The organism is Streptomyces sp. NPDC101166 (assembly GCF_044768125.1).
Lineage (GTDB): Bacteria > Actinomycetota > Actinomycetes > Streptomycetales > Streptomycetaceae > Streptomyces.
On sequence record NZ_JBIWPF010000001.1, the window covers coordinates 341001 to 398671 of the forward strand.

General features: G+C 69.5%; 48 protein-coding genes and 3 pseudogenes (2 of these 51 cut by a window edge). 17 read left to right on the forward strand and 34 right to left on the reverse strand.

The genetic code is table 11. The annotated features are described in order from the left end of the window. A protein-coding gene (locus tag ACIRS4_RS01495) for a TniQ family protein (protein ID WP_404188324.1) crosses the window boundary here: on the reverse strand, window positions 1–1991 show its 5' portion. 535 nt of this gene lie to the left of the window's left edge; only the first 1991 of its 2526 coding nucleotides appear in the window; it begins with the start codon at window positions 1989–1991; the stop codon falls past the left edge of the window. A gap of 220 nt (window positions 1992–2211) precedes the next feature. On the opposite strand from ACIRS4_RS01495, the gene ACIRS4_RS01500 reads away from it, so the two are divergent. The 4 genes from ACIRS4_RS01500 to ACIRS4_RS01515 are packed head-to-tail and all read left to right on the forward strand — an operon-like array spanning window position 2212 to window position 8682. Further along, entirely contained in the window at window positions 2212–3096 is an 885-nt protein-coding gene (locus ACIRS4_RS01500) for a TnsA-like heteromeric transposase endonuclease subunit (RefSeq protein WP_404188326.1), read from the forward strand. A 17-nt stretch (window positions 3097–3113) separates the two neighbouring features. Next, window positions 3114–5459 carry a transposase gene (locus ACIRS4_RS01505; RefSeq protein WP_404189739.1) on the forward strand — a complete coding sequence of 782 codons (2346 nt, stop codon included), beginning with the start codon at window positions 3114–3116 and terminating at the stop codon, window positions 5457–5459. Continuing rightward, a complete protein-coding gene (locus ACIRS4_RS01510) occupies window positions 5456–6706 on the forward strand; it encodes an AAA family ATPase (protein WP_404188329.1) in 1251 nt (416 codons plus the stop codon). Before ACIRS4_RS01505 ends, ACIRS4_RS01510 begins: the two co-directional genes overlap by 4 nt. 41 nt (window positions 6707–6747) lie before the next feature. Then, window positions 6748–8682 carry a TniQ family protein gene (locus ACIRS4_RS01515; protein WP_404188331.1) on the forward strand — a complete coding sequence of 645 codons (1935 nt, stop codon included), beginning with the start codon at window positions 6748–6750 and terminating at the stop codon, window positions 8680–8682. Window positions 8683–8690: 8 nt separating this feature from the next. Here the strand turns inward: ACIRS4_RS01515 and ACIRS4_RS01520 are convergent, their stop codons facing one another. From ACIRS4_RS01520 to ACIRS4_RS01530, 3 genes are all read right to left on the reverse strand, one after another. Continuing rightward, the gene (locus ACIRS4_RS01520) at window positions 8691–10166 is read right to left on the reverse strand and encodes a UvrD-helicase domain-containing protein (protein WP_404188333.1); all 1476 of its coding nucleotides are present in this window, start codon (window positions 10164–10166) and stop codon (window positions 8691–8693) included. Between the two features lie 38 nt (window positions 10167–10204). Next, entirely contained in the window at window positions 10205–11155 is a 951-nt protein-coding gene (locus ACIRS4_RS01525; protein WP_404188336.1) for a DUF6083 domain-containing protein, read from the reverse strand. Between the two features lie 160 nt (window positions 11156–11315). Then, window positions 11316–11579 (reverse strand): helix-turn-helix transcriptional regulator, encoded by a 264-nt coding sequence (locus tag ACIRS4_RS01530; protein WP_404188338.1) that lies wholly within the window; start codon window positions 11577–11579, stop codon window positions 11316–11318. Between the two features lie 546 nt (window positions 11580–12125). On the opposite strand from ACIRS4_RS01530, the gene ACIRS4_RS01535 reads away from it, so the two are divergent. Next, the gene (locus ACIRS4_RS01535) at window positions 12126–12800 is read left to right on the forward strand and encodes a hypothetical protein (RefSeq protein ID WP_404188340.1); all 675 of its coding nucleotides are present in this window, start codon (window positions 12126–12128) and stop codon (window positions 12798–12800) included. A gap of 109 nt (window positions 12801–12909) precedes the next feature. Here ACIRS4_RS01535 and ACIRS4_RS01540 read toward each other — a convergent pair whose 3' ends face one another. From ACIRS4_RS01540 to ACIRS4_RS01565, 6 genes and pseudogenes are all read right to left on the reverse strand, one after another. Beyond that, window positions 12910–13089, reverse strand: a complete 180-nt coding sequence (locus tag ACIRS4_RS01540) for a hypothetical protein (protein WP_404188343.1) — start codon at window positions 13087–13089, stop codon at window positions 12910–12912. Further along, a pseudogene (locus tag ACIRS4_RS01545) lies at window positions 13067–13276 on the reverse strand (hypothetical protein); the annotation flags it as partial. The pseudogene ACIRS4_RS01545 and the gene ACIRS4_RS01540, both read right to left, overlap by 23 nt. Window positions 13277–13643: 367 nt before the next feature. Beyond that, window positions 13644–14801, reverse strand: coding sequence for an acetate/propionate family kinase (locus ACIRS4_RS01550; protein ID WP_404188345.1), 1158 nt, complete (start codon window positions 14799–14801; stop codon window positions 13644–13646). A gap of 64 nt (window positions 14802–14865) precedes the next feature. Beyond that, on the reverse strand, window positions 14866–17088 hold the full coding sequence (locus ACIRS4_RS01555) for an FUSC family protein (protein WP_404188348.1): 2223 nt from the start codon (window positions 17086–17088) through the stop codon (window positions 14866–14868). Between the two features lie 330 nt (window positions 17089–17418). Continuing rightward, a complete protein-coding gene (locus tag ACIRS4_RS01560) occupies window positions 17419–18594 on the reverse strand; it encodes a glutathione-independent formaldehyde dehydrogenase (protein WP_404188351.1) in 1176 nt (391 codons plus the stop codon). Window positions 18595–18913: 319 nt separating this feature from the next. Beyond that, on the reverse strand, window positions 18914–20035 hold the full coding sequence (locus ACIRS4_RS01565) for a hypothetical protein (protein WP_404188354.1): 1122 nt from the start codon (window positions 20033–20035) through the stop codon (window positions 18914–18916). 575 nt (window positions 20036–20610) lie between these two features. Here ACIRS4_RS01565 and ACIRS4_RS01570 point away from each other — a divergent pair. Continuing rightward, complete coding sequence (locus tag ACIRS4_RS01570) at window positions 20611–21060, forward strand: DUF1931 family protein (protein WP_404188356.1); 450 nt, start codon at window positions 20611–20613, stop codon at window positions 21058–21060. 41 nt (window positions 21061–21101) lie between these two features. Here the strand turns inward: ACIRS4_RS01570 and ACIRS4_RS01575 are convergent. From ACIRS4_RS01575 to ACIRS4_RS01630, 12 genes and pseudogenes are all read right to left on the reverse strand, one after another. Beyond that, window positions 21102–21658: pseudogene (locus ACIRS4_RS01575) on the reverse strand (DUF2267 domain-containing protein). 35 nt (window positions 21659–21693) lie between these two features. Next, the gene (locus tag ACIRS4_RS01580) at window positions 21694–22086 is read right to left on the reverse strand and encodes a DUF2267 domain-containing protein (RefSeq protein ID WP_404188359.1); all 393 of its coding nucleotides are present in this window, start codon (window positions 22084–22086) and stop codon (window positions 21694–21696) included. 697 nt (window positions 22087–22783) lie between these two features. After that, window positions 22784–23281: an Hsp20/alpha crystallin family protein gene (locus tag ACIRS4_RS01585; protein WP_404188361.1), complete on the reverse strand. Its 498-nt coding sequence runs from the start codon at window positions 23279–23281 to the stop codon at window positions 22784–22786. Window positions 23282–23333: 52 nt separating this feature from the next. Further along, on the reverse strand, window positions 23334–25115 hold the full coding sequence (locus ACIRS4_RS01590; RefSeq protein WP_404188363.1) for an FAD-dependent oxidoreductase: 1782 nt from the start codon (window positions 25113–25115) through the stop codon (window positions 23334–23336). Then, the gene (locus ACIRS4_RS01595; protein ID WP_404188366.1) at window positions 25115–25378 is read right to left on the reverse strand and encodes a UBP-type zinc finger domain-containing protein; all 264 of its coding nucleotides are present in this window, start codon (window positions 25376–25378) and stop codon (window positions 25115–25117) included. The genes ACIRS4_RS01590 and ACIRS4_RS01595 overlap by 1 nt, the downstream gene beginning before the upstream one ends. Window positions 25379–25384: 6 nt before the next feature. Beyond that, window positions 25385–25843: a thioredoxin gene (gene trxA, locus ACIRS4_RS01600; protein ID WP_404188369.1), complete on the reverse strand. Its 459-nt coding sequence runs from the start codon at window positions 25841–25843 to the stop codon at window positions 25385–25387. Beyond that, window positions 25840–28479 carry an ATP-dependent chaperone ClpB gene (clpB, locus tag ACIRS4_RS01605; RefSeq protein WP_404188372.1) on the reverse strand — a complete coding sequence of 880 codons (2640 nt, stop codon included), beginning with the start codon at window positions 28477–28479 and terminating at the stop codon, window positions 25840–25842. The genes trxA and clpB overlap by 4 nt, the downstream gene beginning before the upstream one ends. Next, a complete protein-coding gene (locus tag ACIRS4_RS01610; RefSeq protein ID WP_404188375.1) occupies window positions 28470–28877 on the reverse strand; it encodes a chaperone modulator CbpM in 408 nt (135 codons plus the stop codon). The genes clpB and ACIRS4_RS01610 overlap by 10 nt, the downstream gene beginning before the upstream one ends. After that, window positions 28877–29830, reverse strand: a complete 954-nt coding sequence (locus ACIRS4_RS01615) for a DnaJ C-terminal domain-containing protein (protein WP_404188378.1) — start codon at window positions 29828–29830, stop codon at window positions 28877–28879. The genes ACIRS4_RS01610 and ACIRS4_RS01615 overlap by 1 nt, the downstream gene beginning before the upstream one ends. Window positions 29831–29836: 6 nt before the next feature. Beyond that, window positions 29837–30454, reverse strand: a complete 618-nt coding sequence (gene grpE, locus ACIRS4_RS01620; RefSeq protein ID WP_404188380.1) for a nucleotide exchange factor GrpE — start codon at window positions 30452–30454, stop codon at window positions 29837–29839. A 9-nt stretch (window positions 30455–30463) separates the two neighbouring features. Further along, window positions 30464–32374: a molecular chaperone DnaK gene (gene dnaK / locus ACIRS4_RS01625; RefSeq protein ID WP_404188383.1), complete on the reverse strand. Its 1911-nt coding sequence runs from the start codon at window positions 32372–32374 to the stop codon at window positions 30464–30466. Between the two features lie 44 nt (window positions 32375–32418). Beyond that, complete coding sequence (locus ACIRS4_RS01630) at window positions 32419–32907, reverse strand: general stress protein (protein WP_404188385.1); 489 nt, start codon at window positions 32905–32907, stop codon at window positions 32419–32421. 580 nt (window positions 32908–33487) lie between these two features. On the opposite strand from ACIRS4_RS01630, the gene ACIRS4_RS01635 reads away from it, so the two are divergent. Next, window positions 33488–34906, forward strand: a complete 1419-nt coding sequence (locus tag ACIRS4_RS01635) for a PucR family transcriptional regulator (RefSeq protein ID WP_404188388.1) — start codon at window positions 33488–33490, stop codon at window positions 34904–34906. Between the two features lie 400 nt (window positions 34907–35306). Here ACIRS4_RS01635 and ACIRS4_RS01640 read toward each other — a convergent pair whose 3' ends face one another. Then, window positions 35307–35861 (reverse strand): ImmA/IrrE family metallo-endopeptidase, encoded by a 555-nt coding sequence (locus ACIRS4_RS01640; protein ID WP_404188390.1) that lies wholly within the window; start codon window positions 35859–35861, stop codon window positions 35307–35309. Window positions 35862–35872: 11 nt separating this feature from the next. After that, window positions 35873–36244 (reverse strand): helix-turn-helix domain-containing protein, encoded by a 372-nt coding sequence (locus tag ACIRS4_RS01645; RefSeq protein ID WP_404188394.1) that lies wholly within the window; start codon window positions 36242–36244, stop codon window positions 35873–35875. Window positions 36245–36388: 144 nt separating this feature from the next. Between ACIRS4_RS01645 and ACIRS4_RS01650 the strand changes: the two genes are divergently transcribed. From ACIRS4_RS01650 to ACIRS4_RS01660, 3 genes are all read left to right on the forward strand, one after another. Next, entirely contained in the window at window positions 36389–36562 is a 174-nt protein-coding gene (locus tag ACIRS4_RS01650; RefSeq protein WP_404188396.1) for a hypothetical protein, read from the forward strand. Window positions 36563–36617: 55 nt separating this feature from the next. Continuing rightward, the gene (locus ACIRS4_RS01655) at window positions 36618–37643 is read left to right on the forward strand and encodes a hypothetical protein (RefSeq protein ID WP_404188398.1); all 1026 of its coding nucleotides are present in this window, start codon (window positions 36618–36620) and stop codon (window positions 37641–37643) included. A gap of 471 nt (window positions 37644–38114) precedes the next feature. Further along, a complete protein-coding gene (locus ACIRS4_RS01660) occupies window positions 38115–38621 on the forward strand; it encodes a hypothetical protein (RefSeq protein ID WP_404188401.1) in 507 nt (168 codons plus the stop codon). Between the two features lie 67 nt (window positions 38622–38688). On the opposite strand, the gene ACIRS4_RS01665 is transcribed toward ACIRS4_RS01660, so the two are convergent. Further along, window positions 38689–39867, reverse strand: a complete 1179-nt coding sequence (locus ACIRS4_RS01665) for an acyl-CoA dehydrogenase family protein (protein ID WP_404188403.1) — start codon at window positions 39865–39867, stop codon at window positions 38689–38691. 203 nt (window positions 39868–40070) lie between these two features. Then, on the reverse strand, window positions 40071–40445 hold the full coding sequence (locus ACIRS4_RS01670) for a ferredoxin (protein ID WP_358796487.1): 375 nt from the start codon (window positions 40443–40445) through the stop codon (window positions 40071–40073). Between the two features lie 143 nt (window positions 40446–40588). On the opposite strand from ACIRS4_RS01670, the gene ACIRS4_RS01675 reads away from it, so the two are divergent. After that, complete coding sequence (locus ACIRS4_RS01675) at window positions 40589–40954, forward strand: DUF6479 family protein (RefSeq protein ID WP_404188406.1); 366 nt, start codon at window positions 40589–40591, stop codon at window positions 40952–40954. Between the two features lie 38 nt (window positions 40955–40992). Here ACIRS4_RS01675 and ACIRS4_RS01680 read toward each other — a convergent pair. Beyond that, a pseudogene (locus ACIRS4_RS01680) lies at window positions 40993–41852 on the reverse strand (fructosamine kinase family protein). A gap of 130 nt (window positions 41853–41982) precedes the next feature. Between ACIRS4_RS01680 and ppk2 the strand changes: the two are divergent. Both ppk2 and ACIRS4_RS01690 read left to right on the forward strand, forming a co-directional pair. Further along, window positions 41983–42786, forward strand: coding sequence for a polyphosphate kinase 2 (ppk2, locus tag ACIRS4_RS01685; protein WP_404188408.1), 804 nt, complete (start codon window positions 41983–41985; stop codon window positions 42784–42786). A gap of 118 nt (window positions 42787–42904) precedes the next feature. Next, window positions 42905–44833, forward strand: coding sequence for a PAS domain S-box protein (locus tag ACIRS4_RS01690; RefSeq protein WP_404188411.1), 1929 nt, complete (start codon window positions 42905–42907; stop codon window positions 44831–44833). On the opposite strand, the gene ACIRS4_RS01695 is transcribed toward ACIRS4_RS01690, so the two are convergent. The 5 genes from ACIRS4_RS01695 to ACIRS4_RS01715 form a co-directional block, all read right to left on the reverse strand. After that, window positions 44823–45842 carry a RimK family alpha-L-glutamate ligase gene (locus tag ACIRS4_RS01695; RefSeq protein WP_404188414.1) on the reverse strand — a complete coding sequence of 340 codons (1020 nt, stop codon included), beginning with the start codon at window positions 45840–45842 and terminating at the stop codon, window positions 44823–44825. The two genes, ACIRS4_RS01690 and ACIRS4_RS01695, sit on opposite strands and share 11 nt — an antisense overlap. Before the next feature lie 418 nt (window positions 45843–46260). Beyond that, window positions 46261–48645, reverse strand: coding sequence for a phosphoketolase (locus ACIRS4_RS01700; RefSeq protein ID WP_404188416.1), 2385 nt, complete (start codon window positions 48643–48645; stop codon window positions 46261–46263). Between the two features lie 103 nt (window positions 48646–48748). Then, entirely contained in the window at window positions 48749–49198 is a 450-nt protein-coding gene (locus ACIRS4_RS01705) for an RpiB/LacA/LacB family sugar-phosphate isomerase (RefSeq protein WP_404188419.1), read from the reverse strand. Between the two features lie 9 nt (window positions 49199–49207). Then, complete coding sequence (locus tag ACIRS4_RS01710) at window positions 49208–50254, reverse strand: DMT family transporter (RefSeq protein ID WP_404188421.1); 1047 nt, start codon at window positions 50252–50254, stop codon at window positions 49208–49210. Continuing rightward, entirely contained in the window at window positions 50251–50859 is a 609-nt protein-coding gene (locus ACIRS4_RS01715) for a TetR/AcrR family transcriptional regulator (RefSeq protein ID WP_404188424.1), read from the reverse strand. The genes ACIRS4_RS01710 and ACIRS4_RS01715 overlap by 4 nt, the downstream gene beginning before the upstream one ends. 902 nt (window positions 50860–51761) lie before the next feature. Here ACIRS4_RS01715 and ACIRS4_RS01720 point away from each other — a divergent pair. After that, on the forward strand, window positions 51762–52505 hold the full coding sequence (locus ACIRS4_RS01720; protein WP_404188426.1) for a DUF1775 domain-containing protein: 744 nt from the start codon (window positions 51762–51764) through the stop codon (window positions 52503–52505). Between the two features lie 167 nt (window positions 52506–52672). On the opposite strand, the gene ACIRS4_RS01725 is transcribed toward ACIRS4_RS01720, so the two are convergent. After that, window positions 52673–53566, reverse strand: coding sequence for a hypothetical protein (locus tag ACIRS4_RS01725; RefSeq protein ID WP_404189742.1), 894 nt, complete (start codon window positions 53564–53566; stop codon window positions 52673–52675). A gap of 295 nt (window positions 53567–53861) precedes the next feature. On the opposite strand from ACIRS4_RS01725, the gene ACIRS4_RS01730 reads away from it, so the two are divergent. The 3 genes from ACIRS4_RS01730 to ACIRS4_RS01740 all read left to right on the forward strand — a co-directional run bounded on the left by ACIRS4_RS01730 (window position 53862) and on the right by ACIRS4_RS01740 (window position 56417). Next, window positions 53862–55274, forward strand: a complete 1413-nt coding sequence (locus tag ACIRS4_RS01730) for a Tat pathway signal sequence domain protein (RefSeq protein WP_404188428.1) — start codon at window positions 53862–53864, stop codon at window positions 55272–55274. Between the two features lie 54 nt (window positions 55275–55328). Continuing rightward, window positions 55329–55682: a VOC family protein gene (locus tag ACIRS4_RS01735; RefSeq protein WP_404188431.1), complete on the forward strand. Its 354-nt coding sequence runs from the start codon at window positions 55329–55331 to the stop codon at window positions 55680–55682. Window positions 55683–55844: 162 nt separating this feature from the next. Next, window positions 55845–56417, forward strand: coding sequence for a dihydrofolate reductase family protein (locus ACIRS4_RS01740; protein WP_404188434.1), 573 nt, complete (start codon window positions 55845–55847; stop codon window positions 56415–56417). A gap of 335 nt (window positions 56418–56752) precedes the next feature. Here ACIRS4_RS01740 and ACIRS4_RS01745 read toward each other — a convergent pair whose 3' ends face one another. After that, a protein-coding gene (locus ACIRS4_RS01745) for a DUF418 domain-containing protein (RefSeq protein WP_404188437.1) crosses the window boundary here: on the reverse strand, window positions 56753–57671 show its 3' portion. 221 nt of this gene lie beyond the right edge of the window; the window shows 919 of its 1140 coding nt (coding positions 222–1140); the start codon falls outside the window, past its right edge; the stop codon is at window positions 56753–56755.

A 57671-nucleotide genomic window follows, 5' to 3' on the forward strand; every position in this document is an offset into this window, starting at 1 on the left:
AGGCGTTCGGCATACAAGTGAAGTCGTCGACGCAACCGCAGGCTCGGTCCTCTCGCCCCATTACCCATCCGGTAAAGGAGTGCACAGAGCGCCCGCCGATCCTCGCCAGATTCTAGAAGGTCGAGCACAACCGGACTGCGCATGCGCTCTCCTTCAGTTACTTCAGCCCAGACTTGGGCCGAGCCCATTGTGGGGTCCGCCTGCTCCCTTATTCTCTCCAGTCCAGAAAGCCCGTCAATCATGGTGAGCCAGTCGTCCAGCGGCAGACGCCATAAAGTCAAGCATCTGCGCCTGTTGGCATAGTTGATACGTTGAGATGTCGTGTCCAGGTATCTGGCGATCTGTTCGACAGCCTCTTCGAAAGCTGGCCAAAGGCAGAGCGCCTCCAGTTGGCGCCCGAGGTGCTTGAGGGTACTTCGAGCAAGACCGGGATGAATTCCCAGCGCTGGTGCGCAGTCGTCCCAAGCTGCGCCTGACTTCAGTTCGGCAAGCCGCAGCGGTGCGGCCCGCCGGAGGTGCCGTTCGATCGTGGTGGTAAAGCGCGGAAGGCGCTCAACAAGCTCGGCAAAGTACTGATCGACCAATGCTAGAGGCAGGAATGACGGAATTTCTTCGACTCGGAAGTGGTGTTGAGTCGAGTGCCCGGCCCGCAACTCGACCCGAACAGGCATCCTATGGATGCGCCATGTGGTGGCGCGGGCCAGAGCCGGTGAGATGTCGGTGCTTCTACAGACACCGCCGGCGTAGCTCCTTGCCCTGCGGTATGCCTCCCGAGCCAGGGGCTGTACGCGAGGTCGTAGCGTGAGGAGTTCACGATTTCCCAGCGCCACATCGGCTGCTGCGAGGAGAGCTCCACACAGGGCGGAGTCACTGGGGGCGATTTTCGTTCGTCGATTATCCGCAGCCTTCTGCCGCTGGTTCTGTTGCCGGGCGGTGATCTGCGCAAGCAAAGGTTCCACATAAGCTTGGACGAGGCCTTGCAGACGGGCGAATGGCAGGAATTCAGCACCCAGAGGCCACGTCAGTTTGATCAGATGGGCAGTTGCGATCAAGTCTGAGAAATAGTACCCGTCAGGCCGGACGCCCCCATCCCGGGATTGGGCCTGTGGCGAGAGGTACTCCAAGATGCGCAGTTGCAGGGCAAGGAGATGATCCAGATCGTTGTCTGGCAGTGCGCTATCTGGATCTTGGCTCACTCGGTCAAGTCGCATTCCGCACGGCACACTGTGGGCGGGCTTGGCGCAGTGGAGCGGATTATCTCTCCTGCGAGTAAGAGCGTTACGGCACTGCAGGGGGTGTAGTCCGGTCAGCATAGAATTGTTGATCAAGCTGTTCCGCTTACGACCCGCACCCTCGAGCGGTTGACAACAGGCCGGGCAGCGGTGTTCCAGCAGACGCCGATGCTGCACGCAGGCGAAGACAACCGGAAGATGCCACACTAACTGCCAAGCTCCCCCCAAGGCTTCTTCGACGGCTGAGCCGTCACCTCGCAGGCAGTCGGGGCAGTACCGGCCGGAGCCAGCAACAGCCCAATTGACTGCGGCACTGTTACCGATCGTTCTGCTGTCCGTCCGGATCTTTCTGAGCGGCGGATACGTCTGATTGAATCTCCTCAAGGTCAGAGCATCGGCTTCGCGCTCTGCCAGGCGCGCATTCAAGGCAAATTCCCGGATCACCTCTTCAGGCATGGCTCGAAGATGCGCGTGGGCGATCCGACGATGTCGCGACGCCAGGCCGACCAGCTCAGCGACCCGGGCGGGAGAGCGCTCAAGCCGGTATGCGGTGCGAAGCAGGAATCCGGGCAGCGACTCCCCTGTAAGTGGCGTGAGACTACGCGAGAGCTGTTGGGGTGCCATGCCGCCATTCCTTCCGTCCTGGGTTGGACAACAGGTCTGCTGATGACTCGACCTCGCTGACATTCCGGCAACGCCCAAGCCCCAGCTTCCTCCGCGGAGCGCCCGCCCGGGCAGTGCCCCAGTGCTGCGGCACATCCTCGACGGCCCAGATCGCGACTTCGTGCCGCGCTATACGAGTCCAACAGTTCAGCTCGCCTGCTGTCACAGAAGGGAAACGGTGAGATATTCACTCAATCGCGTGACTCCCGACAGAGTGGCTGCCTCAGGTCGCGAGGTACGTCGTACCGTCATGACGCTCTGAGCGCACGGACCAGTGGGGCGATGTCGGTGAAGCCGGTCAGAGGAGTCGCAGCAGGTGAACTCGACAAATCCGGAGCACGGTTGGTCCTGCCGATCGTCGACGCGCACCTCCGACGCCGCATGGTCCGACGCGTGCCGTCTTGAGGATCTTGCAATTCTGGATGCCGGGTTCACGGACCACGTGCAGTCGCTGGATCTCGACGAGAGCTGGCCCGTGCGCTGGACCACGACGTGGAAGCTCGGCCGGGGCACTGTAACTGGCCCAGTGCGCGACCTGGACAAGGTCGACATCGGGCGGAGCATTCCTGTACGCCGTTTCACGTGGCGCACGAACCAGTTCCACCGTCCGGGGCTCGAGTACGTGATGGCGACGGACCGCCACCATGCCTTTGAGAGCCATGAGGAAGAGTGTCTGCTGCTGGTCGCCGACTTCGCCGCCGGGCTGCTGGAGGCCTTGTCTCAGCCGTTCCGGCTGAAGTTCATCGCCGAGGGGAGGAAGATCGAGCACACGCCGGACTTCCTGTTGGTGACTGACTCCGGACTCTTCCTGATCGACGTACGTCCGGCCGGCCGGATCACGGCGGAAGACGCTTTGAAGTTTGCCGCCTCAGCGGAAGCCGCACTCTCAGCAGGCTGGCGGTACGGCGTCGTGGTGGGGTGGCGCCAGCATGTGCTGGCCAACGTGGATGCACTGTCGGCGGAGCGGCGCCCGTTGTCAGACGTACTCGGAATCCAGGCGCAATTACAGGAGACGGCCGCACAAGGGCTCATGTCGTACGGAGAGTTGGTCGAGCGCTGCTGCCTGCCGGCTATCGGCCGGGCGCATGCGATTCATCTGCTGTGGAATCGGAATCTCGGCGTGGATCTCTCCGTACCGTTCGGGGACGCGAGCCTGATTCGGCTGGCTCCGCGGCAACAACACCGGGGGCTTGAGCGGTGAGCACCGCAGTGGACGCCATGTGGACCCTGGAACCGGGCGCAGAGCTGATCGTCAGCGGCGCCGCGTGGCGGATCCAGTCCTGTCTGCCTCACCTGGGTCGGGTTACGCTCGTCGATGACGATGGCGAGTCGTGGCAGACCTCGGTGAGCGAACTGATCCATCGTACGGACTGCCGCCCTTCCACTCGGACCCGCACAGATCTGCCGGCCGCTGACCGGGGTCGCCAGCCGAAGTCGATGGACGACCTGGAACCGGCGCAGCGCACCATCGTCCTGCTCCGGCTGGAGCACCTGCGCGAGGTCGAAACCGGCTATCGGAGCGGCGACCCGCTTGCCGCGCTGCCTCACGAACCGCGCCAGCAGTACGACCCGGACACCACGACGCTTACCCAGCGTCGGCTCGCAAAGGTGCAGGAACTGCGCCGCGCCGCCGCTGAAGCACCCGCACAGGCGAAGGCCAACGGCCTGTACCGGGTGAGTCTTCGCACTCTGGTGCGCTGGGGTACCGGACAAAGTAGGTACGGTCCTGTGGGCGTGGCGGATGACCGGTGGTTGAGGGAGGCGACCGGCCACAAGATCTCGTCCGAACTGCGCGAGGCCCTGTACGCGGTGTACGCCGAGGCGCAGCACCGCTCGAGACTGACCATGCGGGAGAAAGAACGCCTCATTCACCAGTACATGCGCGAGGTCTTCGGCGCTGCGGACGTCAATTTCGCTGACGCTAAGCATGAGGAGATCCCCGGATACGACACCCTGCGGGCCATCTGGAGGGAGTGGTTCGGCTCAAACGGGGCTCGGCAGAGATATGCACGATCGGCGGCGAAAGCGAAGGGGTACGCGACGGGTCGGCACGTCGTCGTGCACCGGCCCGGACAGGTGGTGGCACTGGACACCACAGTGTTGCCTGTCAAAGTCCTGGAAAACGTGTTCGGCGATCCAGTGTCGGTGTTCTTGACGCTGGCGTTGGACGTTTACACACGCTCGATCGTTGCGTTCCGGCTCAGTCTCGTCTCCGACACCTCGATGGATGTGGCAATGGTGCTGCGGGACATGATGATGCCGCTGCCGATGCGTCCGGACTGGGGCGAGGACATGGAGTGGGCCTACCCCGGTGTGCCCGGCACGGTGGTCGCGGACTTCGCCGGGCACGAGGTGGCCGGGCTTCCGTTCTTCGCCCCCGAGACCGTGACCACCGACCACGGAGCCGTCTACCGCAACCATCATCTGGTTGAAGTGCAGCGGGTCATCAAGGCCAACATCAAGCCCAGTCGCGTACTGCGTCCCACCGACAAGTGGTCCGTGGAGCGGACGTTCGGCGCCATCCAGTCACTGGTGTTCGGCATCCTGCCCGGCTTCCAGGGCGTGGATACCGCTGACCGCGGCGTAGACCCAGAGGCCGACGCCTGCCTGACGGTGGCGGAGCTGGAACATCTCGTCGCCACGTGGATTGTGAAGGTCTGGCAGAACCGGCGCTTCGACTCGTACGCGCCGAGCTGGGACCCAGGCGGCGCTCACAGTCCCAATAGCCTGTTCGCCGCGGCAATGGCGCAGGGGGGCTTCGCGCTGCGGATCCCGCCTGCCGAGCTGTACTACCAGTTGCTGCCGCGGCACAAAGTCATGATCCACGGCAAACGCGGCGTGAAGATCAAGAACCTGTGGTACGACGGCGACGCCCTGGATCCCTACCGCGGTGAGCTCTCGCATCGCGGTGGGCGGCACAAGAACAGATACGTGATCCACCGCGACCCGCGCGATCCGTGCTTCGTGTTCTTCCAGGACCCCCGCACCCATGAATGGCACACACTGCGCTGGACAGGGCTGCCCGACGAGGGCAAGGTGCCGGCTTTCAGCGACGCCCGCGTACGCGAGGCCATGCGGGAGCTACGCCGACGGGGCCTCGCGCCCAAGGCAGACACCGAACTGCTACCCGTACTACTGGAGTTGATCGGGAAGAATGTCCCGGTCGACCAATGGCCGACGCAGTTGTCGAAGAAGGAGCGCACCGAGCACGCACGTGAGATGGCTCAGGCGGCCGCAGCGGCAGCCGACCGCCCCACAGACGCCACAGCCAAGAAGAAGGCGATGCCTTCACACGTCATCGCCGCTCCGACAGATCGAGTCGGCACCGACGACGGCAAGGTAGTCCACCTGCGCTGGAAAGAGCGTGCTCAGCAGGGCGAGGACGCGGTGACCCGCGAACGCCGACGCCGCCGGGAGGCCGCCGTGATCGAGCAGCCGGCTCCGCCTCAGGACCTGTCCGAACGGCTGCGTGCCTCAAGTTTCATGACCCTGTCTGATGACGACTTCGACGATGAGGAACCTGACCAGCCGACCGCCAGGACAGAGGAAGAGGCCAGCCAGTGAGCCCCAAAGGCACCGATCCTTCCTTCCTGCCCGGGCCGCCGGTGGATCGCACCACCTGGGAAGGCTGGCAGCGCTGGTGCCAGACCCGCAAGGACTTCGTTCCCGCTCCCGTACTCACAGGAGAAGAGTTTGCTCGCAAGTCACGACGGCAGAAGCGCCTCTACAACCTGTACCGGATCGCCACGCACAGCAGCCTGCCGATCGAGGCCACCCCGATGAGCGAGAGCGTCGCCAACGCGGTACTGGCAAGAGTGGAGGAAGGCGCCTTCAGCCACAAGGCCGGCACTCGCGGCGGAATCATGGTCAATGGGGACGGCGCCCAGGGCAAGACGGAAACAGTGTGCGAGGCGATGGCGCTCTTCATGGAGGAATGGCTGGACTTGCACAACTACATGAACCCGGATGCGATGCCCGGCACTCGCGATCTGGTCGCTCCGGTCGCCTACGTACGCTGCCCGGTGAAAGCCACGCCTATCGCCACCTGCCAGCGCATCCTCGACTTCTACGGCGAGGATTACAAGGGTATGCGGCTCGAAGACCTGATCCGCACCGTCAAAACCGCGATCATCGAGCACGCCACGAAGGCGCTAGTGATCGACGACATCACCCGCCTCAAGCTCCACCGAGAAGCCGATCAGGACGTCCTTGACTTGATCCGCGAGATGATGAGCATGCCGGTCACGCTGGTCCTCGTTGGCGTCGGCATCCCCACTTCCGGGCTGTTGCGGGAGGGCAGACGTGATCCGAAGACGGGTGAGTGGATCTATCCGCCGGTGAAGGATCGCGGCCGCAGCCCCAACGACCACGCCGCCAGTCAGCACGAGCGCCGCTTCCAGGTAGTAGATCTTGGTCCCTTCCGGTACGGCACAGCAAAGGAGATGGAGGCCTGGATCACCCATCTGCGCGGGCTGGAGGGCCACATGCGGCTCCTGTCGGATACCAACGGCATGCTCACTGACGGCGACATGCCGGAGTACCTGTTCCGCCGCACCGGAGGCATCGTGGGAGTTCTGGAGAAGCTCATCCAGCGCGGACTACGTCTCGCTATCGAGGACGGCAGCGAGCGGCTGACGAAGGGCCTCCTCAACCAGTTCACCGTCACCCCCGGTGACATGCCCGACCTCGACGCCGCCTCTGGCGAACAGCCCGCTATCCCGCCACACAAAGCATCGGCGAAGAAAAGGCCCAGGCGCCGCAACACCGTGTTCGACGACGTCGGTCCGGAGGCCGCCGGGTCGGCAGGGTGAACGGGATAGAACGCCGGTGGTTAGCCCGCAGCCTGGCCCCGTTGCCTGAAGAATCGCTGCCCGGATTCCTGCTCCGACTCGCCTGCCGACTGGAACGGTCCCCTGCTCGCATCGGCGAGTTGTGCGGGCTCAGCACCATGCACCGCCGCCTGCCCGCCGGCTACCTGCTCACGTTGCCACCCCATGCCGTCGGCGCCCTCGCTGGAGCCGCCCGGCTCTCCTCTGCCGAAGCACAAGGGCTCACCCTCGCTGGGTCGGGGCTTGCCTCGACGTACTCGCCGCTCCGCACGACCCGCCTGGATCAGAGCCGTAACCATGCCGCCGCGAGACGGCGCTGGGCGGTCGATCTGTCCAGCCGCTTCTGCCCCCAATGCCTGGCCGGCGACGGAAGCCCTGTGCAAGATGCCCTTGGTGGTGCCTGGAAGCTCCGATGGCACCTTCCCGTAGTGTTCGCCTGCACCAAGCACTCGACGCTGTTGTCCAGCACCTGCCCACAGTGCGGCAACCTGGCCAACCGTCCCCCAAGAACGGAACGCCCCGGCCTGCTTATGCAGCGGGCTGCGGTCGGGCTCCATCCAGCGCAATGTCGTCAGCCGCTGGGCGGCCCGCGCTCGGCTCCGACCGAGAGCCACCACTGTTGCGGAGGCCGACTCGATCAGTCCGCAAGCAAAAAACCGCTGCTGACCTCCGGGGACTTAGACCGCGTTCTCGCTGCACAACTCCACATCGAACGAGAGCTGTTCACCGCACCTGCCCAGGGCGCAGAGAATGATCCGTACTTCTTCCTCGATCTGATCGCTGTCGCTCAGCTGATCAAATGCAGCTGGCCATCAGGTGTGTCCCTGGTCGGATCAGCACGATTCTGCGAACTGATCGACAGTCATGCCATCGCGATCACGCGGCAACCGGAGCAGGCACGCGGGCGCGATTACCCGCTGTCCAACCCGTGGCCCGCTCCGGACGATGCCGCACAATGCGCCGCCCTCCTCGTCACGGCCGTCGAGACTCTTAGTCTTCGGCACGAAGGTGATGCAGAGTTCCGGGATCGCGTGCACCCGCTGGCACGCGCCGCCTTCGAGCGGCTGACACCGAACCAGGCCGCAAGCTTCCGTCGTATGGATTTCTCACCTGCTCTCGCCCGTGCACTGGCTCGCAAGTTCAACGGATTTCACCGCGCAGGCGGCCACCCCGGCTCGAACCTGCGTACACCATCACGGGAATGCCTCTTTGCTATCGAGCATGTCCCTGCGCTACTGCCCACAGCGTGGTGGGACCTTCACTCCACCGCGCTCCGGGGACGCATGGCGTCCCCGACCAACTGGAACATCCGTCATCTACGCCGAGCGGCTGCACTGAAGCTTGCCGAGATGGCGGCAGGTGGCACGTGGTCCGAGTGCGCTGAAGCTCTTGGTATCCCCTGGGCGACAGCACAACAGAGCCTCAGAGTCCTCAAGCGAATACTGGAACCAACGCAATCACGGCCAGAGTTCGACCGTTTGGTTGAACTAATCGCCCGCAACCTGGACTCAGATCCGCAACGCATCGACTACGCGAACCGACGTCGCTCTTTGCTCCCTTGGAGCCTGTCCAAAGAAGCATGGAGCGAGGTGTCACATGGGCTCAAGACGTTGGGTGGCGCGCGGACCTCGCCGAGCCCGGCAGCCGCGACGGCACTAGTTTGGGCTCAAGTCACTCAAGGCGATTATTTGCACAGTCCCGTTCTCCGTGACCTCCGGTCCTCCGGTCGCGACACCCAGCACGTGGTCGCCAGCGTGAACCAAATCCTCCGAGCTGCCTGCCACCGTAAAGGAGAGAAAGCCCTGCTGCTCGATCGGCTGGGGTGTTACGCGAGTCGTTTGGCACACGTGTGCGATCAGACGCGCGGCAGCCGGCCCATGACGGACGAATTCACTACTGAACAACATCTGCCAGTCCGAGAGAACGAACGTGCCAGATGGCGACGCGAGGTCCGCTAACCGCAGATTCATCTACCTGCGACAACGGCGGAATCCGCTCGCGCTTCTGCCCAGGACAACCCCCCTAGGTCGAGTCGGCGGCGTGCCCGGGTCACGGCGACGTATGCGAGGCGTGCGTCGGTGTCCTTAACGGGCTCCGGGATTGGGCGGCCGGTGGCATCGCACTGATCAGTGTCCTTGGGCGGTGGAAAGTCGTCACCAATACGGACAGTCTGCCATTCCCGGCCCTTGGCCTTGTGGGCTGTGGACACAATGACGTCAGCCCGGTCCTCGCCAGTGAGCTCGTTGACCGCGGTGAGGATGGCGTCCGGACCATGCGTGTCGACGAGGTCGACAAAGGGCTGGAGGTCTCCGCCTGCGGGGTCATACGCCGCGTAATCCTGCACGTCTCCCCACGACGCGAAGAGGACGAGTTCCGAATGGCTGGTGCGGCGGCCGTCTTGGAGGTCACGAGCCGCCAGAGCAAGGGCCGCAAGCGTGTGGCCACCGCGGGCCAGCGCGACCCGGTGGCCCTCGGAAAGGAGACGCATGACCTCGGCCATGGCACCGATGTTGGTGCGGCACAACACCGCGTCCGGGTGGGTGACCTCACCGACCTCCGTAGGGATGGATTCACTGCCGGTGAGACGGATTGGTGCCTCGGCAAGTTCGAGCCAGTGGTTGGCATGCTCGGCAAGGCGTGGGCCGAAGCGGAAAGAGCAGGTCAGCGTGAGGGCAGTGGCGTCGAAATCGGTCATCACGTCGCGTGCGCCGCGCCAGCCGTAGATGGCCTGGGCAGAATCTCCGACCATGACGAGCTGGGCGTGATCTCGCTGGGCGTTGAAGACCTGCTCAAGCACGGGGTTGGTGTCTTGTGCCTCGTCGAGGAAAAGGAAATCCGCGTCGATCTTGGGCTCAGTCAGTGCCCACATCTTGAGGTAGTGATCGTGTTCGAAGCGGACCACGCCCTGATCGGGGGCCTGTAGATCGGACCAGGCCCTGGTCGCGAACGGCATCACGACTTCTGTCAGCTCGGCGTGTTCGGCGTTCGCCGACAGCCGGCGAAGGCGGGGCACGTGGTGGCGGGCCAGGGCTCGATCTGAGGAGTGGCAGAAGCGTGTCACGGTTCGTAGCACTGTGTGGGAGAGCGTTTTGTGGCTGATCTCGTGATCACCGATGCGGATGGGCCGGGTGATCCCGAGGGCCTGGCCCGCCTTCCAGGCCGGCTGGCGCGGGCCATTGAGCCGACTCCCGTAGCGATACCCGAGGGCCGCATACGCAGTCGCATGGGCCGTCTTGCACGTCACCGTTCGGGGAAAACGTGTGGCGGCGTCGTGAGCGATGTCTTTGTTGAAAGCCAGGTAGCGCCCGCGGCGTTGTGTACCGGTGGCGAGCATCGCGAGGGTGGTCGTCTTCCCGGTACCGGCTCCCGCTTGCAGGACGAGGTGGTGTCCCGCCCGGAAGGTGTCGGCGGCTCGGACTTGTTCGTCGGTCGGGGTAGGCACAAGGGCTCCTCAGGAAGAGGCGGAGCATGACGGAGCGCTCAAACGGGCCGTTGTGACGGCTGGGGAAGGTCCTCGAGTTCATCAGCTCCCACGGTGCGGTGCGCGGTCAGCCGGGGTGCGTTGCTGCCATAGCCGGCAGCCCCCCGGCGTCGGACGAGCGTCGGGAGCCGGGTGCGGATGTGCTCGTGATGGAGGAGCGGGTCGAAGGACTCCCATTCGGCTAGCGCCACATCGGCGGCCGTCGGAATGGCGGCGTGCTCAGGGCAGCGTTGAGCCCGCCAGCGAAGTTGCTCTGCATAGGACAGGCCGGTGAGTGAGTAGACGGCCATGGACTCGCCAGGCAGGGGAAGTTGGCCGTGCGTTGTGGTGGAGGGCAGGAGAGTCCAGACGCCTGCCTGCGTGTCAGGGGTGAGGAGTGGGCTGGTGCAGCGGTGACGTTGGCGGGTCTGGGCAACGCACTGGATTTCGTCCACGGGGTGATTGGCGAGGTAGCGGAGATACAGGAGCTGCACGACGGGACGGGCCGGACGGCAGGTAGTGCTTGCTGACGCTTCGGTGTCCGGCAAGGCGGGAGGGGGAACGAATGCGCCACTGTCGATCAGGCGACGGGTGTTGACCGCCAGAGCGCGATGCAGCCCTGTCAGTTCCGGCGCGGCCGGATTGGTGTCGCGAGCCGGACACACCATGGCGTGCGGCAGGCGGCACCAGCCGCTGCCGTCCCCTGCCGGATGTGCGACGCCGCCGCTGACGTGCCAATGGCACGATGGCGGCACTTTCTCAGCAGGCAGCTCGTGAGGATGCAGGCGGACGGGCCGTTCGTTGGTGCTGTGGTACCACTCGATTCGGTTGCCGCAATCCCGGCAGCGGTCACCCTGACCGCATCGCAGCAGACGGCTTGCGCTGTCGCTGCTCAGGCGCAGGGAACGCCTCCTACGGACATGGAAGAGGCTGCCGTCCCAATGGCGTGAAGGAAGGGGTGTTGAGCGCATGCGGGCGAACCTGCCAGGCAACACGCCGTCCAGCCGGCGTCACACCGCTCATGTCCCCCGGACTGCCGCATCTGGTGACACTGACTTTCGAGTGCCCGAACACGGGTTCGTAGCCAGTCACCGATCCGAGCGGATGGCAACCGCCGCGCTCTCAATCCCGTCACCCGTCGGCGCGCTTGGGGGGCTGATGCCCATTGCACAGGGCAGCGAAGAATTCGTCGAGAGGGGTGTTCAAGGCATGCGCAAGGGCATGCCAGGACTTCAGAGTCCCAATCGTGCGGCCCTGCTCGATCTCGATGAGCGTGCGCCGGGCGAGTCCGCTGCGGGCAGCAAGCTCGTCATAGCTCCATCCGCGGACCGCCCGGAGGCGCGCGAGCTCCAGGCGCAGGGCCTCGAAGTCCGGATCGGGCGGGAAGATCGTCACCTGACCATCCGACGGGGCAGACCACTGCCCTGTCAGTGCAGACCTCTGCCCTATTTTCTGCCGGTGAGGATGCGAGCGAGAGGGCAGAGGTCTGCACTACCGTGTGCGGCCGTCGCTCTCGCATGAGAGGACGACAGCGCGGGATCGATTGGGAGGAGCGCGCGTTCCATGAGACTCCGTACAACACGTTCAGCGACGCAGCGTGCCTGGACAGTGGAACTGCGGCCCGGTTCAGGCGGGCCGCAGCTTGTTTGTCAGCAGTGCGGCCACGGGGGCATGGTGCTCGTGGCCGCCTCCGCGCGCTCAGCGGCGCTCGAGCATCTGGTGGGACATGCCCGGCGTGACGCTCTGCCGTCATACATGCGGATCTGCCAGTGCCGTGAGCGAGGCTGCCGCTGGCACCCACGCCACCGTGGCTGTGCAGGACCCGTCCGTCTACTTCTCACCCGCGAGCGGGGCGGCCGCCTCTGGCGGCTTGCGGATGCATGTACGGCATGCGCGTCGGTAACGGACCAGGCCGCCGTGGTGCCTGAAAGCGTCCCGCGTGTGACCATGACGTCTTCTGGCAGCAGCGTCGCGCGGCGTCGCAACCGGCGGCCCAAGGGTCCGGCCCGGCTGCTCGCCGTGCAGTGTGCCCTACGCATGGACTCAGAGGCGAAAGTCCGGCTGGCGGCCGGCGTGATGCGCAGTCTTCGTCTGGGCCGTGACCCGCTTCCGTGGAGTGAGTTGGAGCAGTCACGTTGGCTCCGCAGAACGCTTACTGCTACCGGGGCAGCCGACGGCGTGGTGACCGCCCAGCTCCTCGACGGCGTGTTGTTTGCTCAGAGTCCCGCGCGTCCGGACCGCAGGAGCGCCGCTGACTGGGCTCTGCGCATGGCGAGCGGTGGATGTATGGCCGCCGGCGACCTGTCTCTGCGGCTTACCGCTCTCTGCCTTGCGGCGCACACAGATGCCTCCGCTGGTCGAGGATGTGCCGAGTTGGAGCGGATCGCGCGTGAGTGCGGACTCGTTACCGCGGAGCTCATCGCTGTGCTCGATCGGTTGGCCACATGTCTCATCGGCTGGCACGTTGTCTCCAGCTCGGGAGATCTGCACTGGGAACTGCTGCCGGAGGCATCGGTATCAGCGGACAAGCGGTCGATGTGGCACCAGGGTGAAACCGGAGAGCAAAGGAAAAACAGCCATTTCACGCTCGACGGCATCGACCTACCGCTGGAATAGCAGTCACCCCGGTCCGAGCAGGCGTCATAGGGGCGGCGCCAGCAATCCCTCGCGGAGCTCTTCTCACGACGGCGGCACGGGTACTTCTCGCGCCGCGGTGCGAGCTCCGTCAGCTCGCACTCCCCTCCGCCGTGCGGCGGGCAAGCGCCTCGGCGTCGGCAAAGCCGTGGGAGAACGGTATCCGCCAGGTGTGTACCGCGCGCCGCTGTGCCCGGCGCAACTCGGCGGCGTGGAAGGCGAAGCGCAGGATCGCGTCGGACGGTTCGTCAACGTTGACGGCTGCCGCCACATCGGCGGCAGGGCGTTGCGGACCGAGGGGACTTCGCCTCGGCTGCCAGCAGATTCTCCGTCTCACCCGCCCGTACCAGGACGACAGGATGCTTCGAACGAGCTGCGGTGGCCATGGCAATCGTCCTGAACACGGATCCGCCCAGGCCACTTAGGCCTTGGCTGCCAGTGACGAGAAGGTTGGCACTCTCGTGCTCGGCGAGCTATAAGGCTTCCCCTCGCGAGTCGGCGGCACGTTGGGCGGGGCCGCGCTCCGTAGCCGGTGGCCGCCTATCGGTCGGCCGTGGTGATGCAGCGGCCGGTGAGGGTGGTGGGGCGGATCGACACCCACATCTCGCGTTCAGCGCCCGCCCATGGCGTGGTGTGTGCGCGACGGGCGAGTGCCCTCATGGCGTCGGGTTCGTGACCACGCTGGCGGGGCTCGCGGCGAGCACGCTTCAGCTCTGGCTCCGGGCCTCGTCCAGGTGGTTGTCCTCGAAGGCGACGTCCGTTATCTGGTAACCACACGATTGGCCACGCACCAGACATGACGACAAACTTGTCCACTGGTGACGGCTACCGTGCCCGGTCAGCAACGCCGAGCACCCGTCGGGTCTCGGCGGCGATCTGCTGTATCTCGCCGGTTGCGACCACGAGGACCGGGACACTTCTCACCGCCTGATCGATGCGGCGGAGGCCTTCACCCATCAAATCCTCCAGTTCGGGGACGAGTAGCCCGCCTCGTACACCGAGAACAGTCAGGGCCGAGCAGATCTCCTCGCGAACCTCGGGTTGGTCCTCGCCGATCTCGCCGGTGAAGACCAGCGCGTCCAGCCGGTCCAGCGAGGCGGCCATCGAGGCGATGCCCCTGCGGCAGCTGAGTGTGAACGTCGCCAGCGCCAACGCGGCCGCGGCATCACCCTCCGCGCGGGCGCGCACCAGGTCCCGGGTGTCTCCTGAGGTACCTGAGAGGCCGAGCAGACCGGAATGCCGGTGGAGTGTGTCATCCAATTCGTCCGTGCTCAGACCGTGCCGCCGCTGCAGCCACAGCAGCGCGCCGGGGTCGAGGCTGCCGCTGCGCCGGCTCATCACCAGGCCTTCCAGCGGAGTGAGGCCCATGGTGGTGTCCACGCTGTGTCCGTTCCGGACGGCGCAGGCCGAGCAGCCGCCGCCCATGTGCACGAGCACGACCTGGAGGTTGTCGACGGGTCGGCCCAATGCCTGCGCCGTCCTTTGCAGTGCCCACGAGTAGGAAAGCCCGTGGAAGCCGTACCGGCGCAGCCCGTATCCGGCTCGCCATCGCTCCGGCACGGCGTACGTGCGCGCCTGTGCCGGCAGATCCTTGTGAAAGACAGTGTCGAAGCAGGCGACATGAGGAACGTCGGGCAGGAGTTCTCGTGCGGCATCGACCACATGCAGGGCAGGGGCCACGTGCAGCGGCGCGAGATCGGCGACGTCCGCCAGCAGAGCCCGTACGGGTGTGTCGATCAGCGTATGTCCAGTCAGGTGCGGACCGCTGTGGACGATGCGGTGACCAACCGCCGCAGGAGCGGGCACCTCGCTGAGGAAGCTCCGCAGTTCCGCCGCCGCAGCAGGCCCCGGAGGCTCCGAGGCATCTCGATCCGCCACCCGTTCACCGTCCGCCGCGAACAGAGCGATGTGGAGGCTCGAAGAGCCGGCATCGAGGACCAGTACGTGACCATCACGGCTCTCGTGGGAGCGGTCAGCTCTCATCACACACCTCCAGTGCACCTGCGTCCCCCGGCACGGTGCGCCCGCCACGGAGTGCGCTCTGCCCTCATGGTCGGCCTGAGTCAGGAAGACGCCGATGTCCCAGCCGCCGTCCTCCAGGCGGTGCCGACGTTCCGGCCACGTCGTCACCTTCCCCAGCCACGGCCGCCCGCACCCGTTGCTCCTCGCGAGCTGAGCTGACGTCCCGTTCCAGGGGTGTGCGGCTCACTGCTGCCGCGAGGTCCTCCAGGGCCCGCTTCTGCAGCTCTGCCCCGCGCCGTAGCACCGTGCTCCGGTCCCCGGCGGCGCCCTCCCACGCGTGGAGCGCCTCCTCCACGCGCCCCCAGTCCGGATTCCTGTGCTCACGCACATCGACTGCCGCCCGCGCGGTGTCTGCCTCCAAGGCCTCGGCGAACCGCTCCGCTTCGGGGGTGAAACGACTGTCGGCCCGCGGGACATGGCTCTCCATGAGCATCGCCGCCCGATCAAGTCCCATGAGCGCCTCCTGCGCCTCTTCCGCCTCGCGCGACGTCATACCTCTCGGGCCGACCGGTTCCTGTCTTGCCTGGTCGTAGGCCGCCTGCCAGGCGGCACGTGCCTCCCTGCTCGCCAGCAAGGCCCCGCGCATGTCGGCGCGATGCTCCCGGGTCGGTTCGGCGTAGCTGCGGAGCACTGCGGCCGCATAGCGGCCGTTCGCGGCGAGCCAGTCCGCCAGCCGGCCCGGCAGCCGAGGGGTCTCCCATGCGGGGAACACCACGTACGCCAGCATCGCCAGGGCCCCGCCGAGCAGGGTGAGCACCACCCGCTCCGGGACCGTCTGCTCCCATGCCTGGCCGCCCATGCCGAGCAGGAAGACGACGTACGCGGCAGTGAAGCACTGGGAGTAGGCGTAGCCGGTACGGAGCAGCGTGTACGACAGGGCCGCCGAGACCACCGCCAGTGCGCCGAACACAGGGGCGTCCGGGCCCAGGGCCTGCACCATCCCGGTGGCAAGCGCGACACCCGCCAGGGTCCCGGCGAGACGGCCCACCGCACGCGCGTACGTCCGGTGGAAGTCCGGCCGCATCACCATCACCGAGGCGATGGGCGCCCAGTAGCCGTGCTCCAGGGGCAGCCGGGAAGCGATCAGATAGCCGAGCGTGGCCACTGCCGCCAGGCGGACGGCGTGCCGGAACACGGGCGAGTCCCGGCGGAGCTCCCGGCGGACCGCCCGGACGACGACCGGGAGCAGCCGGAACATGGTCGGTCGCACCAAGAACTGGGCGCTCGCGGGCCCGGGCGGCACAGGCGCCTTGTCGCGCGCCCCGCCGCTTCCGGCGATCTCCAACGCCTCGGCGAGCAATTCCACCAGCCGTTCGGCGGCCTGCCGGGCGGGCCCCTCCAGCACCTCGCCCTCCTCGGCGCCGCGCAGGACCTCCCCACTCGCGGGCGGCACCTCGGCGGGAGTGCCGCGGCGGATCGAACGGGCGACCGCGTCCAAGACGTCGGCGGCAGCGCCGAGCAACTCCCGTGCGCGGTCCCGCCCAGGGCCCTCCACCGGGGCGCCGACGTCCGGGTCGGCGAGCGCGGCGACGACCGGCAGGATGCGCTCGGCGAGCCCCCGCGGGCCGTGGAGGACGGGGGGCCGGGTGCGGGCCTGTGATGGCGTAACGGCGGCCGCGTCCCGGGCCGTCATCAGCGGTTCCGGGTCGAACGGCGCGGTCGGGTCGTACCGCAGCCGGCGGGCGTAGTCAGCCACGGCGGCCAGAGCTTCGGCCAGCGCGTCACGATGCGCCCCCCAGCGGCGAATCGGGAACAGCAAGATCAGTACGGCCTGCGCCACGCCTCCGAGCGCGATGACCCCGGCGTGTGCCAGGGCCCGCCCGACGCTGGTGGGCAGGGTGATGGTCACCAGCATGCTGCCGACCGTCGTCGCTGCGACGATCCCAGCGGTCGATCCGAGGGCCCACGCCATCCCCGCGGCGAAGGCCCATACGGCCAGCAGCGGGAGGAACGTCACGAGTCGCCCGGCCGCCAGGTAGCCCACGAAGGTGCTGAGCGCCAGACCCGCGCCCGCGCCGAGCGCGATCACCTTGCGCGGACGCCAGGTGCGCTGGAAGGTGGCGGCACCCGCGGAGTAGGCACCGAGGGCGGCGGACGCGGCGTACGCAGGCGAGACCAGCCACAGCGCCGGCCCGATGACGATCGCCACTCCGGCAGCCGTACGCAGCGCGAGCAGGGGCTCCAGCCGCGCCTCCTCGATCGTGAGCCCGGATCGCACGACCTCTGCGAAAGTCCGCAGCCACTTCACGGTGTGAGCCCGGTCGGAACGCGTTGCCGGGTCGCGACGGGCTGGTCACGCTGCGGCCGCCGGGCGAGGCAGCCTCCCGCAGGGCCCGAGAATCGAGCATCGGTGAATACGCGGCGGTTCAGCATGCGGCCTCACCAGTCCCAGGGTTTCCTCGCACCCATGTCCGGCGCAGTTTTCGCCTCCGGGCTGGCCGGCGTACGGAGCCGCAGTCCGTCCTGTCGGGCGAACTCCGGTGACCTCCGCTGGTTCAGCCCCTGCCGGAATCAGGGTGACTGCCACCCGTCACCCGGACTGGTCCGGGAGGACAGACGAGCGGCGGCCCCTGGGTTCTCATCGCTTGCTGCCGTTCCCGTGTCCGTTCGGATGCAGGACCACCTTGGTCCAGCCCTCGTCACGGGCGTCGAAGTGCTCATAGGCGGTGGGGGCGTCGTCCAGGCTGAGTTCGTGCGAGACAACGAAGCTCGGCTTCGCCTTCCCACCGGCGATCAGGTCCCGCAGCGCCCGGTTGTACTTCTTCACCGGCGCCTGGCCGGTCCCCATGCGCTGGCCCTTGAACCACATCATGCCGAAGTCCATCGGCACCTTGCCCTGTGCCTCCAGCTCGCCCTGGGCCTCTTCGCCGCCGGGATCCTGGGGCAGGAAAACGCCCACCACGCCGATGTCGCCCGTGAACCTCACCGAGTCGATCAGGCTGTTGAGCGTGAGGCTGGCGTCCTCGTCTCCCTCGTGGTCGTGGGCCTGGTAGCCGACGCATTCACAGCCGTTGTCGGCGCCCAGACCGAGGGTGGCTTCCTTGACGACCTCCGCCGGGTCCTGCTCGGCGGTGTTGATCGGGATGGCCCCGATCTCCTCCGCCTTGCGCAGCCGGTCGGGCTGGTGATCGGCCACCCAGACGCGGCCGGCGCCCTTGAGCACTGCGGAGTAGGCCGCCATCAGCCCGACGGGACCGGCCCCGAAGACGATCGTCTGGTCGCCTGGCTTGACGTTGGCCATCTCGGTGGCGTGATAGCCGGTGGGGAAGATGTCGGCGAGCATCACGTAGTCGGTCTGTCGCTCGGCGGCGTCCTCGCCCAGGCGCAGCGCGTTGAAATCTCCGTAGGGCACGCGCAGCAGTTCCGCCTGGCCGCCCTGGTAGGGGCCCATGTCGGCGAACCCGTAGGCCGCTCCGGCGAGGGCCGGTTCCGGCTGCATGGTCAGGCAGTAGTTGGTCAGCCCCCGCTCGCACTGCTTGCAGAAGCCGCAGGCGATGTTGAAGGGCAGTACCACGTACTCGCCGACCTGGACCTTGCGGACGGCCGAGCCGACTTCCACCACCTGGCCCATGTTCTCGTGTCCCAGCGTGCGGCCGGACTCGAACGAGGTGCGGCCCTCGTACATGTGCAGGTCAGAACCGCAGATGTTGGTGGTGGTGATCTTGACGATGATGTCGCAGGGGTGCTCGATCTTCGCGTCCGGTATGTCCTTCACCGCGACCGTACGCGGGCCTTCGTATACCGCTGCTTTCATGATTGCGATCCCTTGATGTCGCGGCATGACCGCACCATGGCGGTGATGGAGACGGCGCGAAGAGCCTCACTCCCGGGAGTTGAACGCGTGGGGGTTGGTGGGACGCGGTCCGTGGCTCCGGCATGCCTCTGCGGGTCGTTCACCCGGATCAGGTGCAACGGCGCCGCCGGCGGCTTGCGACGCGGAGCGCCGGCGTCCCGGCGGCGTGCCGTCCGGGTCCCCGACGGCCTCGACGCGAAACGAGCAGGCGGTTACCGATCAGCGAAATCTTCCCTTCCGGACGGCCACCGACCACCGCCGTATCCGGCGCGGGCCCCGGCTAGTCGTTGTCGCCGGCCTGGAGCCTGTGGCGACGTTCCTGTTCGCGCTTGGAGTAGGCGGCTGCCCGGATCGCATCGTCGCTCTCCAAGCCTGATCCCAGAGCGCCACCCACGGTGGCGACCGAAGCGACGAACCAGGACAGCGTCAAGTACTCCCCAGCGTGCAGTGGAGTTCGTGTCACGGCGGTGAAAGCTTGGCCGTTGAGGATGAACAGCGCCCACACCAAGTTGATGACCATCAACCCCACGTAGCAGACGAGCACGCCGATACCCACGGTCACGACCGTCGAGGCGTTGTACAGCCGCGCTCTCTGCCTCGCCTCCGGCGAGCTCTCTGTTGCTCGATGCCACAGCTCGGCGTCGATGATCAGCCAGCCGATCATGATCGCGACGGATCCGACCGTGGCGATCACGAGGCGTGGGGTGCTGAGGGACGCGGCCAGGGTCCAGACGGTGGAGTTCACGGTGGCGACTGCTCCCGTGGCGAGTGCGGCCGCCAGGGCTTTCGACAAGCCCGGCACCAACCGCCACGGCCGGTTGGCGCGGACCATACCGGCGAGGACCCGCAGGTAACCGCGCGGCCCGCTCACGACGTACCGAAGATCGTCGGTCTCCTTCTCATCGGTCCGGCCCGGATGAAAAGGGGCGAGACGATTGACGGAGGGCCCCGGAAGCGGCTGACTTCGCGAAGTTCCTTCAGCGCCATCGGGCTGCTGACTCGCCATGCCGAGCACCGCTTCTTCGACGGCTCGCCGGGCCCTCGTCTGCAGCCGCAGGCCCCCCAACGAAGGAAGAGAGAGAAGTGCCAAGCCGTGTTCGTGATTCAGATGCACAGCGAGCTTGCGCCCGTGGGAGTGCAGCGGAAGGTCGGTGAGGGCCACGACGATGTCCCAATCCTCCGCACTCCCGCGGTCCTTGATCCTGCGCATCAAGGCGGGCGGGTCCTCCGTCCCCGAGGTGAAGGGCTCACTGACCACCTCGACGTCGAACCGTCGTTCGTGGCCCGATTTGTCGGTGAGCCGGCCAGGAAGTGTCCGGGCCATGCGCTGCGCGATCTCCGTCGGCGCGTCCGGATCCGCCAGGAGAGCCACGACCGTAACGCCCTGAGACGACAGTTGCATGACCGGACCCTCCTCGTCGGCTGCCCCGCCGGTCCCGAGTGCCCGCGGACGCCGCCGCGGTAACGTCCACGCCACGTTCACACGCCGGCCTCCGCCGGCAAGTGCATGCGGTCACACGGCCTGCTCCCACCATCGGTCCACAAGCGCGTCCGCCACCACGAGGACCCGCTCCGGCATCATCCCGGCACGCACCGCACGCCGCGCCACCGGCCACCCCGCTCCGATGGCCGCCCGGGAGCTGGAGTCCGCAAAGCCCTACTAACGGGAATTCCACAACGCCTGCGAGACACAGCGCTACGTCCTCCCCGGCGTCGCGACGGCTGGTGGGCGCGAAGGGCCGTGTCAACCGGTCCGGGCTGCTGCTCACCGGCCTCTTCCGAGCGCTCTCCGGTCCCACCGTCGGTCCGCACGCCAAGCCAACGCCCCAGCAGTCGGACGCATGGGCCTGGCAGGGCAAAACAGGGAGGCTAATTGGGCCCGACATACGCATGCGTTCGCGCGCTCCCGTCGGCCAGGCTGGCTGGGAAGCCCAGGGGCCGGGAGCCAGCCGGCTCCCGCAGCCGGAGGTTGCCGTCATGACCGTGATGTCCATCGCCAGATTCGAGAGGTTCTTTCGCGCGGCCGCAGGGCTGAACGTCGACAAGAACGATCTCAAGCGCTACAGCGACTTCGTCGACGCCAAGCTCTACGATCTGCTGACCGTCGCCCAGGCCACTGCCAAGGCCAACGGGCGCGACATCATCCGGACCTGTGACCTACCGATCACGAAAGGCCTGCAGGAGAGCATTCACCACTTCCGGAAGATCGACCAGGATGTAGAACTCAAGCCGATCCTGGAACAGCTCGCCACCCATCCCGCTCTGGACCGCACGCCCGATGAGGAGACCGAGGCTGCCTACCCTGACATCATCGGCGGACTCAGCCTGGCCCTTGCTCAGAGCTTCAAGATCCTCCACCCCGACCTGAAAAACCCCCAGACCCAGCACTGGGACGAGGCTCGAGCCGTCTTCGACCTCCTGCTCTGAACGGCGACTGGAACAGGCGGTGCAGCCACGGCCGAACAGTGTCAGCGTGTTCTGCTTCCTCGGCTGCCACAACGACGTGCTCCAGCGCGAGAGTCGGCGCAGCCGTGACGCCGGAAGACGGCCGCCGTCAGCCTGCCCGGCGCTTGAACTGCATTCATGACCTCCTCCACCGAGGTCACGGCAGGAGCGCGGCAAACGATTTCGGCACCCGGGATTTGAGGTGCTGCCATTCGCCGGCGCTCACACGGCGCTCCAGAGTTTATGGTGCGCACCAGTTTCTCGTCGCCACCTTCGACCGCGTAGGGGAATTCGCTCCGGACCCGTGCGAAGAACTCCTCGTTGCTCATCTTTACGGGCGTGTCGGCAGGCCTCCAGCCGTCGTAGTAGACGCCTCTGACGAGCGTCGGCAGTTGAGCTCCGAATGTACGGCCGTCTCGACCGGGAGACGATCCCGAAGCGGGTGCAGCACGGCCCGCAGTGCCGCGTACGACTGCTTACGCCGTTCTTTGGGCCACTCGAAAGCCTCCTCGACGTCTCTGAGGAGCCGATTGGCCTTGTCCACCATGGTGTCGAACGAGGAGAAACCTGTATCGACCATTTTCGTGGGCCTTTCGTTCCGGGCGCCTCACGGGCTCAGTCCGCGAGGTCGGCCTTGCCGAACAGGACCGCGTAACTGGAGGGGAGTTGGCTGATGATCTGATTCAGTTCTCCGCCGGTGACAGCGTCGGCAACGGTGGTCAGGACCGCGCTGCCGTCCCACTGCGCCGTACGCGGCCGGGCACCCGTGCGCTCGGCGATCCGGCGGTAGAACTCTTCGATCCCGAAGCTCTGCGCCTGCTGCGGCGTGGCATGGTCCAGAACCTCTCTCAGCGGGCCGGGCAGTTGGGATGCGAGGTCCTTGACCTCTCCCGGACTGATCCGTTGGGCCAGCACCTCCAGCACGGCATTGGTGACGTTCGCGGCTTCGCTCTGGTCCTTGTATTCGCCTCGCTCGCGTACATGGGCGAGGAATCCGTCGTATTTCATCGCTGCCTCCTTCTGCGCCGGTCACCGCCGGTCATGGGGGTTACCGCTGGTCGTGGGGGTCGCCCGGTGCGCTGTAGGGTCGGCCGCGCCCGCCCGTCGGCGCATAGCTGCCCGTTGGCAAGGCTCCTGGCCCTGGACTCCCGCTCGGACTTACGCAGTGCACGGCGGAAGCGTCCGGGACCCCAGGAACGGCCGCCCAGGGCCTGTTCGGGTCGGTCGCCGCTCGTCGGGCCGGACTCTTGAAGCGCGTCGGTGATGTGTTCGACCTCGCCGTCGAGGTGTTGCTCGGCCATGACGGACGTACGGCTTGCCGTGCCCGCGGTGCCGGCCATCCCCGGCGAGTACAGGGTGCTGCCCGGTCCGGCGCCCGGGCGGTAGCGGCGGGCTCCTGCGCGCTCCCGCTCCTGACGGCGGGCGGTGCGGTCGGCGATCCGCAGGTCCCGTGCGCGGCCTGCCGGACGCGGGGCGGAGGCGGTCTCGTGCGTCCCGTAGCGATCGGCACGGCCGTGAGCGGAATTCGGCGGCTGCGCGCCTGGCGTCTGCGACGCCGAAGGATGCCGCTGGCGAGCAACTCGCCGCGGATCCGTCCTCGTGAGGGGTTGCGAGAAGGGACATCCTTCATGGGTCACCCCGGGCGTCAAGCCTCATGGCCCGGCCGCGGTTCCGGACGGGTCTTCGGAACCGCGGCGTTCGCGTGTCAGCCGCTGCTCCCGGTGCTTTCACTCGTCTCTCTGATCTCGACGTGCCGGGGCTTTGCGACTTCGGCCTTGGGGACGGTGATGGCGAGCACCCCGTCCGACATCTGCGCATTGATCTTTTCGGTGTCGACCTCTCCGGGCAGCCGCAGCCGGTACTCGAAGGCTCCGGTGCGGCGAGTGCTCCGTCGCAGGACGCCTTTGCGTTCCTTCTCCTTGATCTCTCCGGTGACGACCAGCTCCTGGCCGTTCGCTTCGACGTCGATGTCCTTGCTCTTGACGCCGGGGAGTTCGATCTCTATGTGGAAGGCGTCGTCGGACTCCGTGACATCCGCCAGAGGCGTCCACGCGACTGTGGGCGCCGCGCCTCCCACCGTGGATTCGATCAGTCCGCTCATCTCGCTGAGCAGTTGGTCGAACTCCGTCAGCGGATTGCGTGCCCAGCCAACGGGCCTGTCCTGCATTGCGCCACCGCGGTGGCGCCTGACGGGCGTGGTCATTCCCCTCGCCTCCTTCTCCTTCTCCTTGTCGTGTCTCGTCGCCCGCTGGGTGTCATGCGAGCCAAGCGGACTCCTTCCGACGGGTGTGCGGGGAGCTGTCGGTGGCGCCGGGCGCGGCCGTGTGGCCCAGGTAGCGGTGCACGAAGTGGATACTCATCGCGCCTTCGCCGACTGCGGAGGCCACGCGTTTCACCGAACCGCTGCGGACATCGCCGGCGACGAAGACGCCAGGCAGGCTGGTCTCCAAGGTCAGGCAGTCGCGGCCCTGGCTCTGCCACAGTTCGGGGACGGAGCCTGCCTGCGCCTCCGCGCCGGTGAGCACGAAACCGCGCGCGTCGAGGGCGAGCGCACCGGACAGCCACTCGGTGTGGGGCTCGGCGCCGGTGAAGACGAACAGGGCCCGTACCGCAAGGTGGCGGTAGTCGCCCGTACGGTGGTCCACCACGGTGACCGCCTCCAGCACCTTGTCGCCCAGTGCCTCGGTCGTCTCGGTGTGCAGCAGCACGCGCACCCGCGGGTGGCGCTCGATCTGATCGATCAGGTAGCGGGACATGTGCGCCTGGAGGCTGGGCCCACGGACGAGCAGATACACCTGCGGTGCGTACCCGGCCAGGAAGAGCACGGCCTGGCCCGCGGAATTTCCTCCGCCGACGACGGCCACCGGGTCGGTGCGGCACTGCTGGGCCTCGTAGACGGTCGCCGAGTAGTGGACGCTCGTTCCCTCCAGGCGTTCAATGCCGGGCACCTGGAGGCGGCGGTAGCGAGCGCCGGTGGCCAGGACGACTGTGCGGGCGGTGACCTCGCCGCCGTCGGCGAACCGGACGGCGTAGTGCCCGTCCCGCGGTTCGAGCCGAGCCGCCTCCGCCGGGACGCTGATCCTGGCGCCGAACTTGTCGGCCTGCAGCACAGCGCGTTCGGTGAGTTCGGCGCCCGATATGCCGGAGGGGAAGCCGAGTAGATTCTCGATACGGGACGACGTGGCGGCCTGGCCGCCGCTGGCCATGGCCTCGACCACGGTCGTGTCCAGGCCCTCCGAGGCGGCGTTCACCGCGGCGGCGAGACCGGCGGGTCCGGAGCCGACGATCAGGAGATCGCCGTGATGGTTCCCGGTAGGCAGCGAGGGCAGGCCCATGAGCCGGGCCAGTTCCGCGTTGCTGGGGTTGCGCAACAGAGTGGTGTCCCGCCAGATGACGAGCGGTGTCTCTTCCGGGCCTACGCCGAAGCGGCGCAGCAGCTCCTCGGCCTCCTCGTCGGTCTCCAGATCGATCCAGCGGTGGGGCAGCCGGTTGCGGGCGGCGAACTCACGCAGTCGCCGGGTGTCGGGCGAGTAGCGCGAGCCGATAACGCGGAAACCGGCACCCTGCCCGAGAAGCAGGGCACGGCGGCCCAGGCAGGCGCGCAGCACCACATCGCCAAGGACGGAGTCGCGGGTCACCAGGTCACGCAGCTGATCCACGGACAGAGCGAGGACCTCTCCGGGGTCCCTGATCACGGCGGTGTAGAAGGCCACCTGCCCGTTCAAGAGGCCGAGTTCGCCGATGAAGCGGCCGGGGCCGTGCACACGCAGCAGTCGTTCGTCGGGCGTGCCGTAGCCCTCGACGACGGCGACCGAGCCGCTGAGGACGACGTAGAACGTCTCGCACCGCTCCCCCTCCTGGATCAGCACGTCACCGGCGTCGACTTCGCGCCGCCGGCCATGCTGCGCCAGGCGGGCCATCTGGTCATCCGGCAGGCGGGGATAGGCGCCGTAGATGTCGGCGGTCTCGAAGGGGACGCTCTCCTCCGCCTCGGCCCGCACAGGCGCCGGGCCTGGCCGTGTCTCGTCGCGGGCCATCACACGAACGCCTCGTGGACGAAGCACCACCGCCAGTCCTCGCCAGACTCCAGCGACGCCGCGATCGGATGGCCGTCGGCGGCGGCGTGACGGCGCGCGTGCCGGTTCGGCGAGGAATCGCAGCAGCCGACGTGGCCGCAGGTCAGGCAGAGCCTGAGGTGGACCCACGGGGAGCCGAGCTGCAGACACTCCTGACACCCTTCGGGGGTCAGTGGCTGGACCGGCTGGACGAGCGCCAGGTGGGGGTCGGTTCGTACGGTCATTACTGATCACCCTTTCCCGGCCGGTTCGCGGCCCGCGATCGACTGTTCCACCCACTGCTGCAGGGCAGGGGCAGGTGCGGCACCCGCCTGCCGGGCGATGGTCTGCCCTTTGTCGAGGACCAACAGCGTCGGTACCGCCTGGACCTCGAACCGCTGCGCCAGGCGGGGATTCTGGTCGATGTCGACCTTGACCAGCTTGATCTTTCCCGCGAGATCGGCGGCGACCTTCTCCAGCGCGGGACTCACCATGCGGCAGGGGCCGCACCAGGTGGCCCACAGGTCGACGACGACGGGCACGGTGGCCTGCTCGACGACTTCGGTGAAGTCGTCGTCGCCCGCGTCGGCCATCCACGGCAGCGGCTGTTTGCAGTTGGCGCACCTGGGGCGGCCCTCGGCGGCCACTGGCACCCGGTTGGTGCGCCCGCAGTGCGGGCAGGTGACGTTCGTGGCTTGCACGGTACTCATGCCGCCCGCGCTCCCTTCTCGTCCTCGGGCTGGTCATAGGTGACCACCAGCTCGCCGTGCTCGGCGTCGACGCGGACCCTCGCGCCGTCCTGGACGTCGCCACGCAGCAGAGCGCGCCCGACCAGCGTCTCGACCTCGTGGGAGATGTAACGCCGCAGCGGCCGGGCACCGTACACCGGGTCGTAGCCCTGGTGGGCAATCACCTCCCGGGCCGCGTTGGTGAGTTCGACGGTGATGCGACGCTCGGCGACCCGCTGCCGCAGCTCGTCGAACTGCAGCTCCACGATCCGCTCGATCTGCTGCTCACCGAGCGGCTTGAACAGCACGATGTCGTCGACGCGGTTGAGGAACTCGGGGCGGAAGTGCCCGCGCAGCTCGCCCATCACCAAGGCGCGGGCGTCCGGCTTGATCTCACCCTCGGCGGTGGCGCCGTCGAGGAGGTGCTCGGAGCCGATGTTGGACGTCATGATGATCACGGTGTTGCGGAAGTCGACGGTGCGGCCCTGGGCGTCGGTGATGCGGCCGTCGTCGAGGATCTGCAGCAGCGTGTTGAAGACATCGGTGTGGGCCTTCTCGATCTCGTCGAACAGCACAACCGAGTACGGCTTGCGGCGTACGGCCTCGGTGAGCTGGCCGCCCTCCTCGTAGCCGACGTATCCGGGCGGTGCGCCCATGAGCCGGCTGACGGTGTGCCGCTCCTGGTACTCGCTCATGTCGAGGCGGACCATGTTCTCCTCGGAGTCGAACAGGGCTCGGGCGAGGGTCTTGGCCAGCTCGGTCTTCCCGACGCCGGTGGGGCCTAGGAAGATGAACGAGCCGATGGGGCGGCGAGGGTCGCGGATGCCGGAGCGGGCGCGGATGATGGCGTCGGCGACGAGCTGAACGGCCTCGTCCTGGCCGATGACGCGCTCGCGCAGGATCTCGTCGAGGCGCAGCAGCTTCTCGCGTTCGCCCTCCTGGAGGCGGGCGACGGGAACGCCGGTCCAGGCGGCGACGATCTCGGCGATCTCCTCCTCGGTGACGACCTCGCGCAGCAGCCGGTTCTCCCCTTGCTTCGCGGCCAGTTGCTCCTCCTCTGCGGCGAGCCGGCGCTCCAGGTCCTGGAGGCGTCCGTAGCGGAGTTCGGCGGCGCGGTTGAGGTCGTAGGCGCGTTCTGCCTCCTCCGCCTCGTGGCGGACCTGCTCCAGTTCCTGGCGCAGTTCCTGCACGCGGCGGATCGCCTGCCGTTCGGCCTCCCACTGGGCGTGTTTGGCGTCGGCCTCGCCGCGCAGGTCGGCCAGTTCCTTGCGCAGCTCCTCCAGGCGGGCTTTGCTCGCGGGGTCGGTCTCCTTGGAGAGGGCGGCCTCCTCAATCTCCAGGCGGGTGACGCGGCGGGTGATCTCGTCGAGTTCGGCTGGCATCGAGTCGATCTCGGTACGCAACCGGGCGCAGGCTTCGTCGACGAGGTCGATGGCCTTGTCGGGCAGGAACCGGTCGGTGATGTAGCGGTGGCTGAGGGTGGCCGCGGATACCAGCGCGGTGTCTTGGATCTTCACGCCGTGGAAGATTTCCAGGCGTTCGCGCAGTCCGCGCAGGATGGAGATGGTGTCCTCCACGCTCGGCTCTTCGACTAGGACCTGCTGGAAGCGGCGTTCGAGGGCGGCGTCCTTCTCGATGTGCTTGCGGTACTCGTCGAGGGTGGTTGCACCGATCATGTGGAGTTCGCCCCGGGCGAGCATGGGCTTGAGCATGTTGCCCGCGTCCATGGCCCCTTCGGCGGCGCCGGCACCGACGACTGTGTGGAGTTCGTCGACGAAGAGCAGGATGTGCCCCTGGGCGGCCTTCACCTCGGACAGCACGGCCTTGAGGCGTTCCTCGAACTCGCCCCGGTACTTCGCCCCGGCCACCAGGGAGCCCATGTCGAGTGCGAACACGGTCTTGTCCCGCAGTCCTTCGGGCACATCGCCGCGGACGATGCGCTGGGCCAGTCCCTCGACGATGGCGGTCTTGCCGACGCCGGGGTCGCCGATGAGGACCGGGTTGTTCTTGGACTTGCGGCTGAGGATCTGGGTGACGCGGCGGATCTCGGCGTCGCGGCCGATGACCGGGTCGAGCTTGCCGTCCCTGGCCTCGGCGACCAAGTCGCGGCCGTACTTCTCCAGGGCCTCGTACGCCACTTCGGGGTTGGCCGAGGTGACGCGCTGGTTACCGCGGATCCGGGTGAGCGCGCTCAGGAACGAGTCCCGGGTGATGCCGTGCTCCTTGAGCAGCCGTCCGGCGGCGGTGGCCGATCCCTCCTCGGCCAGGGCCAGCAGGAGGTGCTCCACGGACACGTACTCGTCCTTGAGGCGTTTGGCCTCCCGCTCGGCCGCGTCCAGCAGCCGCGACAGGCGCTGGGTGACGAACACCTGGCCCGGCGCCGCACCCGGGCCGGTCACCTTGGGCCGGCGGGACAGCTCCTCACCCACAGCCGCACGGAGCTCCTCGGGCTCCCTGCCCGCCTGTTGCAGCAGCCGCGGGATCAGGCCGTCCTCCTGGTCGAGGAGCGCGAGCAGCAGATGCTCCCCGTCGACCTCGGTCTGTCCCATACGGACGGCGGCGGTCTGCGCCTCCTGGAGGGCTTCCTGTGACTTCTGGGTGAGTCGGTTCATGTCCATGGCGGTATGTCACTCCTCGTACCGGCGCGGCGCAGGGCGGCTTCGAGCAGGCTGATGCGGTCCAGCAGATCGAGCACCAGACCGATGGATGCGTAGTTGAGACACAGACCGGAGCGCAGCCGCTGGACGCGGGCGAGAACGGCAGGGGCCTCGGAGTCGAACACCAAGTGCCCCGAAACGTCGCGCTCGGCGTCGACCAGGCCCAGGGCGACGAACCGGCGGACCAGGTCGGGATGGACGCCGGCGCGGCGGGCCACGGTGTCCAGGGAAAGCCTGGGCACGGGGACGAGCGCGTACCGCACGGTCGTGGAGCCGGCGCTCGTCCGTACGGGACGCCCGCCCGCGTCGGCCCCGGCGGTCCGACCGCCGGTGGCTGCCCATGAGGGTCGGTCGCTCATCACGTCCTCCTGGGGTCGTACGAAGAGGTGGCGGCGAGCTCCTCGAACAGCTCGCGCTCCCGGTCGCTGAGCTTGGGCGGCACCATGACGCGGAGTTCGGCGTAGAGGTTGCCGTCGGCACCGCGTGGGTTCGGCATGCCCTCGCCGCGCAGCCGCAGCCGCCGGCCACTGGACGAGCCCGCGGGCACCGTGACCTTGGCCGTGCCGCCGCCCGGCGTGGGCACCGGAACCGTCGCGCCCAGCGCCGCCTCCCAGGGGGTGACCGGAAGCTGCACGTACACGTCCCGGCCGTCCAGCCGGAACCGAGGGTGCGGTTGGATGCGCACCCGCAGATACAGATCCCCCGCGGCGGCGTCACCACTGCCCCGTCCGCCCTCGCCCGCCAGCCGGATGCGCTGCCCGTCGGTGACGCCGGGCGGTACGTCGACCTCGTACCGCCGCGGCTGCCCGGTGGGGCCGGCCAGCGTGACGGTGCGGCGGCCGCCTCGGTAAGCCTCCTCGACGGTGAGCGGCAGTTCGGCCTCCTGGTCGGCCCCCGGCACACCGCCGGGGGCGGCGCCTGCTCCGAAGAGCGAGCCGAGCAGGTCCTCGATGTCGACGCCCTCCGCTGCGAAGTCGTCGTCGAAGCCGGTGTACCGGACACGGGGGCCGCCCGCACCCGCGGTCCTCCGAGCGCGGAAGCCGCCACCGGGTCCGGCACCTGCACCGACCCGCTCCTCCCAGTCCTCGGGGACCTTCCGGAAGTCCTCGCCGAAGCGGTCGTAACGGGCGCGGGTCTTCGGGTCCGACAGGACGCTGTACGCCTCGTTGAGGTCCTTGAAGCGTTCCTCCGCATCCGGGGCCTTGTTGACGTCGGGATGGTACTTGCGGGCGAGCTTGCGATACGCCTGCTGGATCTCGTCCTGGCTCGCGGTCCTCGACACGCCCAGCGCCTCATAGAAGTCCTGTGCCATGACCGGTCACTCCCGCTTCGCGACCGTCACTGCGGCGGGCCTCAGCTGGCGTTCGCCGTCCCCGTAGCCCGGGCGGAGCACCTCGACGACCGTGCCCGGTGGGGCGTCGGGGTCCTGGACGACGCCGACCACCTCGTGCCTGGCCGGGTCGAAGGCGACGCCGGTCTCCGCGTGCCGCGGGTAGCCGAGCAGTTCAAGGACGTTCATCCCCTGATCGCGCACCGCCCGGACGCCCTCCACAATCGCGCCGGGATCGGATCCGGCATGCGTCAGGGCCAGTTCGAGGTTGTCCAGGACGGGCAGGAAGGCAGCGGCCGTGCGGGACCGCTCGGACGTGCGCTCCCGCTCCAGTTCCCTGGTGTGGCGCTTGCGGAGGTTGTCGAGGTCGGCGAGCGCACGCCGCCAGCGGTCCTCGAGTTCCTTGAGCTCGACCGTGTGCTCGTCCTTGGACGGGACGGGGCCGCCGGCCGCGTCGGGGCCGGGTTCCTCATCCGTGTCGGGCCCCGGCCCGGTCGGTGGGCTCGAGCGCGGAAGATCCCCTCGGGGAGGGCGTACGGCGCCCTCCGGAGCCGGGTCGGCCGGGTCCGGCACGGCCGGGTCGGATTCCCTGGGGTGGATCGGCATGGCGGTTCCTCAGTCCTTGTCGAACTCGGCATCGATGACGTCGTCGTCACCGCCACCGCCGCTCGGGCCGCCGCCGGTCGGGCCGCCCCCGGTGGTGTCCTGGTCGGGACCGCCCGTGGTGGCGCCGCCCTGATGTGCCGACAGCCCTGACAGCACCTGCTGGAGTTCAGAGGTCAGGGGCCGCACCCGCTCCACGCCTGCCTCCTCCTTGACCGCCGCCCGGGCATCCGACACCAGCATCTCGGCGCGTGCCTTCTCGTGCGCGGGTGCGGCGTCGCCCAGCTCGGCGAGGCGCTTGTCGACCTGGTATGCGACGGCGTCGAGCTCGTTGCGGGCGTCGACGGCCTCGCGCAGAGCCTGGTCCTGACCCTGGTTGCGCTCAGCCTCCTGGACCATGCGCTCGACCTCACTGCGGTCCAGGTTGGAGCTCTCGGTGATGGTGATGCCCTGTTCCTTGCCGGTGTCCCGGTCTCGGGCCTTGACGTTGAGAATGCCGTTGGCGTCGATGTCGAAGGTGACCTCGACCTGTGGCTCGCCACGCGGCGCTGGGCGGATGTCGGTGAGCTGGAAGCGGCCGAGCACCCGGTTGTCGGCGGCCAGCTCGCGCTCGCCCTGGAGGACGACGATGTCGACGGCGGGCTGGTTGTCCTCGGCGGTGGAGAAGGTCTCGGTGCGACGCACGGGAATGGTGGTGTTCCGCTCGATGATCTTCGTCATCACGCCGCCGCGCGTCTCGACGCCCAGCGACAGGGGCGTGACATCGAGCAGCAGGACGTCCTTAACCTCGCCCTTGAGCACTCCGGCCTGGATCGCGGCGCCCAGGGCCACGACCTCGTCGGGGTTGACGCTCATGTTGGGTTCCTTGCCGCCGGTCAGCCGACGCACCAGCGCCTGGACGGCGGGGATGCGGGTGGAACCGCCGACGAGGATGACCTCGTCGATGTCGCTCTCGCCGACCTTGGCGTCGGCCATGGCCTGCTGCACCGGCTCCAGGCAACGCTCCACCAGGTCGCCGGTGATCTGCTCGAAAGTGGACCGCATGACGGAGTCGGTGAGGTGCTTGGGGCCCGAGGCGTCGGCGGTGATGAACGGCAGGCTGACCTGCGTCTGCGTCACCGAACTGAGCTCGGTCTTGGCCTTCTCCGCCGCCTCGAACAATCGTTGCAGCGCCTGCGGGTCCTTGCGCAGGTCGATGCTGTTCTCCTTCTGAAAGTCGTCCGCGAGGTAATCCACCAGACGCCGGTCGAAGTCGTCGCCGCCCAGATGACTGTCACCCGCCGTGGAACGCACCTCCACGACGCCGTCGCCGACGTCGAGGATGCTCACGTCGAAGGTGCCGCCGCCCAGGTCGAAGACGAGGACGGTCTCGTGCTCCTTCTTGTCCATGCCGTAGGCGAGGGCAGCCGCGGTCGGCTCGTTGATGATCCGCAGCACCTCCAGTCCCGCGATCCGTCCGGCGTCCTTGGTGGCGGTGCGCTGAGCGTCGTTGAAGTAGGCGGGCACCGTGATGACCGCCTCCGTGACCCGCTCTCCCAGCTGCTTGGAAGCGTCGTCGGCGAGCTTGCGCAACACCTGGGCGCTGATCTCCTCAGGCGCGTACAACTTGTCGCGCACCTTGAATCGGGCTGCCCCGCCGTCACCCTCGACGACGTCGTACGCCACCGCCCTGGCCTCGTCGGAGATCTCGTCGAAATGCCGGCCGATGAACCGCTTGGCGGAGTAGATGGTGCCCTTGGGGTTGAGGATCGCCTGGCGCCGGGCCAGCTGGCCCACCAACCGCTCCCCGGTGTCGGTGAAGGCCACCACCGACGGTGTCGTACGGTTGCCCTCGGTGTTGGGCACGACGGAAGGTTCGCCGCCCTCCCACACGGCGATCACCGAGTTCGTGGTGCCCAGGTCGATGCCTACTGCCTTGGCCATGAGGAACTCCTCCCGGTGCGGCGGCATGCGCCGGCACTGATCGTTCAGGTATGGGCGGGACGTACGTCGGCGCTGGTGGGCCGCAATCCGCCGAGCAGCCGTACGGCCTCGTCGGCGACCGCTTCGTCCACGGCGACGTCGTATCGGCTGGGCTGCATCGAGCGGACAGAGGCGAAGTCCCGGCGGCCGCCCTGCAGGGCGTACAGCAGCAGACCGAACAGCGCGCCCACGATCGCCCCGAAAATCAAGCCGTAGAGGGCGACGAGCAAGGCGGACACGAGCGGGTCCACCCAGTCGACCAGGCCGAAGAGCCAGCCGATCAGCGCACCGGGAAGGGCCCCGCTCGCCGCACCGTGCAGGGCGGCCCGGCCGTAGTCCATACGTCCGACGACCTGCTCGACGAGGCGGACGTCCTGGCCGATTATGGCCACCCTCTCCACGGGAAACCCCTGGTCTGAGAGGTGGTCGACGGCGCGTTCGGCTTCTTGGTACGTCTCGTAGGTGGCAACGGGCCTACGCGGCTGCTCGGTCATCGCCCAGTCCTTCCTGCCGGTATGCACGGCGGCCCCGGCACGCCCCAGACTCGCGAACCGAGGAGCTCTGTGCCTGCGCCCGGCAGGTCAAAGAACGACGGAGCCCGTCCCCCCGCGAGCACGAGGCGAAAACTCCGAAGACCTGGGGTGAGCCGGTCGCAGCGGGGTACGCGAAGGTCGCCCGCAACTCTGAGGGCTCGGGAAAGGGAGTGATCCCATGGTCGGCCGCTGGGCCCGGACCATGCACCGAGGCCGTCCCCGCCAGGAAGGCAGCCCTCAGCGGAGCCGTCCGGGCAGCATCCGACGGCCTCGTGGAAAGGGTCCCGCCCCCACCTTCCCAGCGCGGCCGACCCGGTCCCCCCACGAACTGCTGGCAGTCTTCCGCGCCCTGTTCGACACCCTGGACGAGAGTGAGATCCTGCGCCTGGCCATGGACCAGGTGTCGGCCATCGGCCCGTACAGAGCCGAGGCCGGATACCTCAGGGAGCATGGCCAGCTGGTCCCCAGACCGCAAGGCCGGCCGGACCATGCGTCAGCCGTCGACCGGACGGTGCGAGAGCTGACGGGGCGAGATGGACCCGTGGCCGTCCCCGGCCGGTCACGGGGCCGGGCCCTGGCCCTGCACGGACCCGGTGGACTGCACGGCTACCTCGTGGTGACCTCTCGCTCCCGGCCCACCCATACGCAGCACTTCCTGCTCGCCACGCTGGTACGCCTCACCGCCGCGGCCCTGTCGGTCGCCGTCGCGCACCGCCGCCAGCAGGAAGACGCGCTAGAGCTGCACCGACTGCGACAAGAACGGGCAACCCTCCAGCAGCGGCTGATCTCCCTCGTGGTCGAGGTGGGATATCAGCGGGCCGTGCACGAGGCCCTCGCCGAGGTCGCGGCCGCGGGCGGCGGCGAGGAGGCCATCACCGGCGCGCTGCATGCGCTCACCGGATTTCCCGTGCTGGTGGAGGACCGCTTCGGCCGACTGCGGTCCTGGACCGGTCCCGGCCGACCCGACCCCTATCCGGAACCGGACCCCGCCCGCCATGAGGAGATGCTCCAGGGTGTCGCCCGGACAGGCGGACCCGTGCGGATCAAGGACCGGCTGATCTCCCTGGTACACCCCCGCGGTGAGGTCCTCGGAGTGCTGGCCCTGGTCGATCCCCGGGGCGAGGCCGACGAGTACACCGTGTTCGCACTGGAGCACGCCGCCACGTCACTCGCCCTGGAACTGTCGCACCTGCGCCATCTGGCGGGGGTGGAGCTGCGCCTGCGGCGCGAACTGGTCGACGATCTTCTGGCGGGCACGGACGAGGCGAGCGCCTACGCCCGGTCCGAGGCGTTCGGACACGACCTGCACCGCATCCAGTATGTGGTCGTCGTGCAGTGGAGGAGCCAGGTCTCGGACGACGCATTCGCGCGGACCGTGGACCGGGCGGCCTCGGCCGTAGGCATGCCGTCGCTGGTGACCCGGCGCTCCGACCACGTGGTCCTGGTCGCCGAGGGCAGGCCCCACGACCACGCCTTGTACGACAAGCTCGCCCGAGACACCGGAGAACCGGACGGGACGATCGGGGTGAGCGCCCGCTGCGACACCCCGGACGGCATCCCCGGCCGGTACCAAGAGGCACTGCGTGCCCTAGAGGTACGCCGCCGTTCCCGAAGGCGATACGGCACGACGTTCTTCGACGATCTGGGCCTCTACCGCATCCTGGGGCCCGGCAACGAGTACCGGGAGCTGGAGGCGTTCGTTCAAGAATGGCTCGGACAGCTCGTCGACTACGACGGCCGGCACCGTACGGCGCTCGTGGAGACCCTGTCCCGGTACTTCGACTGCGGCGGCAACTACGCCGAGACCGCCGAATCCCTCGCGATCCACCGCAGCACGCTTCGCTACCGGCTCCAGCGCATCCGCGAGATCAGCAGCCATGACCTCACGAACGTGGAGGAGCGCCTCAACCTGCAGGTCGCGACCCGGGTGTGGAAGATCATGCTGGGCGGACCCGGTTGAGGCGCCCTCCGCATGCTTGGCCGGCCCCGCTCTCCCCATCGCCGTGGAAGCAGGTTTCCCCTCCGCCGAATTGGCTCGTCAGGTACCACACCGCCGGTCGGCAGCGGTTCGAAGGCGATGGCCTGCGGCATACACACCGCGAGTGTCCTGCTCCGTGCGGTTCCTCCACGCCGCGGAACTCGAACCTTGAACTGTGTCCTACGTGGTGAGGCGGAGGAGGCGTTTGTAGCAGCACAGGTCGTCGGCCGAGCACCCGAGAAAGACCAGGTAGTTGCGGGGAATTGCGATCGTAGCGGGGGTTGAGCATGCGGGGCCGGTTCCGTCCGTCGCCACTAGGGTCCGTTGTCCCAGTTCCCGGGAAGCAGGGTTGGCGCGCTCATCGACACAGCCAGGCACTAGTTCAACTAGCGGATTGATCACGCCGAGCACTAGCGCCGCTCATATTCATGCGCCACGTCAGCATCCGTCTGCTGGCCCCGAACCGGAACATCGCTGCCTCGGGACTGAGCGCGCTTCTGGCGATTGACCACGCAGCTTCATTCGTGATCAAGAGAGTTCCGGCCAGCCAGTCCGCTTCTTCTTCGATGTCCCCGTCCCAGTGCCTGCAGCCGCGCACATCGAGCGCCGGGCCGGGCGGATGCATCAGGAGGGCATGGGCGATCTCATGGCTGGCCGAGCTGTTCTGCCGCCCTGTGTCGTGCGAGTCGTTCACCCAAATCTGCCGCCGGGAACCAGCGTGCACGGTGAGAGCACTCACGGCTTCCCGCTCAGTAGTGAGAAGTCGCTCGATGCGGGGGTCATCCGCTATGGCCGAGCTGAACTTCCTGACAGGGATCATCAAGTGCTCGGCAAGCCGCGAAGGCGCGAGCGGTGAGGCAGGGCCGAGCCCCAACTCCCTCCGCATCTGTACTGCCAGGCGGTTGGCTTCAGCCTTGAAGCCATGACGCAACGCCATAGGGAGCTCCCCTACTCCGGCCGATCAGACACCAACTGCTTGTAGGCGACGGTGATCAGAGCTTCGAGGGCCTCCGCAGCCTCGGGCGTGAGATTTCGGTCGCCCCGCAAGTGCGTAGCCACCTTCGTCAGCGTGTCTGGGCTGCGCGGCTCGTCGGTCCGGCGGACGAAGTCATCCGCGCTCAGATTCGCCCACGTGACGAGGGCCGCGAGCCCGTCGACATCAGGTCGTCGACCCTGCGCCAACCGCGTCAACGTCGAAGCGCTCACGCCAGCCTGCTGAGCAACGTCCTTCCAGAGAAGCCCGCGGTCCTGACGCGTGCGATCCAGGGCCGTATGAAACGCGGCCGCGTCAAACCGTCCTGCAGCATTCCGCTCGCTCACGATCTCCTCCCTTCAAACCCATTCTTGCACATCAGGAAACACTTGCGAAAGTCGAAGCACACCCATTACCCTCAAGATTGCAAGATCGGAATCAATATCGATCTCGCAATCGAAGGTTGGTCCAACACGAAGGGTGGTGGAGGCATGGCCACGAACACCGGCAAGGGCTTCCGTCGCGGCACCGTCTCCCAGCGGAGCCAGGTCTGGAATCCACAGATACGCACATGGACGAAGCGAGGCGAGAACGGCAGGTTCACGGACGGCAAGACAGGCGGCCGACCTTTCAAGGGCGTCCGCCGCGAGAAGTCGCACGCCTAGTACACGGGCGTGAGGCGCGACTCGCGTCTTCCGCCGGCCGCATACGGAGGTACCGATGGCTCGCAACAACTCCCTGGCGTCACGTCTCGACGAAGGACGCCGCAAGATCCAGGTGACCAGCGAAGAACTCGACGAGGCGAGGCGCCGCCGTCGGCTCCTGGCCGCGTCCGCGCGCCGGGCGTTCGCCGGCTCGACCACGTACTTCAACGGGAGCGTCGCACACGGCGACGCCAACACGCCACTGACCGATGTCGACCTGGGTGTGGTGCTCACCACGACGGACGCCAAACCTTACGGTCCGGGCAAGAAGGGCGCCCTGTCCCTGATGGAGAGAGTGCGCGATGTGGTGCACGAGGATCTCGACGACGAGTTCCCGAAGCTCAGCATCGAGGTCGCCGGTCGGCGCCGCGCCGTCCTGGTGCGCTTCGGCGACCCGGTGACGTACGGACAGCCGGACTTCACGGCGGACATCATGACCGCGATCCCGCATCCCTCCGGCCGCGGGCTGTACATCCCGAACACAAAGATCGCGGACCAGTGGGACCGCGCCGACCCGGTCACCCACACCTGGATCGTGCTCGAAGCGATTGCCGAGACGAAGGTCGTGTTCGCTCGAACGGTCCGGTTGCTCAAGCACTGGAACACGAAGCACAGCAAGCCCATGTGCTCCTGGAACATCAAGGCCCTTGCCCTGGGGTGCCTCGACCAGCCGATGCCGCTCATCGACGCCCTCCAGATCTTCTTCACTCACGCGGCGGACGAGATCGACAAGGGACCGACGCCGGACCCGGCCGGTGTGGCCGGCGCCATCCCTCTGAACATGCCGCGCCGCGAGGTACACAAGCGGCTGTGCACCGCCCGGGACTACACCGACCTCGCGATCGAGCATGAGAAGGAAGGACGCCCACTCAGTGCTCAGCACGCCCTCCATCAGGTCCTACCGGACCTCATCCCGGACGCGGACCCCACGGAGGAAGAGGCTGCTCGTCTCCCGATGGCCGTAGGCGCGGGCGGGACAGCCGCCACTGGTCTGGGCCTCGCCGTCGGACTCGTCACTCCTACGCGAGCCTGGGGAATCTGACGCCATGCCGGTCTGGTACGGGGTCCAGCCTGCCTGGTGGGCCCCGCTCGAACGAGACGCCCGCCGACGATTCGGCTCCGCTCTCCGGCACACGTACCATCGCGGCTCCTTGACGTATGAACTGTCCGGACTCGACGTCATAGGTGAACCCGCCCCGGTCAGCGTCAAGGTGCGCTTCTACGAGAACCCGCCTTATGCGACCTACGGCCAGGATCCCCGGGACTTCCCGCGGGTGCACGCCAAACCGGGAGCTTCGTCGAAGCACCGCTATTCAGACGACGGCGCCCTCTGCCTCTGGCACCCACTCGACCCTCAAGAGCGGCGCTGGACCAGCCCCAAGGGCCTTCTGGACCTCATCGAGATAGTCCGCACACACTTGTTCCTCGAACACTACTGGCGGCTCACCGGCGGTGAGCACGGCGGTCGGTGGTTGGTGGAGGATGCGCCTCATGGCATGCCGGGGAGTCGTGCGTGGAGATCTTCACGGCGGGACAGGCGACGGGCGACGAATGGACCTGGGCCGAGACAGCAGCACTGATCGTCCCGTGCATCGCGCTCTTCGGTGCCTTTCTGTCCTATGCCCTCAACCAGCGGGCCGTACGGCGGGAACGCCGGGCCAAGACCTTCGCCGAGGCCCTGACAGCGGTCGAGGAGTACCTGGAGATGCCGTACCGCATACGGCGCCGCCCCGAGTCCTCCTCCGCCGTACGACAGCAACTCACCGACGAGGTCAGCAGCCTGCTGGCACGAATGGCCTTCCACCAGGCATGGCTCCAGATCGAGGCCACAACCGTGGCGGGCCCCTACGCAGCCCTCGTGGCCACGGCACGAGCGGAAGCCGGCGCGCAGATGAGCCTCGCCTGGCAGCAGCCACCGGTCACCACCGACAGCGGCATGAACCTCGGAATCCCGTACCCCCGGGACCGATCGAACGCGGTCCGAGCCACATGCATCGAGGAGATGCGTCGGCATCTCTGACAACACCCGTGATCTTGGTGCCATCTATCCCTCTTTTGTGCCAACTAAAAATCCTCGTCACAGCCGGTCAACGCCGCACGCGCGGCATCCCGAGGCCGATCCACGAGATGATCTCCCGCTGGATCTCGTTGTTGCCGCCGCCGAAGGTGAAGATCACGGCGGAGCGGTAGCCGCGTTCGAGTTCGCCGTGCAGGACGGCGCCCGCCGAGCCCTCCTGGAGGGCGCCCGGGGCGGCGACGATCTCCATCAGCCAGGCGTAGGCGTCCCGCCGCGCCTCGGAGCCGTAGACCTTGACGGCGGAGGCGTCCTGCGGGGTGAGCGTGCCGTTCTGCAGCGCCCCCACCATCTGCCAGTTGAGCAGTTTGAGCGCGTCGAGTCGGACGTGGGTCCGGGCGAGCCGGCGCCGCACCCAGGGCAGGTCGACGACACGGCGGCCGTCGGCGAGTTTGGTCTCCGTCGCCCAGCGCTGTACGTCGTGCAGGGCGCGGATCGCCATGGTGCCGTGGGCGGCGAGGGTGACGCGTTCGTGGTTGAGCTGGTTGGTGATCAGCCGCCAGCCCTGGTTCTCGGCGCCGACGCGGTGGGTGACCGGGACGCGGACGTTCTCGTAGTAGCTGGCGGTGGTGTCGTGGGAGGCGAGGGTGCGGATGACGGTGCAGGAGTAGCCGGGGTCGGTGGTCGGGACGAGCAGCATGGTGATGCCCTTGTGCGGCGGGGCGTCGGGGTCGGTGCGCACGGCGAGCCAGACCCAGTCGGCGGTGTCGCCGTTGGTGGTCCAGATCTTCTGGCCGTTGACGACGTACTCTCCTCCGTCGCGCACCGCGCGCGTCTTCAGGGCGGCCAGGTCGGTCCCCGCGTCGGGCTCGCTGTAGCCGATGGCGAAGTCGATCTCGCCGGAGAGGATCTTCGGCAGGAAGTACGCCTTCTGCTCGTCCGTGCCGTACCGCATGATCGTCGGGCCGACGGTGTTGAGCGCCATCAGGGGCAGCGGTACGCCCGCCTGGGCGGCCTCGTCGAAGAAGACGAACTGCTCGATCGGGGTCAGGCCGCGGCCCCCGTACTCCTTCGGCCAGCCGACGCCGAGCCAGCCGTCGGCGCCGAGACGGCGGATGACGGCGCGGTAGAAGCGTTTGGCGCCGACCGGGTCGGAGTGCCGGGCGTAGGCGTTGTGGGGCACCAACTCGGCGAAGTAGGCGCGTAGTTCGGTGCGCAGCCGGAGCTGCTCGGGGGTGTGGTCGAGGTGCACGGCGCCTCCTGGCTTCCCAAGGCCGGTGTCCTGACGGCGCACACCGTAGAACGTGTTCCAGAAATTGGGAATGGGCGCGGGGTGCGCCGCTCCGGGGGCGCCCGGCCGCCCAGCCGGTTCGGGGCCGCGGTCGTTTCGGGAGCGCGTTCACCTCGGGCCGCGCTCAGGTCGGGGTCGGGGTCGCGCTCAGGTCGGGGCCGCGCTCAGTTCAGCGTCGCGAGGAAGTCCGTGCAGGCCTTGGCGCAGGCACGGCACGCGGCCGCGCCGTCCTCGGCGCCCGGCTGCTTGTCGAAGACGTGGGCGGTCTCCAGGCAGACGGTCCGGCACCATTCCAGCTGGACGCGGATGCCCGCCTCGTCCATCCGGTTGTCCTCGGACAGCACACGGCAGGTCGCGTCGCAGACCTCCGCGCACATGATGCCCTTGCGTCGTACGAGCTCCTGCTGTTCCGTTCCGTCCGGATCCACGAGGCTCGCGCGCAGCGCACAGGAGCGGGCACATTCGGTGCAGGCCTGGGCGCAAGCGAAGCGGTCCTCCAGGAACCGGAAGAGTTCCTGTTGGGATGCTGTGGTAGTCACATCACGCGGGTTGCCGGGACGGGCTGGGCCAAACCATCACTCAGCGTCCGCGGTCCGCCCGTGGCCTCATGGGCGCGGAGCACACCGGGGGCCACCGGGCGGTTCATGCGGTTCATGTCCGATTACAGGGGTATTCGCCTGATATGTCTAACGCAACCTCGCAGCTGGCCGCATCGAGCGGCCTGCTCAGCCTGGCGATGTTCGGGGTCGGTATCGTCCTCGTGGCCGTACTGGCCGGCAGTTTCTGGCTGGGAGCACGCGTCAAGCGGCGCGAGCCTCCCCGGCCGCGTCCCGAGGAGCAGCCGCACCTGCCGCCGGAGGGGGCGGTGCACGAGATCCGCGAGAACCGGGAGCCGGACGACGTGCCGCGGGTCTCCAAGGGCGATCACGCGCTCACCCCGTACGAACTGACCAATCTGCAGACCCGGCCGAGCGACGCCAAGTCCCGGCCGCGCTGGAGCAAGGGCAGCAGCGGCTCGTTCGGCGGCGGCGGTCTGGGCGGCCACTGAACCGGCGGGCGGGGACCTGCCAGAGGCGGGGACGGGCCCTACACCGCCCGCGTCGCTGTCTCCACCGCCTGCTCCCCGTACGGACGACCGAAGAGCGCCGCGTGGACGAGGAGCGGGAAGAGCTGGTGGAGTCCGACGCGTTCGCGCCATCCGTCGGCGAGCGGAGCCGCCTCCCGGTAACCGTCGAGCACCCGCTCCAGGTGCGGGCAGCCGAACAGGTCCAGCATCGCGAGGTCGGTCTCGCGGTGCCCGCCGTGCGCGGCGGGGTCGATCAGCCAGATGTTCCCGTCCTCGCCCCACAGGACGTTGCCGTTCCACAGATCACCGTGGAGGCGCGCGGGCGGCTCGGCGGGGCCGGCCAGCTCGGGCAGCCGCGCGCACAGGCGCTCGACGGCGACCGCCTCGGCGGGGAGCACGGCGCCGCCGTCCACCGCTCGGCGCAGGTACGGCAGGACGCGGTGCTCCGCGTACCAGGCCGGCCAGTCCGCGCCGGTCACGTTGCGCAAGGGGGCGAGCCCGATGAAGGCGTCCTGCGGTCCGCCGGGCGGCGGGGCGCCGAAGGCGGGGCGCCCGCGGCGTGCAGGGCGGCCAGATCACGCCCGAACCGGCGGGCGGCCTCGGGGGTCGCGCGGCCGCCCGGGACCCGGTCGATCACCAGCCGGCGCCCGTCAGAGCCGTGCACGACCGGCACCCGGACCGCGCCTGCGTCGGCCAGCCACCTGAGCCCCGCGGCCTCGGCGCGCACCGCGCGCGGGTCGCCCGCGCTCTTGACCACCACGGTCCGCCCGTCCTCGAGGCCGACCTCGACGAGGTTCCCGGCCACCGCGCGTTCCCGGACGGCGACCCCGCCGGCGAACCGGGCGGCCACATGCCCCGGAGCATCGTCAGACATACCCATCCGACCCACCCTACGACGCCCGCCGCCGTGGCCCCTCGCCTTGTCGGCGGGCGCACACCGCGCCCCTCCCCCACCCCCCGCGTACCGTGGGAGCCGTAGGCATTGCGCGGGCGGCGAGGGGACGGGCGGCATGGGCGAGGCGCGGACGGCCAAGGTGCCGAGGAAGACATACGAAGAGGAACTGCTGCGGCTGCAGACCGAGTTGGTCAAGCTGCAGGAGTGGGTGCGGGCCGAGGGGGTGCGGCTGGTCGTCGTGTTCGAGGGCCGGGACGCGGCCGGCAAGGGCGGCACCATCAAGCGGATCGCCGAGCACCTCAACCCCCGTGTCGCCCGCATCGTCGCGCTGCCGAAGCCGACCGAGCGCGAGCGCACCCAGTGGTACTTCCAGCGGTACGCCGAACAGCTCCCGGCCGGCGGCGAGATCGCGCTGTTCGACCGGTCCTGGTACAACCGGGCCGGGGTCGAGCGCGTGATGGGGTTCTGCACCCACGAGGAGCACCGGCTGTTCCTGCGCCAGTGCCCGATCTTCGAGCGGATGCTGGTCGAGGACGGCGTCCTGCTGCGCAAGTACTGGTTCTCGGTGAGCGACACCGAGCAGCAGGACCGGTTCCGCCGCCGCCTGGAGGACCCGCTGCGCCGCTGGAAGCTCTCGCCCATGGACCTGGAGTCGATCACCCGCTGGGAGGAGTACTCCCGGGCCAAGGACGAGATGATGGTGCACACCGACATCGCCGAGGCGCCCTGGTACGTCGTCGAGAGCGACGACAAGCGGCGGGCCCGGCTGAACATGATCGCCCACCTGCTGGACTCGGTGCCGTACCGCAAGGAGCTGCCGCCCGTGCCGGAGCTTCCGGAGCGGCCGCCGTCCACGGGCTACCGGCGCACCCCGCGCGATCTGCAGACCTACGTCCGCGACCACGTGGCGGACCTGTGACGCACACGGGACGCCTGTGGCCAGCTTCGGGCGTGAGCGGTCAGTAAACGACATCACCAGACGGCGGTGGCGGAAAAGCGCTGTGATGACCTCATCGTCGCGCAAGGTGAGGTGGAACATGGCCGACTTGATGCAGGCGGAACCGGCGGTACGACAACGGTGCGACTGCCGCGTCCCGGTGCGGGAGGCCGGGGCCGAGGAGCGGTTCCGGGGGCTGCTGGAGGCGGCGCCCGACGCGATGGTCATCGTCGACGACACCGGCGCCATCAAACTCGTCAACGCCCAGACCGAGGCGCTTTTCGGCTACGGCCGCGAGGAACTCCTGGGCCGCCCGGTCGAGTTGCTGATGCCGCACCGCTTCCGCGACCATCACACCGAGCACCGTGACGGATACGCGGCCAACCGCCAGGTCCGCCCCATGGGCGCCGGCCTGGAACTGCACGGACTGCGCAAGGACGGCACCGAGTTCCCCGTCGAGATCAGTCTGAGCCCGCTGGAGACGACGGACGGCCTGCTGGTGTCGGCGGCGGTGCGCGACGTCAGCGACCGCAAGGCGGCAGAGGCCCGCATCAACGAACTGGCCGCGCTGGTGGAGTCCTCCCAGGACGCGATCCTCGCCCACACCCTCGACGGCCGCATCACGTACTGGAACGCCGCCGCGCAGCGCCTGTACGGCTACACCGCCGAGGAGGTCATCGGCCGGAACGTGTCGCTGCTGGCGCCGCAGGAGCTGCGCGGTGAGGTCAGGGCGCTGCTCAAGCGGCTGCGGCGGGGCCGCAAAGTGGAGCACTTCGAAGCCCTGCGGGTCACCCGCACCGAGGCGCTGCTCGACGTGGACGTGACGCTGTGGCCGACGCGCGACACCCACGGCACGGTGGTCGGGGCGTGCGCGATCGTGCGGGACATCAGCGACCGCAAACGCGCGGAGGCCGAGCTCACCGCCCTGTACGAGCAGCAGCGGCACATCGCCCTGACCCTCCAGCGCAGTCTGATGGGCACCCCGCCCGCGCTGCCGGGCCTGGCCACCGCCAGCCGCTACCGGCCCGCGACCCAGGGCGCCGGCGTGGGCGGCGACTGGTTCGACCTGATCCCGCTGGGCGGCGACCGGGTGGGCGTGCTGATAGGCGACGTGATGGGGCGTGGTCTGGAGGCCGCCGCCGTGATGGGCCAACTGCGCTCGGCGGCACACGCGTTGGCGAAGACCGGTATGCAGCCGCGGCAGTTGATGCGGGCCCTGGACACCTGCGTGGCCGACCTCGACGTGCCCGACCAGCTGGTCACCTGCTGCTATCTGGTGATCGCGCCGGACGCCGGCACCGTGACCGTCTGCTCGGCGGGTCATCTGCCGGTCCTGGTCGCCGGCGCGGGTGACGGGATCCGCCCCCTGTCCTGTCCGGTCAACGCGCCCCTCGGTGTCGGCGACGTGCTGTACGAGCAGTCCAGTTCGGAGATACCCCCTGGCGCCACCCTGGTGCTGTACACGGACGGCCTGATCGAGACGCCGGGCAGTGACATCGAGCTGCGCATCGGCGAACTCAGCCTGCTGCTGGAGGATCTGCTCCTCGGCACGGCCTGTCTGGAGGCCGCGGCGGACCAGGTGCTGGCCGGTCTGCTGCCCGACCCCGACAGCCACAACGACGACGTCACCCTGCTGCTGGCGCAGCTGCCGGCCGCGCCGCTGGCGGCGGTCACGACCGAACTCCCGGCCGTCGCGGCTTCCGTGCCGGAGGGGCGCGCCTTTCTGCACAAGGCGCTGACCTCGTGGAACTGCGCCGAGCACGCCGACGACGCGCTTCTGCTGCTGTCGGAGACGCTGACCAACGCCGTGCTGCACGCCGAGGGCCCGATCGCTCTGCGGCTGCACCGCACGGCCACCGACCTCACGATCGAGGTCGGCGACCGCAGCCCGCAACTGCCGCAGCCGCGCCAGGCGGCGGAGCACGAGGAGTGCGGGCGCGGACTGATCCTGGTCCGGGCCCTCGCCGAGGACTGGGGCGTGCGGCCGACCGACGAGGGCAAGACGACGTGGTTCACGCTCAGGCTGTGAACCCTCCGGGACGGGTGCCGAGGACGGCCCCGGCCGAGCGGGACCGTCGGGCCGCCCGGCCGGCGCCTCGGGCCGGTGCGTAGACCTCCAAGTGGGCCTGTATGTACGGCACGGCCACGGCGGCGACCTCGATGTCGTCGTCGACGAAGGCGGGTTGGACGTTCACCTCGAAGACCACGCCGCCGTTCTCGACGGCGAGATCGACCCCGGCGAACGGCAGCCCGACCGACCGCGTGGCGGCGACGGCGAGTTCGGCGAGGCGGGGCGGCAGGTCCGGTGGGGCGATGTGCACGGCCGTGGCGCCCTGGCAGGTGTTGCAGGGGGTGTCGGGGTCGGGCTGGAGGTGCTCGCGGGCGTGCACGACGCGGCCGCCGAGGACGAAGACGCGGAACTGGTGGCGCAGGCCGTCGGCGGTGATGTTGCCGGCGTCCCGGGAGAGCATCCAGTCGGTGCCCCGCTCGGCGTAGAAGGCCCTGGCGTGGGCGAGCCGGGCGGGGGTGGTGACGTGGAAGGTGTCGTTGCCGCCGGTGCCGACGACCGGGCGGGCCCAGGCGTCGCGGTCGAGTCGTTCGAACGCCCCGGCCGTCTCCCTGGGGGACGGGCGGGACAGGACGAGGGTCTCCATCTGGGCGACGCCGTCCCGCTGGAAGCGCTCGACGGTGAGGTTCTTCTCCGTCGCGGCGCGCCAGGCGTCCGGGCCGGCGGCGAGGGTCGGCACACCGTGGCGTCGCAGCAGGTCCTGGAAAGGGGCGTAGGCCCGCCGGCGGTGCGGCGGGATCTCGTAGAGCACGACGATGTCGGGGGTGAAGTCGACTCCCTCATCGGGCACTTGGAGCCGTAACCGGCCTCCGTCGCGGACATGGCGGCCGGTCCCGCCGGTCGCGAAGTGCCGGGAGTCGACCCGGACGGGCGGGGCGCCGGTGAGCAGTTCCACCGCCCGGGCGAGGTACTCCCGGCACCCTTCGGGCGATGTCGGATCGGCGATCAGGGCGATGCACGGTCGGGACACGAGCGGCCTCCAATGGCTCACGACGCGTGCTCGGACCGCGGGCACCCGATTGCGGCCGAACGGCGTCACGGGATGGTGCCTGTCGCGCGGGTGGTCCTCGCCCCCGGCGGCCTTGAGGGGGCCCGTGCACCATGCCCGTCCGGGGCGCGGCCTGATCGGACGCTCATGGTGCGGGCCCCCTCGATCCGCGCCGGTGTGCGGGCCGCGCCGGTTCCGGCGACTGCCGGGCCGTAACGGCCGGTGACCACGAGGGTGGTGAGGCTCGGGCCCCGCCGGATCCGCGTCGCAGGGCTGGCCGAACACTGTAAGCGCCCGCCGGGAAGGCGGAACAGGGCGCACGCCGATCGGCGTCCTGCCCCCCGGCCTGCGCCGCCCGCCCCCGCCCGTGCGCCCTGCCTCACCCGGCCCGGCCTACGGGTCAGCCGTCCCAGGACCAGTCGGCGACCTCGGGCAGGTCGGTGCCATGGACGCGGATCCAGTCGTGGTGACGCAGTCGCGCGTCCTCCATCCGCTGGCGTACGGCCGCCGCGCGCACGGCGAGTCCGGGCACCCGGTCGATGACGTCCATCACCAGCCGGTAGCGGTCGAGGTCGTTGCGCACGACCATGTCGAACGGCGTGGTCGTGGTGCCGAACTCCTTGTATCCGCGGACATGCAGGTTGGCGTGTCCGTTGCGGCTGTAGGCGAGGCGGTGGATCAGCCAGGGGTAGCCGTGGTAGGCGAAGACGACCGGTTTGTCGGCGGTGAACAGTCCGTCGAACTCGAAGTCGTTCATGCCGTGCGGGTGTTCGCCGCTGGGCATCAGCCGGGCGATGTCGACGACGTTGACGACCCGCACGGCGAGTTCCGGCAGGTGCCGGCGCAGCAGTTGGGCGGCGGCCAGCACTTCCTGGGTGGGGACGTCGCCGGCGCAGGCGAGGACGACGTCCGGTTCGCGCGTGCCGGTCTCGGTGCCGGCCCAGTCCCAGATGCCGGCGCCGCGCGCGCAGTGGACGCGGGCCTGCTCCAGGGTCAGCCAGTCGAAGCAGGGCTGCTTTCCGGCCACGACGACGTTGACGTAGTCGCGGCTGCGCAGGACGTGGTCGGCCACGGACAGCAGGGTGTTGGCGTCCGGCGGCAGGTAGACCCGGACGGCTTCCGGGCTCTTGTTGAGGATGTGGTCGACGAAGCCGGGGTCCTGGTGGGAGAAGCCGTTGTGGTCCTGGCGCCAGACGTGCGAGGTGAGCAGGTAGTTGAGGGAGGCGATGGGTGCGCGCCAGGGCAGCCCGCGGGTGACCCGCAGCCACTTGATGTGCTGGTTGACCATGGAGTCGACGATGTGCACGAACGCCTCGTAGCAGGAGAACAGTCCGTGCCGTCCGGTGAGGAGGTATCCCTCCAGCCAGCCCTGGCAGGTGTGTTCGGAGAGGATCTCCATCACCCGGCCGTGCCGGTCGAGGTGTTCGTCGACGTCGAGGGTGGCCGCCTGCCACGCCTTGCCGCTGGCGCCGTAGACGGCCTGGAGGCGGTTGGAGGCGGTCTCGTCGGGCCCGACCAGGCGGAAGTCACGCCGTTCGGCGGTGGATCGCATCACCTCTTCGAGCAACTCGCCCAGGACTGCGGTGGGTTCGTGCTGGGTCGCGCCGGGTTTGTCGACGGGGACGGCGTACTGCTCCAGGTCCGGCACGGGGAGTTCGCGCAGCAGCAGGCCGCCGTTGGCGTGCGGGGTGGCGCCGAGGCGGCGGGCGCCCTCGGGGACGCAGGCCAGCACGTCGGGCCGGGGCGCGCCGTGCTCGTCGAAGAGTTCCTCCGGGCGGTAGGAGCGCAGCCATGTCTCCAGTTGCCGCAGATGACCGGGGTCGTCGCGGACGGCGGCCAGCGGCACCTGGTGGGAGCGCCAGGTGCCCTCCACCGGGAGGCCGTCGACCTGTGCGGGACCGGTCCATCCCTTGGGGGTGCGCAGGACGATCACCGGCCAGCGGGGGCGTTCGACGGCGCCGTCCTCGCGGGCGGCGCGCTGGATCGCGGCGATACGGTCCAGGGCGGTGTCGAAGGCCTGGGCCATCGCACGGTGGACGGCGGCCGGGTCGTCGCCGGTGACGTGGACCGGGTCGTGGCCGTAGCCCCGCAGCAGTTCGTCGAGCTCGGGCTCGGGGAGGCGGGCGAGGACGGTCGGGTTGGCGATCTTGTAGCCGTTGAGGTGGAGGATCGGCAGGACGGCGCCGTCGTGGACGGGGTCGAGGAACTTGTTGGAATGCCAGGACGCGGCCAGCGGGCCCGTCTCGGCCTCGCCGTCGCCGATCACGCAGGTGACGAGCAGGCCGGGGTTGTCGTAGGCGGCGCCGTAGGCGTGGGAGAGCGAGTAGCCCAGTTCGCCGCCCTCGTGGATCGAGCCGGGCGTCTCGGGGGCGACGTGGCTCGGGACTCCGCCGGGGAACGAGAACTGCTTGAACAGGCGGGCCATGCCGGGCGCGTCCCGGGTGACGTCGGGGTAGATCTCGGTGTACGAGCCCTCCAGCCAGGAGTTGGCCACCACGGCGGGCCCGCCGTGCCCCGGGCCCCACACGCACAGCGCGTCCAGGTCCCGGGCGCGGATGACGCGGTTGAGGTGGGTGTGGACGAGGTTGAGGCCGGGTGAGGTGCCCCAGTGGCCGAGCAGCCTGGGTTTGACGTGTTCGGGGCGCAGCGGCTCGGTGAGCAGGGGGTTGGCCATGAGGTAGATCTGGCCGACGGACAGGTAGTTCGCGGCGCGCCAGTGGGCGTCCAGTGTCCTCAGCTCGTCGTCGGTGAGCCGGGTGGACGCCTGCTGCGTGTCGACGGACATCTCGGGTTCCCTTCCGGATCGGGTTCGGCGGGAGGTGCATGCCGGTGCGCGCCTCCCCACCCTCTCCCGGCCGCCGGGTACCCGCCAGGGCCGAACGTCCCCCTTACGCCCGTCCGGCGTCCAGGCGGGCGATGTGGGTGATGTTGCGCAGGTCCTCGACGTCCTCGCTGGGGTCGCCGCCGAACCAGGCGTCGAGGATCTCCTTGAGCAGCGGCTCGGAGGTCAGGCGCAGTCCGAGTGCGAGGACGTTGGCGTCGTTCCAGTGGCGGGCGCCGTCGGCCGTGTAGGCGTCGGTGCACAGGGCCGCGCGCACGCCGGGCACCTTGTTCGCGGCGATGGACGCGCCGGTGCCGGTCCAGCAGCACACCACCGCCTGCTCCGACACGCCGTCGGCCACGTCCCGCGCCGCCGCCTCCGAGCAGACCGCCCACTGGGGGTCGGCGCCGGGGCGCAGCGCTCCGTGGGTCACGACGTCGTGCCCGCGTCCGCGCAACTCCGCGACCAGGGCGCGGGCCACGGGTTCGTCCATGTCCGAGGAAACGGAGATCCGCATGCCTGGAGCCTACTGAGCCGAGGGGTGCGCTGTCGCGCCGGTGGATCGGCTCGTGGCGGCCCGCCCGGATTCCGGGGCGGGTGCGTCCGGCGCGCCGGACGGCTGCCCGATGCCCGGTTCTCCGGGCGTGCGTGCGGTGCGGGACGGGGCGGTGAGGACGGCGAGGCAGGCGACGACCAGGGCGACGCCGAGCCAGCCCGGCGGGGGCAGGCGTTCGCCGACGACCAGGACCGCGAGGACGGCGGCGACGGCGGGCTCCAGCAGGGAGAGCGTGGTCGCGGTGCTCGCCGGGACGTGGGCCAGGCCCCAGCCGAACAGGACGTAGCCGACGAACATGGGGATCAGGGCCATGTAGACGCCGACGGCTGCGGCCTGCCAGGAGTCGAGCAGCGGGGCCCCGGTGGCCAGCAGGACGGGCAGGAGCAGCAGTCCGCCGAGGCCGAAGACGGCGCCCATGGCCGCGCCGGGGGTGATCCCGCCGCCGATCAGGCGGTGCGCCGCCCAGGAGTACAGGGCGTAGGTGAAGCCGGCCAGCAGGCCGAGCCCGACCCCGAGCACGGTCGACCCGACGGAGCGGCTTCCGGCGGCGGAGTGGGCCTGGGACGCCTCGGCCGCGCACAACAGGACCGTCCCGGTCAGGCCGAGGGTTGCGCCGGCCGACCAGCGGCGCGTCAGCCGCCGACCGTCGACGGCCCGCTCGATGACGGCCGAGGCGAGCGGGGCCGAGCCGATGGACACCACCGTTCCGGCGGCGACCCCGGCCAGGTGCATGGAACTGTAGAACGCCAGCGGATAGGCCCCCACCGCTCCCACCCCGAGCAGCACCACGGCGCGCCGCGCCCTCAGCGCGGGCGCTTCCCCGCGGATGCGGGGAGCGGCGACGAGGGCCTGGAGCAGTCCGCCCAGGCCCATGGCGACGGCCCCGATCGCGAGCGGGCCCACGTCCGGGGCCAAGGTCGCCGCGGTGCCCGTGGTGCCCCACAGCACCGACGCCACCAGGACGCACAGCGAGCCGACGCCCACCGAGGCGGCGGCCCGTCCGGAAGGCCGCCTCACAGCCGGTCCAGCAGGTCGGCCGCCATCGTGCGGGCGTGTTCCAGACGCGTTCCCGCGCCCTCCAGTCCGGCGCGGGCCATGGCGCCCTCCAGCAGGAACGCCAGATGCTCCGCCGTCGTACGGGCCTCCTCGGGACGCCCGGGCAGCAGGTGCGCCACGTGTCCGGCGAGCAGCGTCTCGACCTCCTCCTTGTGCCGGCGCACCACCGCACGCCCCGCGTCGCCGGCGGGCAGTTCGGCGGCCGCGTTCAGCAGTCCGCACCCGCGGAAGCCGCGCTCGTAGGCGGAGGCCGCGTGGTCGGCGTATGCGTCGAAGACCGCCAGGACGCCGCTCCGGGCGTCGGTGGCCTCCTCCAGGCGACGACGGTAGAGGGCCAGCCACTCCTCGTGCCGGGCGTCGAGGTAGGCCAGCACCAGGTCTGCCTTGGAGGAGAAGTTGTTGTAGAGGCTCATCTTCGCCACGCCCGCTTCGGCGGTGATGGCGTCGATCCCGGTGGCCGACACGCCGTCCGCGTAGAAGCGGCGTGCGGCGGCGGCGAGCAGCCGCTCACGCGCGCCGCCCCGCCGCCCGCCGGGACGGGGCGCGGTGGTTCCGGTCTCGCGCATCGTCAGTTCCTCCGTCGCGGTTCACACTGATACTAGGTAGGTCAGTCTACCTAATAAGCAGGACGTCGCATCGGCGGGGGACGTATCGGCCTCTTTCCCCCAGTGGCCGCCGATCGGGCGGTCGATGGCTCATGATGATCGGGCCATGCACCGACTCGTCACCCCCTCCCCCGCAGCTCAGACGGGCCAGGCACCTCTGGCCGTCCTGCGGGCGGCGGTGTTCGCCGCCGTCGGCACGGTGCTGGGCGCGAGCGCCCACCGTCTGCTCGCCGAGGAGCGGGTGCCGTGGACGCGGGGCTCGATCGCGGCCGTCGCACTGTTCGGGATGGGTCTGGTCGGCGTGCGCCGCCCCCGGCGGCTGGTCACGGTCGTCGCCGGCAGCGTCGTCGCGCAGTCCGGGCTGCACTTGTGGCTGACGTCGACACCGCACCGCGCCCCCGGGCCTCCTGGTTCCGGCCCGGCCATGACCGGTCATCAGCACGGCGCACACCTCCACGCCGCCTGGTACGCACGCCTGCACGACTCCCTGGCCATGACGGCGGCGCACGCTCTGGTCGCCGTGCTCGTCGCCTTCCTCCTGCACCGGGCGGACACGGCGTGCTGGACGCCGGCCCGGGGGCTCACGGCGGCGCTCGACGCCGTACGGGCGCGCCTGCACACCGCCGCCGGCCTCGCGACCGCGATCACGGGCCGCGCCGGGAAGGGACACGGAACGCCGACGGCCGTACCGGCGCGCGACGACCGGCCGCCGTCGGCCGCTCCGGTGCTCGCGCACGCGGTGGTACGACGGGGCCCTCCGCCCACGGGGACGACTCTCGCCGACCGACCTCGCCAGGAGGGCTGTTCGGCCCTGCCGTACGCCTTCCCCGGCCCACCCCGTCACCCCGCGCCTGGAGACACCCATGTCCCGCAACACCCTGTCGCGCACCGCGCGGCGCCTCGCTGTCGCCACCGCCGCCGCGACAACCGTCTTGCTGCTCACCGCCGTTCCGGCCGCCGCCCATGTGGAGGTGACGTCGAAGACCGCTCAGGCGCTGGCGCAGAACGTCGAACTCACCTTCGTGGCCGAGTCGGAGTCCGCCTCGGCCGGCATCACCCAGCTGCGGATCATCCTCCCCAAGGGCATCGCCCCCACCGACGTGGTGTACGGCGAGGGCCCCAAGGGCTGGACGTTCGCCACGACGAACGACGGCTACATCGTCAAGGGGCCCGCCGTGAAGATCGGCGGCGACGCCGAACACTCCATCGTCGTACGCCAGTTGCCGGACGCGAAGGAGCTGGTGTTCAAGACGCTCCAGACGTACGGCGACGGCAAGGTGGACCGCTGGATCGAGCTGGGCGAGTCCGAGGGCGAGGGGCACGGGCACGGCAACCAGGCCCCCGTGCTGAAGTTGAAATCGGCGGCGCCCGGTGCGCAGTCGGCCGCCCCCTCCCCCAGCGCACCGGAGACCTCCGCCGCACCGGCAGCGCCCTCCACGTCGCCGTCGCCGTCCGCTGAGGACGCCTCCCCGCAGGCGGCCGCGGCCGAGAAGGAGGACGACGGCGGACTGTCGGCGGGCGCCTGGACGGGCATCATCGCCGCCCTCCTCGTGGCGACAGCGGCCGCGGTGTTCCTCGTACGCCGCCGGGGCGGCTCGGAGCAGTAGCCGGCACAGCCGACGGGGACGGGGACAGGGGCCCTCCTCCCCGTCGGCCCCCTTCGACCGCCCACCCGTCACATCGGGGTGACTGCCGGCCGCCCGGTGCACCGAGGGCGGTCCGCCGTCCGGTGTGGTGTCCCGGAGTGACGCCGAGGTCCGTCCGAGTCCGTCGGTCACCGGGCCGACAGGCGGTCGACCTCCTCGGCCTTCTGTCGGGCCTCCCGCTCGGCCCGGTCGAGCGACTCCTCGGCCTCCTGGCTCCGCTGTTCGGCCTCCCGGCACTCCTGGTCGGCCCGTCGGAGTTCCTCGCGCGCCTGCCGCAGGTGCTCCTCGGCGGCGGAGGCCCGCTGACAGGCCTCGTCGTGGCGCTCGTGCGCCCGGCCCAGCTCGGCGTCGGCGTCGGCTCGCCGCCGGCGCTCGTCACGCAGTCGCCGTTCGGCGGCCTGGGCCGCCTTCCGAGCCTGCGTGAGCAACCTCTGCTTCTCGCGCCGACGCTCGGCCAGCTCGTCCTTCGCCCGTGCTCGCTCGGCGGCGGTCGGCGCCGTCGAGCGGGCCGGCCGGGGCCGCGTGCCGGCGGAGGCGGCGGGGGCGGCGGACGCCGAGGCGAACTCCGAGGGCGGCGTGAGCGCGCTCTCCAGTCGGCCCGCGGCCCACTGATCGGCGGCCCGCTGATCGGCGAGCACGGCCTGCAAGGTGGACTCGATCTCCCGTTGCACCGCGCCCGACAGCCGCTCCCCCGCTTCCAGGGCGAGCCCCGCCGCCTGCCTGGTCAGCTCGGCGACGACCCGGCGGCGCTGGACCGACAGCTCCTTGATCCCGGTCCCGTCCAGCGTGCCGTACGCCTCCCGCAACGCCCGCCCCAGCTCCAGGAACCGCCCGCTCTCCTGCGGCTCGGAGCGCAGCAGCAGGTTCGCCGCCCAGGCCGCCAGCGAGGGACGGCGGGCGGCCCGGACGCGCCGGGCGTCCTCGGCGCGGCCGGCCGACCTGGCCGCCAGGGCCAGCTCCTCGCGGTGCGCGACGAAGCGGGACGGCGGCGTGGTGTAGAGCGCGTCGAGCCCGGACTCCAGTTCCCCGCCCGTGCCCTCGGCCTCGCCCTCGCGGCCCGCGCCGCCCGCACCCGCACCGCGCGCCCGCCTGCCGCCGCCAGGCCCGCGCCCGCTCTCGTCTCGCACGGAGTCCACACTCCCCCGCACCGTCCGGTCCCGCACATCGAGCACACCCGCCGTCACGCTCGCTCCCCGGCCGCCGGCTCAACCCACCTCCGTGTCACAGGCGTTGACCTGTCCCCCGGAGGCCAGCACAATGAGCCAGCGCTTCTGAGAGCGCTCTCAAACAGACCTCCGTCCCGCCCCGAGGAGTCCCATGACCGGCAGCCACCGCCCGGCGCTCAGCCGCCGCGCCCTCATCGGGTCCGGACTCGCCGCCGGCGCAGCGGTCCTCACGGCTTCGGGTTCCGCGTTTTCCGCGCCGGGTCCCACGACGGCTCCGGCGGCGGATCGTCCGTCCACCGCCCGGGCATCCGCACCGCGCCGGGCGGGCGCCTTCCTGGCCGCGGCCATGGACGCCCACCCGGACCACGGGGCCGTCCGGCTGGCTCAGAGCTACACCGACCAGGCCGGCCTGTTCAGCACCGCGTTCACCTACGACAACGCGCTGACTATCCTGGCCGCCCTCGCCGCCGGCACGGCCGACGGCCGGTCCCGCGCCATGGCGCTCGGCGACGCGCTCCGCTACGCCCAGGCCCATGACCCGGTGTACGACGACGGCCGACTGCGGCAGGCGTACAACGTGGGGCCGTACACCTTCTACGACGGTTCGCCGCAGCCGGACGGGTTCGTCCGGGCGGACGGCACGGCCAACGTGGGCACGCAGTTCGGTTTCACCGGCACCGCCGTCGGCGACATGGCCTGGGCCGGGATCGCGCTCGCCGCGCTGGCCCGCCGCACGGGTGAGCGCCGGTTCCTCGACGCCGCCGTGAGGATCGGCGAGTGGATCGAGCGGGTGGGCCGCACGGACGAGCCCCTCGGCGGCTACAAGTTCGGCGTCGACGGGGCTGACGCGAGGCTGCCGTTCACGTCGACCGAGCACAACACGGACCTGGTCGGGCTGTTCGGACAGCTCGCTCGGCTCACCGGCGACCGGGTGTGGCGGGAGCGGCGCGAGCGGGCCCGCGCCTTCGTGGCGAGGATGTGGGAGCCGTCCGGCGGCTTCTTCTACACCGGGACCAACGACGGTGTGACGGTCAACAAGTCACCGGTCCCCGAGGACACCCAGACCTGGACCCACCTCGCGCTCGCCTCCCGCGCCCACTCCCGCTCGCTCGACTGGGCCGCCGCCGAACTGGCCGTCCTGGACACGGCCGATCGGCGCAACAGCACGGTTCCCGCCGGCCAGTCCTACACCGGGGTCACCTTCAGCTCCGCCGCCCTGCTGGCCGACGAGGACGCCCCCATCGCCCCCGGGCAGCCCAAGCCCGACCGCGAGGGCGTGTGGTTCGAAGGAACAGCGCACCTGGCGCTGGCTCTGCGCACCCGGTGCGCCCGAGGCGACGAGGCCCGCGCTCGGCGGCTGCTCGCCTCCATTGAGAAGGCTCAGGAGTCGCTGGGCGTCGGCCAGACCCTCGGGGGCCGGGCGGTCGCCGAGGGCTGCGGAGTCGTCTCGGCGAGCAGTCCGCTGGACACCGGTTTCGGGTTCGGCTACTACCCGTACCGCCACACGGGGGCCACCGCCTGGTACGTGCTCGCGGCGACCCGCGTCAACCCGCTGGCGGCGTGATGCGGCGTCGTCACGACCGGCGCCCCCGCCGCCGGGCTCTGGCACCATGACCCCATGGAACGTGTGCTCGGAATCGGTGGGTACTTCCTGCGGGCCGCCGACCCCGCGGCCCTGAGCGCCTGGTACCGCGAGTGCCTCGGGCTGGACGCCGACGACAACGGTCTGTGGCGTCAGGAGCCCGGACCGACGGTGTTCGCGGCCTTCGAGTCCGGGACCGACTATTTCGGGTCCCGCGCCCAGCAGACCATGCTCAACTTCCGCGTCCGTGACCTGGACGCGATGCTCGCGCAGTTGCGCGGCCGGGGAGCGGACGTGGCCGAGGAGACGCAGGACATGGCAGGCGTCGGCCGCTTCGGCTGGGTCACCGACCCCGAGGGCAACCGCATCGAACTGTGGCAGCCCGCCTGACTCCTGGAACGCCCTGAGTCTTCGAGAACGCCGTGTCGGCCGATGAGTTTTCCCGTGTTCCTCCGTCAGAGTTCACGAGTGGGCGCCGCGGCCGCGAGCGCGGTCGAGGCGCGCACCCACCGAACCGACCGGGAACCGGTCACAAGACCCCGAGGAACACCTATGCGAACCCTGATCAGCACCGCCTTCGTCTCGCTCGACGGCGTCGTGGAGGCCCCCGGCGGCGAGCCCGGTTACCGGAACTCGGGGTGGACGTTCAAGCATGCCGACTTCCTTCCCGAGGCGTTCGAGATCAAGGGCCGGGAGCAGAAGGAAGCCTCCGCGATGATGATGGGCCGGGTCAGCTACGAGGCGTTCAGCGCGGTGTGGCCCGACATGGAGGACTTCGCGGACTACAAGGTGATGCCGAAGTACGTCGTCTCCACCACCCTCGGCGAGGACGACCTCGTGTCGAACTGGGGTGAGACCACGATCCTGCGCTCGCTCGACGAGGTCGCCGCGCTGAAGGAGACCGAGGGCGGCCCGATCATCGTGCACGGCAGCGCCTCCCTGAACCAGGCGCTCTCCGACGCGGGCCTGATCGACCGCTATCACCTGCTCGTCTTCCCGCTCCTGCTCGGCGCGGGCAAGCGGCTTTTCAGCGCCACGGACAAGGACGCCCAGCGGCTGAAGCTGGTCGAGCACGAGGCTTACGCCAACGGTCTGCAGAAGAACGTCTTCGACGTCCTCCGCTGACACGCGCGTGACACGCGGGCCGTCGCCGCCGCCGTCGGCGACGGCGCCGAAGTCGGCTAGGGCCACGGCACGGGACGCCGTCGCTGTCGAACGGGGCCCACGACGGCGTCGGGCGGCCGGCCCGCCCCGCTCGGCGAACCTCCGGTAGGCAGCCGTCCCCGACAGGCCGAAGGCGTGGTGGTGGAAGGCCCGCCGCACCGCGGCCGCGAGTCGGAGCACCCTCGCGGGAGCGGCGGCCCGGCGCAGCGCCACGACCTTTCCCGGGCAGCCGCCGCGGAGGCCGAGGGGCAGCCATCAGGTCGGGCTTCCTCCGTTGCGGCCCCGACCGGCGAGGTTCACCTGATGTGCCGGGCGAGCCCGGTGGCCGCGTTGAGCAGGTGCTCCAGGGGGCCACGCCGGGAGACTCGGCTCCAGGCCCACGCCAGGAGCGTGGCGGCGGCGATGAAGCCCAGAAGCACCGGTGTCGCGGGGAGGTCCGAGTCGTCGACGCCGAGGACGCGGATGGCGACGATGTGCAGCACGTACGCGGACAGGGACATCGCGCCGACCGCGCACACCGGCGCCGTCAGACGTGTCAGGCGGGGCATACGGGCGGCGAGGACGAGGCACAGTGCGAGGACTGCCACGGCGACGCCGGTGTTGCCGAGCAGGGAGGCGGTCGTCTGGCTGTGCGGCGAGGCCACCAGCAGCCAGGCCGGGGTGTGCTCGACCGGATCGCCCACGGAGTCGGACCACCAGGCCGATGACGCCGAGCCGCCGTCCGAGGCCGCGGCGATCGCCGCGGTGGCGTGCGGCAGGAGACGCAGGGCGAGCCAGGAGCCCCCGTAGCCGAGCACGGCGAGTGCGACGCCCGTCGTCGCAAGCCCCCTGAGGACGGCGGCGCGGGTGAGGTCGAGGCGGGCGATCGCCATGCCCGCGATCATGAACGGCGCCCAGGTCAGGACCGGGTACGAGCCGGTGAACAGCAGGTCGAGCAGGCCGTCCGTGCCGGTGATCCGCGCCAGCGGGTCCCAGGCGATGACGGTGTCGGACCAGCTTCCCTCGTCGATCGACTGCTGGATCACGTACCGCGCCTGGGGCAGGACGAGCGCGCCGGCGGCCGCGACGACGGCCAGCGTCCTGGCCCGCAGCCGGCACAGCGGGAGCACGAGGAGGAAGGTGAGCCCGTAGTAGGCCAGGATCACGTCGACCGAGGTGCCCAGTGCCGCCAGGGCGAAGCCGACGAGGATCAGGACGAGCGCCCGGAGGACGACC

Coding starts and splice junctions, on each gene's coding strand:
- ACIRS4_RS01525 (WP_404188336.1), bottom strand. CDS start 11,155: ATGCGCTCAACACCCCTTCCTTCACGCCATTGGGACGGCAGCCTCTTC.
- dnaK (WP_404188383.1), bottom strand. CDS start 32,374: ATGGCCAAGGCAGTAGGCATCGACCTGGGCACCACGAACTCGGTGATC.
- trxA (WP_404188369.1), bottom strand. CDS start 25,843: ATGAGTACCGTGCAAGCCACGAACGTCACCTGCCCGCACTGCGGGCGC.
- ACIRS4_RS01590 (WP_404188363.1), bottom strand. CDS start 25,115: ATGGCCCGCGACGAGACACGGCCAGGCCCGGCGCCTGTGCGGGCCGAG.
- ACIRS4_RS01610 (WP_404188375.1), bottom strand. CDS start 28,877: ATGAGCGACCGACCCTCATGGGCAGCCACCGGCGGTCGGACCGCCGGG.
- ACIRS4_RS01595 (WP_404188366.1), bottom strand. CDS start 25,378: ATGACCGTACGAACCGACCCCCACCTGGCGCTCGTCCAGCCGGTCCAG.
- ACIRS4_RS01580 (WP_404188359.1), bottom strand. CDS start 22,086: ATGAAATACGACGGATTCCTCGCCCATGTACGCGAGCGAGGCGAATAC.
- ACIRS4_RS01565 (WP_404188354.1), bottom strand. CDS start 20,035: ATGCAACTGTCGTCTCAGGGCGTTACGGTCGTGGCTCTCCTGGCGGAT.
- ACIRS4_RS01560 (WP_404188351.1), bottom strand. CDS start 18,594: ATGAAAGCAGCGGTATACGAAGGCCCGCGTACGGTCGCGGTGAAGGAC.
- ACIRS4_RS01705 (WP_404188419.1), bottom strand. CDS start 49,198: ATGCGGATCTCCGTTTCCTCGGACATGGACGAACCCGTGGCCCGCGCC.
- ACIRS4_RS01615 (WP_404188378.1), bottom strand. CDS start 29,830: ATGGCACAGGACTTCTATGAGGCGCTGGGCGTGTCGAGGACCGCGAGC.
- ACIRS4_RS01715 (WP_404188424.1), bottom strand. CDS start 50,859: ATGCGCGAGACCGGAACCACCGCGCCCCGTCCCGGCGGGCGGCGGGGC.
- ACIRS4_RS01700 (WP_404188416.1), bottom strand. CDS start 48,645: ATGTCCGTCGACACGCAGCAGGCGTCCACCCGGCTCACCGACGACGAG.
- ACIRS4_RS01505 (WP_404189739.1), top strand. CDS start 3,114: ATGTGGACCCTGGAACCGGGCGCAGAGCTGATCGTCAGCGGCGCCGCG.
- ACIRS4_RS01650 (WP_404188396.1), top strand. CDS start 36,389: ATGGCCACGAACACCGGCAAGGGCTTCCGTCGCGGCACCGTCTCCCAG.
- ACIRS4_RS01740 (WP_404188434.1), top strand. CDS start 55,845: ATGCGAACCCTGATCAGCACCGCCTTCGTCTCGCTCGACGGCGTCGTG.
- grpE (WP_404188380.1), bottom strand. CDS start 30,454: ATGCCGATCCACCCCAGGGAATCCGACCCGGCCGTGCCGGACCCGGCC.
- ACIRS4_RS01735 (WP_404188431.1), top strand. CDS start 55,329: ATGGAACGTGTGCTCGGAATCGGTGGGTACTTCCTGCGGGCCGCCGAC.
- ACIRS4_RS01630 (WP_404188385.1), bottom strand. CDS start 32,907: ATGACCGAGCAGCCGCGTAGGCCCGTTGCCACCTACGAGACGTACCAA.
- ACIRS4_RS01675 (WP_404188406.1), top strand. CDS start 40,589: ATGTCTAACGCAACCTCGCAGCTGGCCGCATCGAGCGGCCTGCTCAGC.
- ACIRS4_RS01655 (WP_404188398.1), top strand. CDS start 36,618: ATGGCTCGCAACAACTCCCTGGCGTCACGTCTCGACGAAGGACGCCGC.
- ACIRS4_RS01550 (WP_404188345.1), bottom strand. CDS start 14,801: ATGAGAGCTGACCGCTCCCACGAGAGCCGTGATGGTCACGTACTGGTC.
- ACIRS4_RS01720 (WP_404188426.1), top strand. CDS start 51,762: ATGTCCCGCAACACCCTGTCGCGCACCGCGCGGCGCCTCGCTGTCGCC.
- ACIRS4_RS01585 (WP_404188361.1), bottom strand. CDS start 23,281: ATGACCACGCCCGTCAGGCGCCACCGCGGTGGCGCAATGCAGGACAGG.
- ppk2 (WP_404188408.1), top strand. CDS start 41,983: ATGGGCGAGGCGCGGACGGCCAAGGTGCCGAGGAAGACATACGAAGAG.
- ACIRS4_RS01690 (WP_404188411.1), top strand. CDS start 42,905: ATGGCCGACTTGATGCAGGCGGAACCGGCGGTACGACAACGGTGCGAC.
- ACIRS4_RS01730 (WP_404188428.1), top strand. CDS start 53,862: ATGACCGGCAGCCACCGCCCGGCGCTCAGCCGCCGCGCCCTCATCGGG.
- ACIRS4_RS01640 (WP_404188390.1), bottom strand. CDS start 35,861: ATGGCGTTGCGTCATGGCTTCAAGGCTGAAGCCAACCGCCTGGCAGTA.
- clpB (WP_404188372.1), bottom strand. CDS start 28,479: ATGGACATGAACCGACTCACCCAGAAGTCACAGGAAGCCCTCCAGGAG.
- ACIRS4_RS01570 (WP_404188356.1), top strand. CDS start 20,611: ATGACCGTGATGTCCATCGCCAGATTCGAGAGGTTCTTTCGCGCGGCC.